We start from the raw sequence: 57,671 nt of genomic DNA on the forward strand, positions 1-57,671 counted from the left end.
CTGGACCTGATCATAAAGCATCGCTGGAGCCAAAGGAATTAAAAAGTTTGGTAAGCTCGTTGAGAAACTTGCAGAAGGCTTGGGGAGACGGAGTAAAGCGATGTATGCCTTCTGAATCCAATACAAGGAAAATTGCGAGGAAAAGTATTGTAGCGGCACATGCCATTCCGGCCGGTAAAGTTTTGGAAGCAGAAGATCTTACGGTAAAACGTCCAGGCGTAGGACTTGAACCCAAACATTACTATTCATTAATTGGGCGAAAAGTAAATCGTGATATGCAGCAAGAGGAACTTTTTGATTGGGTAGATCTGCAATGAAAAAAGTTATGGTGATTACAGGGACGAGGGCAGACTACGGTATTCTACAACCTGTCATGGAAGCAATTCGTTCAGATAACGATCTAGAGCTGTCCATTCTTGCAACAGGCATGCATCTTTCCCCACAGTACGGAAATACGGTGAAGCAGATTGAAAAAGATGGATTTCAGGTGGATTTCAGGGTAGATTCACTTCTTCATGGGGGGACCCATGGTAACATGGCCCGATCAATTGCTATGGGAATCTTAGGGATGACGCAAGCCTTTGAGCAGAGTAGGCCTGATGTGGTGATGTTACTAGGTGACCGTGGAGAGATGCTTGCGGCTGCGATCGCTGCGACTCACTTGAATATTTTGGTCGCTCATTTGCATGGAGGAGAAGTGTCTGGTACGATCGACGAATCTGTCCGCCACTCAATCAGCAAGCTGGCTCATCTGCATCTTCCGGCTACTCAAGGTAGTGCTGTGCGATTACGGCGTATGGGTGAAGATGAATGGAGAGTACATGTGGTTGGAGCACCTCGGATCGAGACGATTCGTCGAGAGAAATTGCCGGATATAGAGCAAGTGTTGGCTCAATACGAGCTAAAAGACATTTGCAAATATGCACTCTTTATCTATCATCCTGTCACGACAGAAGCAACGGCTGTTGAAGAATTAGAAGAGATGCTTCTTGTTCTTTTACAACACAGTGAACATGTAATCGCAATTAGGCCTAATGCTGATGCAGGTACGGAACAGATTGATTCGATATATGAGAGATTAAGTCAGTATCCAAACTTAACTACAGTCACAAGCTTTGCACCGCTGGACTACTTGACACTTCTTCAACATACACAGGTGTTGGTGGGTAATTCTTCATCAGGAATCATTGAAGCAGCGTCCTTCGGTGTACCGGTGATTAATATAGGAAGCCGACAAGCTGGACGGGAGCGCTCTGCAAATACAGTTGATATTGAAGAAAGTGCAACGGAATTAAGCCAGGCGTTGATACAAATAAGCTCAAAGTTATTTGTCGAGGATCTAGAGAACCTACACAATGTGTACGAGTATCCAGGGACATCAGATCATATTGTACGTTTGTTAAAGGAGACTCCATCTAACAGAGAATGGATTCAAAAGACTATTTCCTACTGAGAAAGAAGGAATAGGTGACATGAATGTAATCATATTCGGAACCGGCGGGCATGCCAAAGTTGTATTAGATGTAGCTAGAGCTGCGCAACATGATATTTGCGGTGTGGTCGATGATCGTTGGTCTTTACCATTTTGGCGCGATGTTCCTCATCTGGGCAATCGTTTAGATTTACCAAACATCGTTGCTAAGCATTCGAATGCAGCTTGGATCGTGGCCATCGGTGATGCTGGGATTCGCCGCGAAGTAGCTACCGAATTGGAAAAATTGGGGGCTGTATTCGCTGTGGTTATCCACCCGACAGCTGTTCTAGGTACGGGTGTACAGGTAGGCAGTGGTAGTATCGTGATGGCAGGAACCATCTTGCAAGCGGATGTACATGTTGGCCGACATACTATTATCAACACGGCATCGACGGTCGATCATGATTGCCGAATTGCCGACTATGTACACTTGTCTCCTGGCGTCCGTCTAGCGGGAAATGTTTGTGTAGAAGAGGCCACACACCTTGGAATAGGGGCGTGTTCCATTCCTGGTGTACGAATAGGACGATATAGCACAGTAGGTGCTGGCGCGGTCGTGATCGAAGATATTCCTTCTGATGTGCTTGCAGTAGGATGTCCCGCTAAAATCATAAAACGAAAGGAGAAGAACGATGCGGACTAAGCGTATTTATTTGGCCTCCCCGCATATGGGGGGGGGGGAGCAACGTTACATTCAAGAAGCTTTTGATACGAATTGGATTGCTCCTTTAGGGGCTAATGTCGACGCATTCGAGAAAGTTGTAGCTGATTATGTAGGGGCAGCTGGAGCCGTGGCACTTGATTCTGGTACAGCAGCAATCCATTTGGCTCTTCGTTTGTTGGGTGTAGGGCAGGGGGATGTGGTCTTTTGCTCTTCGCTCACGTTTATTGCAAGTGCTAATCCCATTTTGTATCAAGGAGCAACTCCGGTATTCATTGATTCCGAAACCAATAGTTGGAACATGTCGCCAGTAGCATTAGAACGGGCATTTCGAGACTATGCGAAGAAGGGAAAGTTGCCTAAGGCGGTTATCGTCGTGAACTTGTATGGACAAAGTGCGGATTATGATCCATTGCTCCGACTATGCGAACAATATGAGGTTCCGATTGTCGAGGATGCTGCAGAATCTTTGGGGGCTTCCTACAAAGGGAAAATGAGCGGTACTCTTGGTCGTTTTGGGATTTTTTCTTTCAATGGAAACAAAATCATCACTACATCTGGTGGAGGTATGCTGGTATCCGATGATTTAAAAGCTCTCCAAAAGGCTCGATTCTTGGCAACTCAAGCCAGGGATCAAGCAAAACATTATCAGCATAGTGAGATAGGATACAACTATAGACTGAGCAATGTGCTTGCTGGAATTGGAAGAGGGCAGATGGAAGTACTGGAGGACCGAATTATACGTAAAAGGGAAATCCGTGAAGGTTATCACAAAGAACTAGCAAATATTCCTGGTGTGACTATATTAGATGAACAAACATATGGTAGGTCAACTCACTGGTTGACAACTATGCTTCTTGATTCGAAGCGGACTGGAATAAGACCTACACAAATAATTGAGGTCTTGGAATCAAATAATATTGAATCGCGTCCCGTTTGGAAACCCATGCATTTTCAGCCTATTTTTCAGGAGTATAGCTATTATTCTCATACTGAAGAGGAAGATGTTTCGGCGAAATTTTTTGCTCAAGGGTTATGTCTTCCTTCGGACACAAATATGAGTAGTATCGAAATGGATGAAGTTGTGAATGTATTAAAAAAATTATTATCTGAATAATTGATTAGTTCCAATAAATAAATATTGCCATAAAATACTTTACTGACTTAAAGAAGGCTAAAAATGTAAGGAGTTTGCTAATGATTAATCAAGGAACCATTGTTAATGTCAAAGGAACTGAAAGTTATGGGGTTATTGCTTCCAGAATCAGTAATGATACGTTTGAAGTTTATCCTTTGACTTTTAGCGCCAAAAGTATACATGCTGAGAAGTATTCTGTTGAAATAGATTCGCAGAGTCTTATGAAATCCGCTTATTTAGATATTCGCAGTAAAGAAATAATGAAAGTCGAGAGGATTGTTAGAATTGGTGAAGTCGAACGTTCCCACCTAGAAAAGATAACAAGGCTTGAAATACTGATCAAAGTAGAAAACTATTATGATCTCTTTCATGCTGACAGAGAGGGAAAATTTGACCCTGATACTTCTTCAATTTCTTATGGCGGTCGCGTATATGATGAAAAAGAAATGAGGAGTTTAGTCGACTCTTCACTGGACTTTTGGTTAACTGCTGGCCGGTACAATAAGCAGTTTGAGCAAGAGTATGCTCGGTTTCTGGGAGTGAGGTATGCCCTTCTGACCAACTCTGGCTCTTCTGCTAACCTTTTAGCTTTTTCTGCCCTTACTTCGCCTAAATTAAAAGATCGCCAGATTAAGCCTGGAGATGAGGTAATTACAGTTGCGGCAGGATTCCCAACAACAGTGACACCTATTATTCAGAATGGTGCCATTCCTGTATTTATAGATGTAGATTTGGGGACTTATAACATTTTGGTTAATCAGATTGAGGCTGCTATTACTGCCAAAACCAAAGCAATCATGATAGCTCATACAATGGGAAATCCATTCGAAATTGACCAAGTCATGGAGATTGCTTCTAAGTATAATTTATGGGTTGTTGAAGATAACTGTGATGCCCTTGGATCAACTTTTAAAGGTCAATTAACGGGGACTTTTGGGCATATCGGCACATCTAGTTTTTACCCACCACATCATATGACGATGGGAGAAGGTGGAGCGGTCTATACAAACAATGCACTTTTAAAATCTGTTCTTGAATCGTTTAGAGATTGGGGAAGAGATTGCTGGTGCCCTTCTGGCTGCGATAATACCTGCAATAAACGCTTTGGCTGGGAACTAGGCTCGTTACCGTTTGGATATGATCATAAATACACATATTCACATATTGGTTACAATCTTCGAGTAACTGAGATGCAGGCAGCTATTGGAGTAGAGCAGTTGAAAAAGGTGCCAAGTTTTACTCAAGCTCGTAGATATAATTTCAGTCGTCTTTTAGAGGGGCTTAAGGATTTAGAGGAGTTTTTCATACTTCCAAGAGCTACGAGGAATTCGGACCCCAGCTGGTTTGGATTTATTTTAACCTTACGCGACGGAGTTAAGTTTACAAAAAATGAAGTCGTAGCTTATTTAGAAGCTCATCGTATTCAGACCCGCATGCTATTCGCAGGCAATTTAACTCGTCAGCCTGCATTCCAACATGTCAATTATCGAGTTAGTGGGGATCTAACTAATACAGATAAGATCATGAATGATACATTTCTGGTAGGTGTCTATCCAGGACTTACAGTAGAAAAGGTAGATTACATGATAGAGACCATTCGTAGGTTCGTATTTGAGAAAAAATAGATTCGGAGGATCAGGTATGAAAGTTGTCATTTTAGCGGGGGGGTACGGCACCCGAATTAGCGAAGAATCTCATCTCAAGCCTAAACCCATGGTTGAAATTGGGGGTAAGCCAATTTTATGGCACATTATGAAATTATATTCACACTATGGGTTCAATGATTTTGTTATCTGTTTAGGTTACAAAGGATATGTAATTAAGGAGTATTTTGCTCACTACTTTTTGCATGAATCTGATATCACCTTTGATTTTACTACTAACAAACAAGTAATCCATCATATTCACGCTGAACCATGGAAGGTTACATTGGTTGATACAGGCTTAGGTACGATGACTGGGGGGAGGCTGAAGCGAGTAAGAGAGTATTTAAATAATGAATCTTTTATGCTTACCTATGGTGATGGAGTTTCTGATGTGAATATTAAGGAACTCGTTGAATTTCATCAGAGTCACGGAAAACAAGCCACAGTTACAACGGTTCAACCCAATGGTCGTTTTGGTTCGTTGGAATTAGATGGGGACTCAAATGTGCTTAGTTTCAAGGAAAAACCAAAAGGCGATAATGGATGGATCAATGGGGGGTTCTTTATTTTGAACCCGGCAGTTATGGACTATATTGAAGATGATCAGACGATTTTTGAAGAAGAGCCATTGAGGAATTTAGCTTTAAATAGTCAGCTCCAAGCATTTAAGCACGGTGGTTTCTGGCAGCCTATGGATACTTTAAGAGACAAGAACTACTTAGAAGAGTTGTGGACGAAAGGGAATGCTCCTTGGAGTGAAGGGAAATTGAAGGTGAAAACTAAATGGTGAACAAGGAGTTTTGGAAAGGGAAAAAAGTTTTTTTAACAGGTCATACAGGATTTAAAGGGTCTTGGATAAGCATATGGTTAAGCTCACTGGGAGCAGAAATTACCGGTTTTTCATTATCGCCTATAACGAAACCTAGCTTGTTTGAAATTTGTCAAGTCGAGAATTTAATTTATAAAAGCGTTATTGGGGACATTAGAGATTATCATGCCTTAAGTGAAGCTATGCAGATTTCCGAACCTGAAATTGTTATTCATATGGCGGCCCAACCCTTAGTGCGAGAATCTTATAAATCTCCGGTGGATACCTATATGACGAATGTTATGGGGACAGTCAATGTATTTGAAGCTGTAAGACAGTGTCAATCAGTCAAATGTGTTTTAAATGTAACCACAGACAAGTGTTATGACAACAAGGAATGGGTATGGGGTTACAGAGAAACGGAGCCTCTTGGTGGGTATGATCCTTATTCCAGCAGTAAAGCATGTTCAGAGCTGGTGACATCTGCTTACCGCCATTCTTTTTTTAGTAATGAAAATAGAAAGGTAGCGGTAGCATCAGCACGAGCTGGCAATGTTATAGGTGGTGGAGATTGGGCAGCGGATCGTCTTGTGCCTGATTCTATTAGAGCCTTATTAACAGATGAAATTGTTCAGATTCGAAATCCACATTCAATTAGACCATGGCAACATGTTCTTGAACCTTTGAGTGGCTACCTTATACTACTAGAAAAGTTGTTTGAAGAGGGCTCGAATTATGCAGAAGCGTGGAATTTTGGCCCAGAAGAAACTGATGCAAAATCAGTAGAATGTATCGTTCAAATGATTTGTACTAAATGGAGTGATTCTAACAAAGGATACGAAATTTCTGTTGGTGACCATCCACATGAAGCGACATATCTTAAACTAGATTGTTCTAAATCTAAAAAAGAGTTAGGCTGGCGGCCTAAATGGTGTCTGGAAAAGACGATTGATCAAATTATTACCTTTTCAAAGGCTAGTCCCGACAAAGAAACTCTCCTTGATCTTTGTTTGAGTCAGATTGAAGAGCATCAAGTAACATAGTTTGGGGGGAAGGAATTGAAACTTTCTGATTACGTAGTTCATTTCATAAAAGAGCAAGGCGTTTCTCATGTTTTTGAGTTTATTGGAGGGGCAATAGTTCACCTACTCGATTCAATATCCAAAACTCCTGAGATTGAATGTATTTCAGTGAGACATGAACAAGGGGCAGCATTTGCCGCTGAAGCTTATGCACGTGTGAATGGCAAATTAGGAGTTGCTATGGCAACCAGTGGTCCGGGGTCATTGAACTTGCTTACAGGAATAGGTAGTTGCTACTTTGATTCCGTACCTTGTTTATTTATCACTGGTCAGGTTAACACCTATGAATACAAATTCGATAAACCGGTTCGACAGTTAGGTTTTCAAGAAACTGATATTGTTAGTGTTGTAAAATCCCTCACTAAATATGCTGAGCTAATTACTGATCCGAATATGATCAGATACGAGCTTGAAAAAGCAACTTATTTAGCTCAAAATGGACGCCCTGGACCCGTCTTAATAGATCTCCCGATGAATCTTCAGCGCGCTGATATTGAACCAGAGGAATTGCCAAGTTTTTTTAATAGCGATGAGTATGAACTTCTTAGGCAAGGTGCGGCATCGAAGACTATTGCAGAAGAAAAATTAAATGAAATTATTGATTTGATAAGTTTATCAGAAAGACCCCTCATATTAGCGGGTGGCGGAGTTCGAAGCGGTGGTGCTCAAGGAGAGTTGGGAAAATTTCTGAGTCTCACAGGAATTCCGGTTGTTAGTTCGCTGATGGGACTTGATGTTGTTTCTACGGAATATGATCGTAGCTTTGGTTTGATTGGTTCCTACGGGCACAGATATAGTAACTTAGCCGTGGCCAATTGTGATCTTTTAATTATACTGGGTTCGAGATTGGATAGCAGACAAACAGGTACTCGTCCAGACACATTTGCTAGAGCAGCTACCAAAATACACGTAGATATTGAAGCTTGTGAGCTAAATGCTAAAGTGCATGTGGACATTGCTATTACGGCTTCAATTAAGGTGTTTTTAACTGAGCTGAATACAAAACTAGCTAATCATAGAAAAAAATCTCTAGATTACTGGCTAAGCTTTATTAATGATCAAAAAAACAAATATCCTACATTATCATTTGTTTCTGAGCATGTTGAGGTAGAACCAAATCAATTTATTGAGAAGTTATCTTTAGAGGCAGGCCGAATTAAGACAGTTTGTTTGGATGTTGGACAACATCAAATGTGGGCCTCTCAGTCATTTAAGCTTTCTTTCGGTCAGAGATTGTTGAATTCAGGGGGGATGGGAGCAATGGGATTTGCACTGCCTGCGGCTATCGGAGCTGCCCTATCCTCAGAAAAAGAAGTCCTTGTCATAGCAGGAGACGGAGGCATCCAACTAAATATTCAAGAACTAGATACAATTGTGCGTCTTAATTTACCAGTAAAAATAGTTGTATTCAATAATCAATCACTTGGAATGGTTCGTCAATTCCAAGACTTGTATATGAATGGCCGGAAACAGTCCACGGTGAATCCAAATCCTGATTTTGGTCGCATCTTCCAAGCGTATGATATCCCTAGTTTCTCAATTACATCAATGGACGATATAGATGTAATGAAGAAGTTCTTTGATACCACAGGGCCAGCTTTTTTGGAGGTTTTGTTGTCAAGCAATTCTGAAGTATATCCTAAATTGGTAGTTAACAGGCCATTAGAAGACATGTTTCCATATTTAGATCGACAAGCACTTAAAGAGAGTATGTTGATCGATTTGGTAGATGAGGGTGATTCCTCTAGTTAATTTTAAAAAAAACAAACTACTGCATCTAAGGGATTGTTGAATATGAAGGTTGTAATTACAGGACCTACCGGCTCTATTGGAATGGCCCTAGTTCAATTGTTTTTGGAAAACAATGTGGAAGTACTAGCTATATGTCGTAAAGGATCTACAGGTATTAAATATTTCCCAAAAAGTCATTTAATCAAAATAGTTGAACTTAATTTGGACGAATATGCAACAGCAAATATTCAGGGGAAATATGATGTTTTTTATCATTTTGCGTGGAATGACAGTTTTGGACCTAGACGTAATAACGTTGATACACAGAACAGCAATATTAGTTACACGTTAGACGCAGTGCGTTTAGCTAAAGACCTGGGTTGCCATATGTTTATTGGCGCCGGTTCTCAAGCAGAATACGGAAGGTCATCTTATCCTCTTACTTCCAAAACTGCGACTTTTCCTGAGAATAGTTATGGTATAGCTAAGCTAAGTGCAGGACAATTGAGTAGGATACTTTGTGAACAATTAAAAATTAAGCATGTTTGGACGCGGGTGCTAAGTGTATATGGTCCTTACGATGATAGCCAAACAATGGTTATTGACACGATTAGAAAAATGTTATTAAAAGAAAGTATAGATTTCACTAAAGGCGAGCAAATATGGAATTTTCTTTATAGTAAAGATGCAGCAAAAATTTTTTATGAACTATCCTTAAAGGGATTGAATGGAAAAGTTTACTGTATAGGTAGTAAAGACACCCGTCCTTTAAAAAGTTTTGTCGAGCAAATGAGAGATGAAGTTTCACCTTTACAGCCACTAAAGTTTGGTGGGATTCCATATGCCCCAAACCAAGTGATGCATCTTTCGACCGACATTGCTGAATTGGAACAAGATATTGGTTGTATCGGACTAACAACATTCTCTAATGGGATTCGAGAGACGGTCGATTATGTGAGAAATCAATTGGAAATTTGAGAAATGAGGTTCAATATGAATGATTTCGAGTGGGAGCAGCTTTTGCACTGGGTACAAGAAGGGAATGTAGAACAAGCTGTTTTTAAACTCGATGAAATTTATGAAGATGTTTCAAACAATCCTGACCATCATTCAAATGAAAATAAACATCGTTTTTATAAATTTTTTGGAGAGGTTTTATTCGAATCAGGAGAATATCATCGGGCTATAGCGATGTTTAAGATCGCACAATCATTGGAATTTTCTGAAGAAATAGACTATCTTATTCGACAAGCTTTTATTGAACCCAACATTCCTGAGTATGAAATGAATTACATTGAGAATTTAAAGGTTTTAAAATTACCGGTTTATGGAAAAGAATTCTCTGAGTTGCTCTACTATTTAATTCCTACAGAAGTCGAAAACCAGTATTATTTTTATAACAAAAAGACAAAAGAAATAAATAACGCTTTTACTTTATTTGAGACAAAAGCGTCATGCTATAAAAAAAATGAATTTGACTCATTCTCTTCTTTTTTGTATGTAGAGAAGTTTGAGATCGGTAATTCGTTATCTGCTGTGCCCTCAATCGCCAAAGAGCAGCGTGAGTGTTTCGTTCTAATTGAGGAGGAGGACAAATTCCTCGCAACACTCCAAGGGGGGGGCAATACACAGTTAAAGCATCTTACACTGTTCCTTTCTTATCACTCAATGAAAAGTTTTTTTGAACTCCATACGAACTATATACCAAGAAACATAATAAGTTTCTCAACTGAAATAAAAAAATCTCAAGAGTATATTCAATATATTCATAATCATCGGAGAACATCACTAAGCAAGAATCGTGAGAACGTCTTACTGAGTATTTGTATACCTTCATACAATAGAGGTCATAGAGCGTTAGAAAACGTAATTCATTTGCTGAGTAGTAGTTATGACTATGAGTTAGAGGTGGTAGTTTCTAACAATGGGTCTCAAAATGATACTTCATGTTTCTACAATGAAATAGAGGCCTGTACCGACAGCCGAATAACATATACTGAACTTCATAAAAATGAAGGGTTTTATGGTAATTTGGTGAATGTATGTAAGAAGGCAGCGGGGAAATTTCTTCTTCTCCTAAGCGATGAAGACTCGGTGGATTTGATTACTTTAGAAAAAATAATATCATTCTTACGCTCTGAACCTGATTTGGCTATAGTTAAGTCAAGTACAACTAAACAGAGTAAATTTGAAGAAATTGTAACCTCACCAGGGACAGAGTCAATTTATCAATTTATGCTGACTTCAAATTATATGTCAGGTATTATTTTCAATAAAGAAATACTTGTAGAAAAACAAGTAATCGAAAAGGTTGAAACAATTCATTTATCAGGGAATGAAGCTACTTTGCACTATCCACATATGTGTTGGGAATTGCTGATGTGTGAATATGGAGCAGTGTATTCAACTTCTTTGCAACTCGTTAATGAAGGAATACCTGAGAAAATGGAAGCAGAGAATATCAAGATAATTAACAAACGAGGAGAAGTATCACAGTATGCAACAATCGAAAGTCGTCTGGAGCAACATCGTGGCTTTTTTGAAGTTATAAATTCCATGGAAATCTCTAATGATGAAGAAATTATGGGGAAAATGTATAAAAAACTTTGTGATAAGACTTTCTGGTTGATATACATATCATTAGAGTTTTTTTATAAAAAATTCACTTCACAAGAGGAACTCTTGGAAATTATTGATGAGGTTCACCGATATTGCTCTGATTCACATTATTTAAAACATTTTAGTGAGCACAATGAAGTTATGAGGAGTAATGGAGTCTGGCGAGAAAATCTTAAAAAATATGTATTGCAACTCAGCTGAAGTTAACAATTTGTATTAATTGAATAATGTCTCGACAGTAATTAAATTTAGTTACAAGGTTAAATGTTTCGACATTTTATAACATTTTATACCAATAAAACATTTTCTTTACCAATTGACAATGGATAAGTTTGGATGGTATAGTCTGAATTGTGGGCTAAGGCCTCGGGCAAGAGCCTCACTTCATTTGACGACGAAGGGAATGTTAGTGCATGCAAGGTAAAGTAAAATGGTTCAACGCAGAAAAAGGTTACGGTTTCATCGAGACTGAAGATGGCGGCGACGTATTCGTACACTTCTCCGCAATTCAATCCGAAGGCTTCAAAACTTTGGAAGAAGGTCAATCCGTAGAATTCGACATCGTCGAAGGCGCACGTGGACCTCAAGCCGCTAACGTAATCAAATTATAATCATCCGGACAATCCGACCTACATATATGGTTAGATGGTTTCCAATTGAATTATCGCTAGCAATAGACTCCGGTTTTCCGGGGTCTTTTTTTGTTTTTCTAATAGATTCATTTTAAGATATTACATAATAGATTGAGAAAAGAGGAAAACGGTTAATTACTTCTTCAAGCGCCCTATATCAACATCATGTAAATACAGAATTTCGCCTAAATATGATGAAATACCGCGAAATATGGCGATACGCGTAGGTGGGCGGATGTGGCCTGAATAGATGTCATGATTCGGTCACCGGGAGTTTTTACATGGCGCTTACATTCGTGTTATAATGAAGTGGCAAAGGAAAAGGAGGAGTGCCCTATGAATTTAAGTATTCGAGGTCAACAAATCGAGGTTACCGATGCTTTGAAAGATTATGTCGACAAAAAGTTGAGTAGACTCGAGAAGTATTTCGATGCACCCCTTAACTCTGACGGTGCTGTAACATTGAGCACGACGAGAGGCTTGCATACGGTTGAGGTGACGATTCCTTTGAAAGGCATTGTGCTCCGCGCTGAAGATGAGAGCGACGATATGTACGCTTCCATTGATGCTGTGGTGGACAAGTTGGAACGTCAGATCCGTAAACACAAAACGAAAGTTAACCGGAAGTTCCGCCAGGAAGGCAGCTTGAAAACACTCTTCGTTGAAGATCCGACAGGTACAGTAGCTACTGCTGAACTGGATGTGGATACGGATGATGATGATTTTGAAGTGGTACGGACCAAGCGGTTTATGTTGAAACCGATGGACGTGGAAGAGGCAATCCTCCAGATGAACATGGTCGGCCATAATTTCTTCGTATTCTCCAACATTGAGAATGAAGAGGTCAGCGTTGTGTACAAACGGAACGATGGGAAGTATGGTTTAATCGAGCAAGGTTAATACCTTTGTACGATGACTCTGAATGACCCATTAAAGGTTAAAATGAGTACTTACGAAAAATGGACTACAGGAGGACAATTTAGTATCCTGTATGATTAAATGATCAAACTAACAAGAGCCTCTATCCCATACGGGATGGGGCTCTTTTCTGCATGGACGCAGCCGGGAAAATTTGTGCGAGCAAGTTTATGAAACTATTTCCCATGCAGCTGCGTCTAATAGAGAGTAGGAAGCAGGAGTACTACCCACTAAAAAGATGAACTTTAACGCACTTAATGTGTAAGTAATGGAGTTTTATGATAGACTCAGTAAACTGAGAAAAGGTTCCAATTTTACCATGAACACTTTCTTGGTTTAACCATATGATCTGAAAATGTTGCAGCGAAAAGAAGGGCTTCCGCTAACGGCTATGATTTTTTGCACTTAAACGTGTACTAAGAGGCTTCAGAAGTTCCAAGAAGTATGCCTCGGCGTGTTGCGGCGACCCTTACAAACTGTTACAATTTATGCAAGAGAATCATTGTCCTGATGAGGAATTGTCAACGAATGATCGCTAATCATAATCAATGACAGGCACAGCACCATGAACATGATTCGTAAGGTTTGGATTTGCCCTTATTATGCAAGGAGCGAGTCCGTGAATATCGAATCAGCTTCATGAGTAACCTTGGTCAAGCCTGGAGTTGATTCATCTATATTAATGTTTTATATCGTTTGTCACCCCCGGGCAAGTGGATGCACATATCCATCCGATGGTGTCGCATGGCGGCAGCAGGGGGTCTATTCTGTTTTGCACGAAAGGGGTATACCATGCTAGGACTTGTCAAAAAGATCTTCGGCGACATGAACGAACGTGATGTTAAACGTCTGATGAAGACGGTCGATGTGATCAATAAACTGGAACCACAATTTCAGGCATTGTCTGATGAGCAACTGAAATCCAAAACCGAGGAATTCCGTGCCCGTATCGAAAAAGGGGAAACAACGGACGAGCTTCTGCCGGAAGCATTCGCAACGGTACGTGAAGCATCCCGCCGGGTTCTGGGCAAACGTCATTATGACGTACAGATGCTGGGTGGTATCGCTCTGCATGAGGGCCGCATCTCCGAGATGAAAACGGGTGAAGGTAAAACCCTCGTAGGAACTCTCCCGGTTTACCTGAATGCATTGATGTCCAAAGGGGTACACGTCGTTACCGTCAATGACTATTTGGCACAGCGTGACAGCCAGGAGATGGGACAGATCTACGAATTCCTGGGCATGACGGTAGGGGTTAACCTGAGCGGCATGGACCATGCGCTGAAACAGCATGCATATGCTTGTGATATTACGTACGGAACGAACAATGAATTTGGGTTTGACTATCTGCGTGACAACATGGTGCTCTACAAAGAGCAAATGGTACAACGTCCGCTGTTCTTCTGTATCATTGACGAAGTGGATTCCATCTTGGTCGATGAGGCGCGTACGCCTCTGATCATTTCTGGACAAGCGCAAAAGTCAACGGACTTGTACTATGCAGCAGACCGTTTCGTGAAACGTCTGACCCCGGAAGAAGACTTTACAGTTGATATCAAAGTTAAATCCGTTGCCCTCACTGAAGGTGGGGTAGCTAAGGCGGAGAAAGCATTTGGCATTGAGAACTTGTATGATCACGCCAATGTTACGCTTAACCATCACATCGTACAGGCACTAAAAGCGAATGTAATCATGCGTCGTGACGTCGACTACGTAGTCAGCGAAGAAGAAGTCATGATCGTCGATGAGTTCACAGGCCGTCTGATGGCAGGACGTCGTTACAGCGATGGTTTGCACCAAGCGATTGAAGCGAAGGAAGGCATCGAGGTACAGAATGAGAGTATGACGCTCGCTACAATCACATTCCAGAACTACTTCCGTATGTACCGCAAGCTTGCGGGGATGACGGGTACAGCGAAAACCGAGGAAGAAGAGTTTAAGAAAATCTACGGCCTCGAAGTATTGCAGATTCCTACCAACCGTCCGAACAAACGGAATGACATGGCAGATGTCGTATACAAGAGCATCGATGGCAAGTTCAAAGCTGTAGTGGAAGAAATCGTAGAACGCCACAGCAAAAACCAGCCGGTTCTGGTCGGTACGGTATCGATCGAGAACTCCGAGCGTCTCTCCGACATGCTGAAACGCCGTGGTGTGAAACACCAGGTATTGAATGCCAAGTACCATGCGGAAGAAGCAGAAATTATCTCTGGAGCTGGTCAAGCAGGTGCGGTTACGATCGCAACCAACATGGCTGGCCGGGGTACAGATATTATTTTGGGTGAAGGCGTAGCTGAAGTCGGCGGTCTTCATATTATCGGTACAGAGCGTCACGAATCACGCCGGATCGATAACCAGCTGCGTGGACGTGCGGGACGTCAGGGTGACCCGGGTTCTACACAGTTTTATCTGTCACTTGGTGATGAGCTGATGAGACGCTTCGGTGCAGACAACGTACTGAACATGATGGAGCGTCTTGGCTTTGAAGAGGACCAACCGATTGAGAGCCGCATGATCACTCGTGCAGTTGAGTCCGCACAGAAACGTGTTGAAGGAAACAACTTTGACGTACGTAAAGTCGTTCTTCAATATGATGACGTCATGAACCAACAGCGTGAAATTATTTATAAACAGCGCCGTGAGGTGCTTGAATCCGAAAATATCAAACAGATCGTTATGGATATGATCAAGCCTTCCATTGAACGTATTGTTGAAGCACACTGCAGTGACGACATTCCAGAGAACTGGGAACTGCAGGAAGTTGCGGACTACATGAACAGCAAATTGCTGGATGATGGTGCGATCACCAAGGACGAGCTGTGGGGCAAGGAAGCCGAAGAGATCATCGAGTACCTGTTTGATAAAGTGCAGAAGAAGTATAATGCACGCGAAGAGCGTATCGGTGAAGAAATGGTTCGTGAGTTTGAGAAAGTCGTTGTGCTTCGTGCAGTCGACAGCAAATGGATGGACCACATTGATGCGATGGATCAACTGCGTCAAGGTATCCACCTGCGTGCATACGGCGGTACAGATCCACTGCGTGAGTACCAATTTGAAGGCTTTGAAATGTTCCATCAGATGATTGCTTCAATCCAGGAAGAAGTGGCAACTTATGTGATGAGAGCCCAAATCGAGAGCAATCAGGAGCGTCAAGCGGTAGTGGAAGAGAGCCAGATCTCGACTAGCGGAGAACCTGCTGAGAAGCGTCCGGTAAAAGTCTCCGACCAAATCGGCCGCAACGATCCTTGTCCATGCGGCAGCGGCAAAAAGTATAAACACTGCCACGGCCAAGAATAGTTAAACTATTTTCGTTTACATCCTATAGAATACATGAACGGCTCCTCGCAGCCGGGCATTTCTAATGATCAAATGAAGGATGCATAACCAGTGATTGGTGCATAGTTATAACTATGCAGCCATGATCCAGGTGAAGAGAATTGCCGCTATAATGGTAATCTGGACACCGAGGTGAAGCATCTGACACCTGATCTGGAGAAGTGCCCGGTTTGCGGGGAGCTTATCTTAATGAAAAGAGGAATTGCACATGATTGATCCAAGCGTGAAGCAGGACCTGCGTGAAATAGGCAAGAAACTAACAAACCTTAGGGGGTCTCTTTGACTTAGATCTCAAACAGGAAATGATTGAGAACTTTGAAGAGAAGATGTCGGCTCCCGATTTCTGGGATGATAATGAGAAGGCACAGTCGGTGATCGCTGAGATGAATGCGGTGAAGGGATCGGTTGATCAATATGCCAAACTCCAACAGGACTATGACGATGCCCTGATGATGGTTGAGCTGGCCGATGAAGAAGGCGACGAAGACTTGGCTGCCGAGGTTGCCAGCAGCGTTACGGCCATCGTAGGCAAGTTGGAAGAGTTTGAGCTTCAGCTTCTACTGAATCAACCGTACGATAAAATGAACGCCATTCTTGAGCTTCACCCGGGTGCCGGCGGTACCGAGTCACAGGACTGGGGACAAATGCTGCTCCGGATGTACACTCGCTGGGCTGAGAAACGCGGCTTCAAGGTAGAGGTTCTGGATTATCTGCCAGGCGATGAAGCAGGGATTAAGAGTGTTACGTTATCCATCAAGGGACATAATGCTTACGGTTATCTAAAAGCAGAGAAGGGTGTCCATCGATTGGTGCGGATCTCTCCTTTTGACTCTTCGGGCCGCAGACACACATCCTTCGTATCCTGTGACGTTGTTCCAGAGATCGACGATACGGTGGAAGTGGACATCCGGACAGAGGATCTGAAGATTGATACGTATCGTGCGAGTGGCGCGGGTGGACAGCACATCAATACCACCGACTCTGCCGTGCGGATCACACACATTCCTACCGGAGTGGTGGTAACGTGTCAGAACGAACGTTCACAGATCAAGAACCGTGAGCGCGCGATGACGATGCTTCGTTCCAAATTGTATGAGCGCAAAATTGAAGAGCAAAAACAACAGCTGGATGAAATCCGAGGCGATCAGTCGGATATTTCATGGGGAAGCCAGATTCGCTCCTATGTATTCCATCCCTATAGTATGGTAAAGGATCACCGTACGAGCGTAGAGACAGGAAATACAGGTGCAGTCATGGACGGCGACCTCGATGCATTCATCGACGGTTATTTGCGCAGCCAGATTAAAGTAGAAACCGAGTAATCAAAGTTCCTGTATGGACCGGATACGTGTAGGCGTATGCTGGTGTATACAGGGGCTTTTTTTTGAGCCCAAATCGGGAAGAGAAATCAGCAACTTATCAGTCATATAAAAGGAGAGCACGACACCATGCAAGAGCATCAGCATTTCGTTCCAAACCGCAAAAAGAGGTTAGCCACCCTGATCCCCCTGAACGGACCTTGGAGAAACGTAGTGGATACGGCATCCATTATTTTTGGTTCGTTTCTCATTGCGGTAGCCTTTAACTTATTTTTATTACCTAATCAGATCGCTTCAGGTGGAGTATCCGGGCTGTCTATTCTTGGAAAGGAATGGCTGGGGCTAGAACCCGCATACACGCAGTGGGCCATTAACATTCCACTCCTCATCGCAGGCTTTCTGCTTATTGGTAAACAGTACGGGATCCGTTCGGTGCTCGGCAGTATTGTGCTGCCCCTGTTTGTTTATCTTACGAAAGACTGGGCCATTCCCACGACGAATCCTTTACTCGGCTCTCTGTATGGAGGTATCGGTGTGGGGCTCGGCATCGGCATTGTATACCGGGGAAGAGGTTCAACAGGTGGGATGAGTATCCTCGCCAGAATCGTACAGAAATACAGTGGACTCAGTTACTCTCTTTGCGTCGTGATCATGGATGCTACGGTAATTATTATGGCTGCGTTTGTATTGTCGTTGGAACAGTCACTTTATGCACTGATTGGGCTATACGTTACTGGTAAAGTCATTGATGCCGTGGAGATGGGACTTGGCTACTCGAAGGTTGCATACATTATCTCCAACAAGACGGAGCCGATCACCAAAGTTATCCTTGCCGATCTGGATCGTGGATTAACGAAGCTTGAGGCGAAGGGTGGCTACACGGACGACCAGCGTACCGTATTGATGGTCGTGGTGGGGCAAAATGAGGTGCCAAGACTAAAAGCACTGATCCGGTCCGTGGACCCGGGGGCTTTTGTTATTATCAGTAATGCGCACGAAGTGCTCGGCGAAGGCTTTAAGCGAGACGAGGCATAATCTCAGTTAGTGCCCATTAAAGTTTCGCTATAAAATAAAAAAAGCAGGGATGTCCATTCCAGCCAAAGATGGCGGAGGATGTCCCTGCTTTTTCTTTTTTTAGGTTGTAACTATTTGGAGTAAACCTACATCATAACGGAGAGGACAGAATAAATCTGGAGAAGCGAAGCGCTCGCCTAAAAGCTTTCTAAAAGAAAGCTACATCGGAAGCATAGGCTATCCCCGGATTTTTCCCTTTATATAAGGAATCTAAAAAATCTGGGGATAACAGCGATCGGAATATTATTCTGTCAGCGGAGTTACAAAATTGGAGAAAGTAAGCGGGAGATCGCTTCTTTGAAACGAATCTTCAGACTGCGCTTGTTATACTCCTCCTGCGTTATCTCGCGGGATACCTTAAGATCATGCTCGAAGGTATTGACCAATGCCGTGGCAATGACCTCATCATACATAAAGGCATTCACCTCAAAGTTCAACCGGAAACTGCGGTAATCAATATTGGCGGTACCCACCGATGCGACCATGCTGTCAATAATGAGTGTTTTGGCATGGATGAAGCCGTTATCGTATATAAATACTTTTGCTCCGACTTTTAACAGCTCACCAATGTAAGACAGTGTTGCCCAGTACACGAAGGCGTGATCCGGTTTATTGGGAATCATGATGCGCACATCGATACCTGACAGGCACGCGAGACGTATGGCTTCGAATACACTGGCATCCGGGATGAAGTATGGCGTCTGAATCAGAATGGAATGTTTGGCTCCATTAATCATCTTCAGATAACTGTTCTTGATGTGCTCCGTCTCTGCATCCGGTCCGCTGGAGACAATCTGCATCGCCGTCGTTCCTGTACCCTCAATATGCGGGAAATGCTCAGGAACATAAGGGGTGTCATGCTGCTTGGATGCCTCGTTCCAATCGAGAAGGAAGCGCGTCTGGAGCGCATGAACGGCATTTCCCTGAATCCGCAGATGGGTATCACGCCAATAACCGAATTTGGAATTCAACCCGAGGTACTCATCACCCACATTAAATCCGCCGGTATAACCGAGATTACCATCAATGATGACAATTTTACGGTGGTTGCGGTAGTTCATGCGCAGGTTGATCAGACTGAATTTCGATGGGAAAAAGACTTCCACCAAACCGCCTGCTTCGCGGAGTTCTTTGAAAAAGCGATTCGACACCCGCCGCGATCCAAGCGCGTCGTACAGCAGACGAACCTTGATGCCTTCCCGCGCTTTGCGGATCAGGGCATCCCGAATGCGTTTACCCAACCGGTCGCCCCGGTAAATGTAATATTGAACGTGTACATGATCCTGCGCCGCTTCAATATCATCGAGTAACCGTTGGAATTTGTCCGTTCCATCCGTGATGATCTCTACAGCATTATCTTCCGTAAGGAGAGCGCCGTTCTGTTTCAGATTCATATAGATCATGTCCTGGCTGCTTTCGGTGGCTCTGTTGTTGAATGGCGTCCGATTATCATGCAGCTGTTCGAGCTGTGCGGCGATGCGTTCCTCCAGACCAAGCTTCTTTCTCTCTTTCCATTGGAACAGCCGGTAGCGGGTCAGATTCTGACCTGTTAGTAGATAAAGTACAAACCCAAGCACAGGAATAAAGTTCAATACAAGCAGCCAAGCCCAGGATGCACTGGCATCCTTGCGTTCGAAGAACACGACTGCTGCAGCGAAGATAATATTCAGGCCCAGGAGTACCATAAGTAAAATGGATTCAATATGCACTGTAGTCCCCCATGTCTCGTAATGACCAACGTGAATCCATTCATAAACCCTTCCTCGTGTAGAATTTGTTATGAATAAGACCTTGGTATGTAATGTTTCCTATAAAACGTATTTTAGCAGAAGTATTCGGGTTCGTCCGCAGATATTTGGAAAGATATGTTCGGATTTGATAAGAATCCATGTGAAATTGATGGTAGAGTGTTGTATTTATATAACTAGAGTCGTATAATAATACACAAATATGCATAGAAGCGACGGAATTACCGTGTGAGGGCCGTATGAAGGCGTGAGCATCGTATAAGTATCGCATACAACAGGATTGGGGGAGCGAGAGTGAGTAACAAATTGAGAGTGGCAATTGTCGGTTCCACCGGCTACGGCGGGGTGGAGCTGATTCGTTTTTTTCAGAACCATCCACAGGTTGAAATCACTTCGGTGATCTCTTCATCCAGCAGCGGCGAGTCTATTGCAGACGGATTTCCGCATTTGACGGATGTGATTCGCAGGCCACTGGATGGCGTAGTTCCGGCTGAGATTGCAGAACGTGCAGATCTGGTATTCACAGCTACCCCATCCGGAGTAAGCGCAAAGCTCGTTCCAAGCCTGCTCGAAGCAGGGCTGAAGGTGATCGACTTGTCTGGGGACTTCAGATTGAAGGATGGAGCCGCATATGAACAGTGGTATAAACACCCGGCTCCGCCGAGTGAACTGCTGGAACAGGCTGTATACGGGATGGCCGAAGTGTACGGGGATGAGGTAAAAGGCAAAAACTTTATTTCCAACCCGGGCTGTTATCCTACAGCTACCCTTCTGGGGCTTATTCCTGCAGTGGAAGCAGGATGGATCGATCCATCCACAATTATTATCGACGCCAAATCCGGCGTATCCGGTGCTGGACGGGGAACGAGTCTGACGAACCATTATGCAGAGATGAACGAAAATTTCAAAGCATACAAAATCAACAAACATCAACATATACCTGAGATTGAGCAAGTGCTTGGCAATATTACCGGAAGTCCTGTAACGGTGACTTTTACGACACACCTGGTGCCAATGACACGTGGGATCATGAGTACGATGTACGCCAGCCTGGTGGGAGAACACAGTGATCGAGACCTGGTAGATCTGTACCGTAAGTATTATGAGAATCGACCTTTTGTGAGAGTGCGTGAACCAGGCATCTGGCCTTCGACCAAAGAAGTGCAAGGATCCAACTACTGTGATATCGGATTTGCGGTTGATCCAAGAACCGGACGTTTAACAATCATATCGGTCATCGACAACCTGGTGAAGGGTGCTTCCGGGCAAGCGATTCAAAATATGAACCTGATGATGGGATGGGAGGAAAACCTCGGGCTGAACATGACGCCGGTATATCCGTAAAGAAGGGGATCGGGAGAGCAGGCTGCTGCACTTCCGGAGCCATTCAGGAGATCACCGAATTCAGGATTAGCAGGCGGTCAATCGGCATGCAGCCGAACGCACACGGGGGATAACATATGGGAACAAATGTGAAGCAACAGGCTTACACCGTAGTGGAAAACGGAACGATTGTAACCCCGCGCGGGTTCGCTGCTGGCGGACTTCATTGCGGTTTGAAAAAAACATCACGCAACGATATCGGAGCGATCCGTTGTGAAGTGCCAGCTACGGCAGCGGCCGTTTACACGACAAACGTATTCCAGGCTGCGCCGCTGAAGGTAACCCGCGAGAGCTTGAGCAATGGACGCCTTCAGGCCGTTGTTGTTAACAGTGGTAATGCCAATGCTTGTACTGGGCAGCAGGGTGAAAAGGATGCATATGCGATGCGTTCGGCAGCAGCACGTGAACTTGGTGTAGCTGAAGAGGATGTTGCTGTGGCATCGACTGGTGTGATCGGTGAGTTGTTGAAAATGGACGCAGTACACTCGGGCATCAGCGCATTGCCGGCAAGTTTGGGGCAGGATGCCAATGAAGCGGAGCAATTCTCTCAAGCGATCCTGACGACCGATTTGGTGAAAAAGGAAGCCTGCGTATCTGTTGTTGTAAACGGCAAGAACGTTACGATTGCAGGTGCAGCCAAGGGATCTGGCATGATTCATCCCAACATGGCGACGATGCTCGCATTTATGACGAGTGATGCGGTTATTGGCGCAGAAGCACTGCAAAGTTTGCTGCGTCAGGCGACCAACCATACATTTAACATGATCACCGTGGATGGAGATACGAGCACGAACGACATGCTGGTCGCGATGTCTAGTGGGATGGCGGGGAACGAAGAATTGACCACGGACCATCCGGACTGGGACGCTTTTGCTGCAGGTTTCACTTATGTGTGTGAAGTGCTGGCCAAAGCAATTGCACGTGATGGGGAAGGGGCAACGAAGCTGGTCGAGGTGCAGGTTACGGGTGGAGTGAGTGATGGATCGGCACAGGCGATTGCCAAAACGGTTATCGGCTCCAGCTTGGTGAAATCAGCGATGTTCGGCGCGGACGCAAACTGGGGACGGATTATTGCAGCCGTAGGGCGTGCAGGACAACCGGTGAACCCGGACACCGTGGATATCCGTCTGGGAGATATCTCGGTACTTGAGCAGTCCCGTCCAGTTGTATTCGACGAAGAGGCTGCACTGGCCTACTTGCAAACTGATACGGTTCGCATTGTGGTGGATCTGCACCACGGCGAAGGGAAGGCTACAGCATGGGGCTGTGACCTGACATACGATTACGTACGCATCAACGCGGCATACCGCACTTAATACGCCTTTCATTTTATAAAAAATATAACTACATTTACACGTTAACGGAGAGTGCGGAACCAATCTGTAGAAGCGAAGCGTTCGCCTTTGTCTCCGGGTTTCCCCTATTTAGAGGGATTCCAAAAAACCTGGAGACAACAGCGATCGAAAGATGGTTTAGCACTCGGAGTGGTCAAGTGTAACAATCTATAGTCATTTTAAGAAAATTGAAAGGAGTGCTCCTCATGAATTCAACATTGCAAAATGAGAGTGCCGGAGTGGAAAAGGGTGCAGAGAAACAGACGTTTGTCATGAAATGCGGAGGCAGCACGCTCGCTGCGCTGCCGGAATCCTTTTTTGCGGATTTGCGTGACTTGCAGTCCCAGGGAACTCAGCCCGTCATCGTGCATGGTGGAGGCCCGGCAATATCGGAGAATCTGGCGAAGCTGGGCATTGAAACCGAGTTCGTGAATGGACTCCGCAAAACGACCGAACCCGTGCTGGATGTCGTGGAGATGGTGCTGGCCGGGAGTATCAACAAACAGATCGTACGCCTGATCGAGCGCGTCGGAGGACATGCGCTGGGCTTGTCCGGCGTAGACGGGGGTTTAATCCAAGCCAAACCCGTGGCGAATCATGCAGAGATCGGCTGGGTTGGAGACGTAACAGGCGTTCAAGCAGAAATTATCCAAGGCATTGTGAACATGGGATATATGCCTGTGATTGCACCCGTAGGCGTGGATGCAAACGGACAACGGTATAATATCAATGCTGACACAGCCGCAGGAGCGGTAGCTTCCCACCTCGGTGTAAGCCGGATGATCGTTGTGACAGATGTACCCGGAATTATGAAGAGCGTTAACGGGGAGAAAAAGGTACTGCCATCGGTCTCCGTACAAGAGATCGAGGACATGATTCAAACCGGAGAAATCTACGGCGGTATGATCCCTAAGGTGCGCGCAGCGATTGCATGCATTCATGGCAAAGTACGTGAAGTAATCATCGTGGACGGAAGCGAGCCACAGATCCTGAGCCGCGTGCTTCAGGGGGAAACGATCGGAACCCGAATTATCCGCATGCAATAAGCTGAATTTCAAGCAAACAGATAGATTAATATTCTGTACGGATTATATATAAGTTGAATAGCAACTTTACACAAGAACGTAGAGTGCAGAACCGATCTGGAGAAGCGAAGCGCTCGCGTTTATCCCCGGATGTTAACCTCTAAAAAAGTAGATCAAAAAAATCCGGGGATAACAGCGATCGGAAGATGGTGCTGCAATTGGAGTGGCTCTGTGTAGGTTGGTTTGTCTTATATGGAGTACCGGTATACTTACAAAAAGGAATAGGAGTGTGAAAGGTGATGGCAAAAGGCAATGAACAGCCAGGTTCTGGCACAGCAGTAGCGGGAGCAGCAGCAACAGGTGCAGCGGCACAGACGGAAAGCTCTCTTTTCCAAACGTATGCGCGTTATCCAATCAGTCTGGTCAAGGGTAAAGGCAGCTGGTTATGGGATGATCAGGGCAACCGTTATCTCGACTTCATGTGCGGACTCGCTGTAACGAGCCTTGGCCATGCACCGGAGAAAGTGGGAGCCAAGCTGAAAGCTCAGATTGATGAGCTCTGGCATGTCTCCAACCTGTTCCAGATTCCAGGTCAAGAGAAAGCAGCTGCGTTGCTGACAGCCAATACATGCGCGGATGCGGTGTTCTTCTGCAACAGTGGCGCGGAAGCCAATGAGGCGGCTATTAAGGTAGCCCGTCGCTACCATCAGAAGGTGAAAGGGAACGACCGTTATGAGGTGATTACGTTTGCCCAGTCCTTCCACGGACGGACACTCGCAACACTGACAGCAACAGGGCAGGATAAGGTGAAAGAAGGATTTTTACCATTGCCAGCCGGATTCGTGACCGTTCCTTTGCATGATATTGCAGCTTTGGAAGCGGCGATTGGCCCCAAAACAGCAGCGATTATGCTGGAAATGGTTCAAGCCGAGGGCGGTGTATATCCGGTCGAACCGGAATTCGTCAAGCATGTACGGAAATTGTGTGACGAGCAAGGCCTCTTGCTGATCGTAGACGAAGTACAGACCGGAATGGGACGTACAGGCAAGCTGTTTGCACATGAGCACTATGGCATTGAGCCAGATGTGTTTACGGTAGCCAAAGGGATCGGCAGCGGTTTCCCAGTAGGCGCGATGCTGGGTAAAGGTTTCCTGCGGGATGCGTTTACGCCAGGCAGCCATGCAACGACATTCGGGGGTACGCCACTAGCTTCGTCCGTGGTGATTGCCACGATTGAAACGATGCTGGAAGATCGCTTGCCTGAGCGCGCTGCTGAGATGGGTGACTATCTGATGAGCTCCCTGCGGAATCGTTTGGCAGGCAATTCATTTGTGAAGGAAGTTCGCGGATTGGGGCTTCTGGTCGGGATCGAATGTGCAGAGCCAGTAGGCGACATCGTTCTGGCTGGACAGAAACGTGGTATCTTGTTCGTCAACGCAGGGCCGAATGTCATTCGATTGCTTCCGAATCTGTATGTGAGCAAGGAAGAAATCGATGAAGCAGTATCCCTGGTGGCAACGTTGATTGAAGAGCATGTAGCAGCGAAGAAGGCCTAATCCATTTGACAAAATGAAGAGCATGCTGTACCGGGGCCTTTCATGGCCCTGGCGCAGAACTAGATGATGAATCCCTGTAGCCGCGCGGAGAACCTGCGGAAGAGAGTAAACCATAGCCTGAATGAGCGTCGGCTGCCACGGCTGCGCTCTTCTGCCCGAGCGGGTGCAGGGAACCGGATATAAGGAGGACAACATTCACATGACAGCACAACAAACGGAGAAAATCCAGAAGATTGATCTTAGAGGCCGTGATTTTATTGAGTTTACGGATTACACTGCCGAAGAGATTCGCTACTTGCTGGACTTGGCCATTGAGATCAAAGGCAAGCAAAAAAACGGCGTAGCCTATCAGCCGCTGAAAGGCAAAACGATCGGACTTATTTTTGAAAAATCATCTACGCGCACGCGTGTATCCTTCGAAGTAGGCATGTTCCAGCTGGGTGGACACGCGCTCTTCCTGAGCAAAAACGATATCCAGCTTGGTCGCGGGGAAACAACCCATGATACGGCTAAAGTATTGTCCCGCTACCTGGATGGCATCATGATTCGTACCTTTGGGCACCATAATGTGACTGAATTGGCGGAGCATGCCGATATCCCGGTCATTAATGGTCTGAGCGATGCTGCTCATCCATGCCAAGTACTGGCTGACTTCCAAACCGTGCTGGAGCACAAAGGCAAACTGGCTGGCCTGAAAATGGCTTATGTCGGAGACGGTAATAACATGGCTCACTCTCTCATGCTGGGTGCAGCGAAGATGGGCATGCATGTTGCTGTAGCGACGCCAAAAGGTTATGAGCCGGATAGCGCAGTGGTAGAGCAGGCGCGCAGCATTGCGAAGGAAAGCGGTTCTGAAGTGACTGTTACGTACAGTGCTCAGGAAGCTGTGAAGGATGCCGATATCGTCTATACCGATGTATGGGCAAGCATGGGCTTTGAAGAGGAACAGAAGATTCGTGAGCAGGCTTTTGCTGCGTACCAGGTTGATGAGGAACTGATGAAAGGCGCGAAGCCAGATTACATGTTCCTGCATTGTCTGCCGGCACACCGCGGAGAAGAAGTAAGCGCGGGCGTGATCGATGGACCAAACTCCCTGATCTTTGATCAGGCAGAGAACCGGCTGCATGCACAAAAGGCCTTGATGGCCGCGTTAATGAGCGAATAGCCGCTGTTTGTCTAAATGAGTTGATTTTAGGCGCAGGGTTAGCGATGATAGATAAAAGTTTATAGTAACTGAAATTGGGGAGGACCAACGAACATGGCTAAGGAAAAAATCGTACTCGCCTACTCCGGCGGGTTGGACACATCTGTAATTTTGAAATGGCTGAAAGAAACCTATGATGCAGAAATTATCGCATTTACTGCAGATATCGGACAAAAGGATGAGCTGGACGGCCTGGAAGAAAAAGCACTCGCTACCGGCGCTTCGAAAGTATATATCGACGATCTGCGCGACGAGTTCGCGAAAGATTTCATCTACCCGATGTTCCAAGCGGGTGCTCTGTACGAAGGACAATACCTGCTCGGCACAAGTATCGCTCGTCCGCTAATCGCGAAACGCATGGTGGACATCGCTCGTGCAGAAGGCGCTACTGCGATCGCTCACGGCGCTACGGGCAAAGGAAATGACCAGGTTCGTTTCGAGTTGAATGCAGCTGCGCTGACACCGGACGTTCAAGTCATTGCGCCATGGCGTTTGGAAGAATTCCGCAACCAGTTCCCGGGACGTGCCGAGATGATCGCTTATGCAGAGAAACACGGTATTCCGGTAACGGCATCCGCAGCTAAGCCTTACTCTACAGACCGTAACCTGCTGCATATCAGCTATGAGAGCGGTGTGCTTGAAGATCCTTGGTTTGACCCAAGCACGGACGAGAACAAAGACATGTTCCTGCTCAGCAACGCACCGGAAGATGCACCAGATCAAGCGGAATACGTTGAACTGGAATTCGAACAAGGCAACTGCGTAGCCCTGAATGGCGAGCGCCTGAGCCCGCTTCAAGTGATGGAACAATTGAACGAACTGGGCGGCAAGCACGGCATTGGCCGTGTCGACATGGTTGAGAACCGTTTTGTTGGCATGAAGAGCCGCGGCGTATACGAGACACCAGGTGGAACGATCCTGTTTACGGCACATCGTAAAATGGAATCCATCACCATGGACCGTGAAGTCATGAACCTGCGTGATAGCCTGATCACCCGTTACAGCACACTCGTGTACAACGGCTTCTGGTTCGCACCGGAACGTCTGGCACTGCAAGCGCTGGTAAGCGAAAGCCAGAAAAACGTAACAGGTACCGTACGTGTGAAACTGTACAAAGGCAACATCATTGGCGCAGGCGTGAAAAGCCCTGTCAGCCTGTACAACCCGGACATTGCTACGATGGAAGCTGACCCGACACAAGCGTATGATCAAGGAGATGCAACCGGCTTTATCCGCCTGAACGCCCTGCGTCTGAAAGTTAATTCCGGCGTGGAACAAAACAAGAAATAATACTTTAAAATAGCCTCATATCATGACCAATATAACTTTACAGGGCAGGCCGTTCTTGCACATCGGGCAGGGGCGGCTTTGTCCATGAACGAAAGGGGAGAACTCACCGTGAGCAAGCTGTGGGGAGGACGTTTTACCAAACAAACCAATCATCTGGTTGAGGAATACACGGCATCAATCAACTTTGATAAAGCTTTGGCTGAGGAAGATATTCAAGGCAGTCTCGCCCATGTAACCATGCTGGGCAAATGCGGCATTTTGCCTGCGGAAGATGTGGAGACGATCAAGGAAGGCTTGATTACGGTACTGCACAAAATCCGTGCAGGCGAAGTGGAATTCTCTGTTTCGGATGAAGACATCCACATGAACATTGAGAAAAACCTGATCGAAACCATTGGCCCTGTCGGTGGCAAATTGCACACAGGTCGCAGCCGGAATGACCAAGTCGCAACAGACATGCACTTGTACCTGCGTGAGCGTGTAGTTGGTTTTGTCGGCATGCTGCATGCGCTGCAGGAAGCGTTGATCGGACAGGCCAAGGACAACCTGGATACAATCGTACCGGGCTATACCCATCTTCAACGTGCACAACCGATTCTGTTCGCACATCACCTGATGGCGTATGTCTCCATGTTCCAACGGGATGCAGAGCGTCTGATGGACAGCTACAAACGGATTAACGTTCTGCCGCTAGGTGCAGGTGCACTTGCAGGAACAACATTCCCGATAGACCGCCACTTTGTAGCCGAGCAGCTCGGCTTCGACGGTGTGTACGAGAACAGTCTGGATGCGGTTAGTGACCGTGACTTTATCGTGGAGTTCCTTGCAGCTGCTTCCCTGATCATGACTCACTTGTCCCGTCTGAGTGAAGAACTGGTGCTGTGGAGCAGTACCGAATTTGGCTTTGTTGAGCTGGACGATGCGTTCTGCACAGGCAGCAGCATTATGCCGCAGAAAAAGAATCCGGATGTTCCGGAGCTTGTTCGTGGTAAAACCGGACGTGTATACGGCAACCTGATCGGTTTGCTGACCGTCTTGAAATCCCTTCCTCTGGCCTACAACAAAGACATGCAGGAAGACAAGGAAGGCATGTTTGATACGGTTGCTACGCTGGAAGGTGCGCTGCAATTGTTCGCACCGATGATTGCGACAATGAAAGTGAACAAGGACCGGATGCGCCAAGCGGTGAACCAGGACTTCTCCAACGCAACGGACATTGCTGACTTCCTCGTGGGTGAAGGCTTGCCTTTCCGTCAGGCGCATGAAGTCATCGGTAAAACGGTACTGTACTGCATCCAGAACGGCAAGTATTTGCTGGATCTGAGCATTGATGAGTTCCGTCAGTTCTCCCCGCTGTTCGACGACCGCATCTACGATGTGCTTCAACCGGAAGCGGTGGTAAACGCACGTAACGTATATGGTGGCACAGCTTTCGGACAAGTGGCTGAAGCCATTGGACGCAGTGAAAAGGTGCTGGACATTACGGCGCAATGGATCACTAGCCGCGGCTAACGGCCCCGCTGCTCTATATTGTTTATAAGGAAGGGACGCCTTCTTAAAACCCCTCAGGTCTGGAGTGGGTAAGAGATTCTGTTACATGAACTCTTACCGCAAGACCTGAGGGGCTTTTTTCATTTCAGGAGATTATAAACTCGTGTTTAAAGTGATGTTTCAGCAATAAGGGGCGTTTATCTATGTATGTTTAGGAAGAAGGGAATAGTGGCTAGTATCTGTCAGTCCAGGATAATGAATATTTAGAGTTTGTGCTAAATCCTTTAGTGACTTTTGAGCTGTGTGTTATATTCCTTTCCGAATTCCTGGATCTTTCAGACTCGGATAGCTCCATTAACAAGGTTTTCAGCGTGTTAAACGTTTGCAGTCCAATGTACTTCAGAAGCCGAATCTCCTTTTCACTTGCGTTAACAAGGTCTTCAATGCAATCATAACCGTTCCTTCGCAGAATGTTGATTAACTTTTTTGTTGTGTTTTCAGGAAATAATTCAGCATCAGCAACTTCCAACAGACATGATATATCCCTGGATAGGGTTTTGTCATCTAACGATAATCGATCTCCTAATGTCACCATTTTCATCACCCGATGATTTCCTTTACAGTTATGGTCGTTGTTTTAGTCAGATCAAGGAAGTCCTGATTATCTAGCGCGATTAAAGGGCGAGTAGGATAATTTCTATCGACGAGTACGATCTTACCTTGTCTCCCATCGGATAACAAAACTTCACAACCAAGTTGGGATGCCATTAATGATTCCAAAAAAGTTAACCCAATCTGGGACTCCAGACGATTATCCATAATTTCTTCGTGAATCATATTAACAACATTGAAGAAAGGGTGGGCTTCTCTGTATGGACGAGGGGATATCATGGCCATATAAATATCAGCAAGAGCGACTATTTTGCTCAGAGGGTCGATCTGATCTCCTTTTAAACGATGCGGATAACCACTGCCATCTTCTCTCTCATGATGCTCAAGTGCAACCAAAGCTACACGAGGGCTCGCCATGGAGTTCTTCAACATATCATGTCCCCAGATCGTATGCTGTTTCATGATTTCATACTCGTTTGCATTGAATCTGGACGTTTTGTTCACTAAATCCGAAGGAAGCTTGGTAGAACCGATATCATATAGAGTTGCTGCAGTAGTCAATGTCTTTAATTCCTGTTCATCCAAGCGGAGTTGTTTCCCCAGCTTGGTTGCAATGAATGCAACCCCCATGTTGTGGGTATAGCGAAAATCCCGTGTTCCCTTTAGCTCTGAAAGGAGTCGGAACAAACTCGCTGAATTCGATGTGTCCAGAATAACCGAAGTTAATTTATCTTCAACTTCTTCAATATCCACTGTTCCGGTTAGTTCAAGGTTGTTTTTCATCCCTTTAAGATAGGACTCCGTTTGATGAATAAGCTCTTTGGTTGGGATAGACGGAAAATGTATTCGTGGCTGATCGACATTGTCTTGGTTGTGCGTATGTATCTTATCATTAGTCTCCTCATCCACTTCGTTAACTTCCAATGCCGACTCTACATCCAGAATATGAATGTTGAATTTTTTTAGTTTGTCTATATGTTCAGGAAGCAGAAGGGTACCTTTGGCTATTAGAAGAACACCTCTAACATCCGTAATATTTTGTTTCAAATGTTTCCCTACTAAGTCATCGTAATCCTTAAACTCCATGCAGACTTCCCCCGATTTTTATGTATTATATGTATGTGCTTCTCTCATCTATAGAAAAGAAAGAGATGCTTAATAACCTAAATATAGAGTATGTAGTAACTTTATTCGGTTTAATTTAATTAGTTAATATGGCTCATCTTATATCTTCGTCATAATCACATTTTTATGTTATGGTACTTTCGGTACATTTAACAACGAGAATCAATTGATACTAATTACTCACTCAAACCAAATGTATGAGACATTAGGAGGATGGGTTAGTGTCATGTAGTTCTGGTGTCTTGTATATTTCAAGCCAAATACCCGCTTCCTTTAGTAAGAAAAGCGGGTAAGCAAATTAAAATATTAAATCTAGAATATACGTTTTTGTTTAGTGCAAATTAAAGAGATTAGGAGTGCATGTAAGGCTGGAAATCCTCTTACTTTCTTTCATTGCTCAGCGGAGCGCTTCCCTTTAGTTCCGTTCAGGCAGTGGCAGCCACCGCAGTACATTCTGAATCTTCGCATCCCAGTATGCCCAGTCATGTCCGCCAGGTTCTTCTTCATAGGTCAACTGAAAATCGGTCTGTGCACAAGCCTCACGGAAAGATTGGTTCTCTTCATACAGGAAATCTTCCGTGCCGCAGCATTGATATAGAAGTGGACGTGGTCCCTGGCTTGCCTGGCTCTCTTTCAGCAAATGAAGCAGGTCATTCTCCGAGCCCTTGATCTCTGGTCCGAAGATGCGCTCCATTTCGGTCTGCTGCAGTGCGGAGAGAATTTTGTTATCCATATGTGCAGCCATATCTAGAGCCCCCGATAAGCTTGCTGCTGCGGCATATTGCTCCGGTTTGCGCAGGGCCAGTTTGAATGCCCCGTAACCACCCATGGACAAGCCGGCAACGTAGTTGTCTTCCCGTTCGGAAGACAGCGGGAAGAAGGAGCGTGCCAGGGCAGGCAGCTCTTCGCTGATGAACGTCCAGTAACGTCCGCCTTCGGCCATATCCGTATAGAAGCTGCGATGCACTTGCGGCATGACAACAGCGATTCCGAGGTTTGCCACATAACGTTCAATGGATGTCCGGCGCAGCCAGATGGAATCATCATCCGATAGGCCATGCAGCAAATACAGCGTAGGATGAAGTCCTTTGCCCGAAACGTTATCCATCCCAATCTGATTATGGGTCTGCTGAGGCAGAATAACATGCATGCTCGTGCTGAGTCCTAGCGTGTCGGAGTAAAAATCACATTTAATGAGTGCCATCTCTACAAAGTAACCCCTTTCATGAATTCATTAACTGAATGTCCTGCCTGAGTTGAATGCGGGCACAGTTAATGGCTCCTTCGTTTCTATCACACAGGTTATACCCAAACCTCGTGCATTGCAACAACAACATTCATAGCTAAAGAAAGTGATGTATTAACTAAGATCGGGCAGCGTTCAATTAAAAGTTAAGCAGGTAGTGGTTAATTGAGGTTCATGTTGAGCAAAATGATTTCTATGCTTCAAAGCGTAACAATGTTATGTTACACTGTCATCAACACAAAGGGGGACCATATATGACGGATGAATTGATCTCCAAAAAAGACTTGCTGGACCTTACGGGGATTTCCTATGGTCAGTTATACCGCTGGAAGCGGAAAAACCTGATTCCGGAGGAATGGTTTATTCGGAAGTCTTCATACACAGGTCAGGAAACTTTTTTTCCTAAACAGCAGATGCTGACACGTATCGATAAGATCCTCAATATGAAGGATGGACTATCACTGGATGAGCTGGCAGACGTATTTTCGCCCACACTGGGTGAGGTAGAAATGTCTGCTGAGCAATTAATGGACCGAAACATTGTTTCATTGCCTTCACTTGAATTGGTAAAAGAGGCCGGACGGGAACAACCCATGTATGCTCTGGAGCAGATTATGATGCTCTATGTCCTTGAGAAGCTGTTACTTAGCGGGGATATTACCCGTCAGGAGGGCTCATTGCTGATTGAGGTCATGTCTGAGCATTATTATCGTTTTGCAAACAGAGCAAGTGAGCTGCTGCTTATTCGCAAGATGGGCGTACCGACATTTATGCTGGTTGGTTCAGGATCAGAGCTTTATTTTGATCAGGGCGTCAAAGTGGTACTGAGAGTTCCGCTGGGCACGTTTATGGAAGAGCTGAAACTTAAATTGGGATAAAGGGGAGAATGGACATGGAAGAACGTCATTTGAGAAATGATCTGAATGTATCAGGTTTGAGTCAAACAGCAGGTGGAGCTTTTCACCGGGTTTCCATTGATGGCATGGCTAAAGTAAACGGCAATCTGGATTGTACCTCCTTGAGTGTGAATGGGACGTTGAAGATGCATGGAGCCTTAAGTACGGAAAGTGCAACCATCAACGGCATGTGCACGCTGAATGGCCCCCTGAACAGCTCCCGTGTTCGTGTGGATGGCCTGACAACCATTCATGGAAACCTCATTAGTCCTGAGCTTGAAGTAAACGGCAAGTGTACCGTACGTGGACGAGTGGATGGAGAACGTATCGATATTGGCGGCATGATCACGATTGATGGTGACGTGCAATGTGAGTCCCTGAACGTACAGGGCAACATCAAAATTAGTGGTTTCCTGAATGCAGGATCCGTTGAGATCAAGCTGCATACATCTTCTTCAGCCAAAGAGATTGGCGGAGAACGTATTGATATTCGTCGAAAGGAACAAAGTGGCTTTTGGAAAAGTATCGGTCTGGGCGGTACACCTTCCTTCAAAACATCTTTAATTGAAGGGGATGAGATCGTATTGGAAGATACGGAGGCTGATATTGTTCGTGGCAGCAAAGTGTATATTGGCCGTGGGTGCAGCATCAGACTTGTTGAATACTCAGGCGAGCTTGAGATTGATCCGGATGCCAGAGTGGGCAGCAGCCAGCGCATTTAAGTGGGATTTATAGAGAAAGGAATGGGATGCGACTTGAATAACCATAACGTTAGTCCATCAGACAAGAGAAATGACATCAGCATTATCGGTGAAGGAAGCTCCGCTGGCGGTGTGTACGGCAAGGTCAAGGTTGTAGGAGATTCCTCCTTTAACAATGACTTATATTGTGATGAATTCAAATGTACGGGCACGTCGGTCATCTACGGACTTCTTGAATCAAACGATATTAAAATCACGGGAACGCTAACCCTGACAGAACGAGCTGTCGATCCTGAAGATGGGAGTGGGAGTGGCGTATCCGGCTTACATGCAAAAGCTGAAAAAATGAAAGTGGTAGGTGAGTTTCATCTACCGGGTGACTGCCAAGCAGAGAATATCAAACTCAATGGCCGTTTCACGGTCGGAGGTATGCTTACCGCAGAACAAATGACACTTAAAATTATGGGTCCGTCTGAAGCCAGGGAAATTGGCGGTTCAATCATCTCTGTGAAGAGTGGCCGGGGGAAGCTGCTGGAAGGTTTATTTTCGAGTAATCAATCGATTCTCACGGCAAACATGATTGAAGGAGATGACATTGAGTTAGAGAACACGGTAGCCGAGGTTGTCCGGGGAGATAAAATAAAAATTGGCCCAGGCTGCCGAATTGGTACAGTTGAATACCGTTCTTCTCTGCAGATCCATTCACAATCCGAAGTTTTGGTTCAGCGCAATCGGTCCATGGACTGATTATTGGGGACGGCTTTTCGGATATACTATTTCAGTCATATGAATAGAGCGTGAATGGAGAGATTGAGTACAATGGTTGCACGTAAAAACAGTATTGGATTGGTGCTGGCAGGGCTGCTGCTCAGCATACTGATGGCTTCGATGGATAACACCATCGTAGCAACGGCGATGGGGGATATCGTCGGGAAGCTGGGTGGCCTCGACAAATTCGTTTGGGTGACTTCAGCTTACATGGTCGCCGAGATGGCAGGCATGCCGATCTTCGGTAAATTGTCCGACATGTATGGACGGAAGAAGTTTTTTGTATTCGGAATCATCGTGTTTATGCTTGGTTCGGCGTTATGTGGAACAGCAACATCCATTGTGGAGTTGACCATGTACAGAGCCATTCAGGGGATTGGTGCAGGTGCTTTGGTGCCGATTGCGTTTACCATCATGTTTGACGTGGTTGCACCGGAAGCACGGGGCAAGCTGGGCGGATTGTTCGGAGCTGTCTTTGGATTATCCAGCGTATTTGGACCGCTGCTGGGCGCATACATCACACAGTACGCCACGTGGGAATGGGTATTCTATATTAACCTGCCGCTCGGACTGATTGCGTTTGTGTTTATTGCATTTTTCTACAAGGAATCTCACCAGCATCAATCCCAGCAGATTGACTGGCTGGGCGCCGTGACGCTGATTGGTGCTGTCGTATGTCTGATCTTTGGCCTCGAACTGGGTGGCAAAACGTATGCCTGGAACTCGTGGCAAATTCTCGGATTGTTTGCCGGATTTGCAGTACTGACGCTGCTGTTCGTATTTGCCGAATCGAGAGCGAAGGAGCCAATTATATCCTTTAACATGTTCCGCAACCGCGTTTACTGGTCCAGTAATGTCATTGCCATGTTTAGTGGCGCGGCATTTATCACAGCGTCGGTGTACATTCCAATCTTTATTCAGGGTGTACTCGGTGGTAAAGCGACCAATTCGGGTCTTGTGCTGCTGCCTATGATGCTGGGGTCAGTCGTAACCGCCTCAATGGGTGGTGTGCTGATGACCAAGATCAAATATCGGAACATTATGATCCCGACACTGGCGCTGCTGGTTCTTGGTCTTGGGTTATTGACGACACTGGATGAAAACTCGTCCCTCTGGACGATCCGCATATTTATGGTTCTCGTCGGCTTGGGTGTGGGAGCTTCGTTCTCCGTGCTCAGCAATGCGGCCATGAATGCCTTCGAACCGCAGAGACGTGGTGCCGCAAGTTCTACGCTTAACTTTTTGCGGTCGCTCGGGATGACGATGGGGATTACAATCTTTGGAATTGTTCAGAGCCAGGTATTTACGCGCAAAATGAACGATGCCCTTACCGGTACGGCTGCAGAAGCAGGCGAGGCAGGAGCCGGTTTGCCAGCAGGCGGCATGCCGGAGGGCTTGAATCTGAGCGACCCGCACGCCTTGCTCTCTCCGGAGCTTAGACAGGCCATTCCACCTCAGGTGCTGGAGGCCATCACTCATGCGTTATCCTCCTCGATCGTGCAGTTGTTTGCCTGGGCGGCCATTCCGGCGGCACTGGCTCTGATTGCTGCTTTCTTTATGGGAAAAGAAAAGATGGTGATCGGCGAGGAACAGGGAGAATACACAGCAGGGCATTAAATATGAAGTGAACAACAAAGACACACCATTCTATCTCCACGCGGAGCAATAGAGAGGTGTGTCTTTTGCTTTGTCCAACTCTTATGGCTGTTTGGTATCACTCACGCCATCCTCCACAACAGAAGGCTCCTGCGGATCTGGCAAGCTGCTATGACCTGAACGTGCGATAAGGCGATCCTGAGCTTTGTAGGTATCTCGCGAAATGGTTTTGGACTCCACCGCTTTGCCATCCACTTTTTTGATACGTACGGTTTCCACTATGTAGCCAGGCTGTCCGTTTTGCAGTACCTGCTGGGCACCTTCCGGCAGCACGTTGCTGGAAACATACTTTACAGGGGCGCTTAGCGTTTCGATGGTGTGGGACTCGAGCGCGTAGCTGACATTCTCGGGAAAAGTACCAAAAAATTTGACGGTTAATTGGTGATTCTTCACTTCAGCATGGATTAGCAGGGATTTGCCTGTATTGTTCTTGAAACGGAAATTGATAGCGCCAGAAGCAAAAGTGGCATCCAGTCCTTTCGGCAAATATTTGACGGGTATCGAATGATTGCGCCGCTCGACAATATCGAGTCCGGTTAACAAGGCTGCATTGTATACGGTGCTGGACACCTGACATATGCCTCCGCCCACCCCTGGGGTGAGACGCCCCCTCACAATAACCGGGGCTTCCCGGAACCCATATTCCTTTTCGGCATGTTGAATGATCTTTTCATAGTCGAACATGCCGCCAGGCTCCAAAATCATGCCGTTCACGGATTGTGCTGCTGCACTGACATTATGTATGCGTCCTTCCGTGCTGTTGCCAAGCCCTGTGGAGAACTGGATGATCTTCCGCTCGATGCCTTCCTTGCGTAAAGACTCCAACGTGACTTCAGGCTGCTGGGTGTATAGGGGCAGCTGTATTAACAGTGAAGCAGGAGTATTCCCATTGTCCAGCACGGTGAAATCGTGGGGAAGCTTCGCAAGCAGCCTAGCCTCCAGTTCATCCCAGGCGATCCGCCGGACGCCCTTTTCCGGGATGTACTGGACCTTATCGTTTGCAGTAATCCGCCGGACAGCGTCTGCGGGGGTGCCGAAGGTTTCCTTTTCCCAGTCAGGGCTCAAACGTGTTCTAAGAGATTGGGTATTGTACCGTTGTTCGAGAGGCCATTCCTCCGCGAAATGATAACGGGCATACGCACGTTCCCACACATTCCCTTCCTCCAGCTCATGTACCGCCGCACGAAAGGCGCCCGCACTGTAATCTGCACCGGCTTCCATAGCAGTTATGTTCAGCGTCAGGGAGGGCTCATCCACCTCCAGCGTAACAGGCCAGTCCTCCAGCTTTTTCAAACGTTCGTCCAGTTCCAGAAGCACCTCACTCCGATTCAAGCCGCCGACCTGCCAGCTCCCAATTTGCACCTTACCCGGCAAAGCGGGCTGATTCACATACATATACAACAATCCGTAGGAAGCGGAACCGATGAAGAGAATGGAAAACACGACAATGACGGCCAAATGTATTTTTTTCATATCCGTACGCTCCTTTGTACTTCTGATGTTCCGCAATTCGTAACACTTTCTATATATATGATCCAATGCAGGAAAACTTTCGGGTACTCAATAGGTAACAAATTTGTTACAATATATTTTATATGCTTCCATCCCAGGGGATCGAAATAAGGGTGAAATGGAATGCTCCTGATGAAATTCAGGTCTTTTTAAAGGAATTGCCGGGATTGTGTCGAAATGATAATGGCTAACTATGTGAGCAGGAAGTGATGATGTGATAGAAATGCAGGACGTGTGGAAGACCTACGCCAATGGGACCCACGCATTACAAGGGGTGTCGGTGAAGATCGACCGCAATGAATTTGTGTATATCGTCGGTCCGTCCGGCGCAGGTAAATCAACATTTATGAAACTGATGTACAGAGAAGAAATTCCGACCAAAGGACAAATATCCATCAATGGATTTAATATCGGCAAGTTGAAACCAAGGAAGATTCCTTATGTGCGCCGCAACATCGGTGTAGTGTTTCAGGACTTCCGTCTCTTGCCCAAGATGACGGCGTTTGAGAACGTGGCTTTTGCCATGGAGGTTATTGAGGCACCGAAGCGTCACATCAAGAAACGGGTCATGGAAGTGCTCGATCTGGTGGGACTGCGAAGCAAGGCGAATCGTGAACCTTCGCAATTGTCCGGAGGGGAACAGCAGCGTATTGCCATCGCACGGGCGATAGTAAACAATCCGTCGGTGATTATCGCAGACGAGCCTACAGGTAACCTTGATCCCGAGACGTCATGGGGCATTATGCAGCTGCTGGACGAGATCAATTTCAGAGGAACGACGATTGTCATGGCAACCCATAACAAGGATATCGTGAATACGATGCGTAAACGGGTTATCGCCATTGAGCGCGGCCAGATTGTACGGGATCAGATGAGAGGGGAATACGGTTATGAATTTTAGCACTCTCTTGCGCCATTTGCGGGAGGGATTCAAAAACGTATTCCGCAACGGCTGGATGTCTGTGGCATCCATCATGTCGATCATCGTGTCACTGCTCATTCTCGGGGTATTCATGCTGCTTGTGCTGAATGTGAACTCCATGGCTAACCAGGTGGATAGCCAGGTGGAGATTAGTGCGTTTCTGGAGCTGAATGTGGATGAGAGTCTGCGCAATACGCTGCAGCAGGAGATCAGTGCAATGCCGGAAGTAAGCGAGATTCGCTTTGTCTCCAAGGAAGAGGGACTCAAGGAGTTCCGCGAACGTCTCGGTGACAGTGCGAATAACGTGCTGGACGGTTTTGACGTGGATAATAATCCGCTGCCGGAGACCATTGAAGTTGAGGTCATTGAACCGGAAACCGTCACTTTTGTGGCGCAAAAAATTGAAGCCCTGAACGAAAAACACCCGGAGAAGCCGATCATGAAAGTGAACTACGGCAAGGAAACGGTGGAAGTGCTGTTCAAATTTACACGCCTTGTGCGGAATATCGGATTTATTTTTGTCGGGGGACTGGCTCTTATGTCCATGTTCCTGATCTCGAATACGATTCGCGTAACGATTCTTGCCCGCCGCCGGGAGATCGGCATCATGAAGCTCGTCGGTGCAACGAATACATTCATTCGCTGGCCTTTCTTTATTGAGGGTGCTCTGATTGGATTCATCGGTTCGGTGATTACGGTAGCCGTTCTGTTCTTCGGTTACAGCCGACTGCTGGCTACCATTGGTCAGGATGTATTCATGCAGATGCTTAACCTGATCCCGCTCAGCGACATTTGGTTGCTGTTTGGAACCCTTTTGATCGGACTCGGTATGCTGGTAGGTATTTTGGGAAGTACACTGTCCATTCGCAAGTCACTTAAGGTTTAATGTTTTATTACTGGAATTGCAGAAATTGTCGAAATAGAATGACAAAGCAGGTTCACAATTGGACGCTGTTTGACGATATGTAGGGAAGACGCACTCTTAATTAGATGGAAGAAAGCATAAGAACATGATGTTCACCACCTGTGCAGGTTGCTTTCTTGTGAATTCATAGGATGGGGGATCACCATTTTGAAAAAAACAGCCTCGCTGCTGGCCTTTACGTTATTGGCCGGATTGACGCTTCAACCTTCGGACGGATATGCCAAGAGTAGCATTAGCGACATAGATCAACAGATTAACCAGCTGGAGAGCAAGGCTGCTGCAGCCAAACAGGAACAGAAAAAGGCTGCTGCCAACAAGAAGGAAGCCCAGCATTACAAGAACAAAACCAATGCCTATCTGAAGGTCGTCATGGAGCAGATCAATGTTGTCAGTGATGAACTGGCGAACGTTTCCCTGGAAATTGAGAATACGGAAGAAAATCTTCGCACGACGAAAAAAGATCTCCAGGCTGCAGAGGAGCGCATTGTTGCAAGGGAGAAACTGCTGGAATCGCGTGTACGTCTGATGTATACCGATGGAGCAGTATCCTATCTGGATGTGTTGCTGTCATCAACAAGCTTTTCGGATTTCCTGACCCGTGCAGATTCGCTGAAAACCATTGTGGATCAGGATCAGCATCTGCTGGATGAGCACAAAAAGGACAAGCAGCTCGTTGTCGACAAAAAGGCTGAACTGGACAAGCAGTATGCGGAAGCCAAAAGCCTATATGCACAAAAGAAACAACGTAAAGCTCAGTTAAATGAGAAGGAACAGGAGAAACAGGTGCTTCTGGCTTCCTATGATGCTAAAATTGAAGAGTCGGAAGAGCTGACGCAGGAGCAGGAAGATGTGTTGATTCAGATCGCCAGCAAGCGTTCAGCATTGCTTCAGGAGAAAAACAAACTTCGTGAGCAGCAGGCAGCCGCCGCTGCCAAAGCGAAAGCAGCCGCTGCAGCTCGGGCTGCAGCAGCAGCGAAAGCGCCAACGAAGGTCAGCACAGGCAGCAGTGAAACCACGTATACAGCGGGCAATGGAATCTTCTCCAAACCGGTATCCGGTGGACGCATTTCCTCGCCATTCGGTCGTCGTACACACCCGATTACGGGTGAAGTGGGCAAAATGCATAATGGTGTTGATTTCGCTGTTCCAACGGGCACATCGGTTCATGCTGCATCGGGTGGTATCGTCATTATGGCCGAGTGGTACAGTGGATACGGCTATACGGTTATCGTAGACCATGGTGGCGGTCTTTGGACATTGTATGGTCACCTGCGTGAAGGCGGATTTAAGGTAAGCAAGGGCGATACGGTGAGCAAGGGCGATATTATTGCCGAGTCAGGCAACACAGGTAACTCAACTGGACCTCACTTGCACTTCGAAGTTCGCGAAAATGGTACAGCAGTGAATCCGATGAATTACCTGTAATAATTGACTGTGAAGGAATGGAAAAGACATATTCCGTACAAGCTAGACATATACTAAGCTGGCATGTTCAGGGAATGGATTCGGGCATATGGAATCTGACACGCTTCAAAACTAAAGGCGGTGAGCAAACGGATGATGAAGAAAAGATCGGCGCTGCTGCTTGCCATTGTGGCCCTCCTTGGAGGGAGCCTGCTTACGCTGGTACTGATGAGTTATCCCGGTGTGGCCAATCAGACCACCTCGGGTGAAGGCCTGCTGGCCAGTGTAACCGGCAATACGCAGCAGAAGAACGATTTGAAGAAGATTGAAACCGCAATGGATTTGATTTCAAGCAACTACTATAAAGATGTAGATAAGACCAAGCTGATCGATGGTGCGATCAACGGTATGATGGAATCCCTTGGCGATCCATACTCCAACTACATGGGACAGGAAACGGCTGCCCAGTTCGAGGAATCCATTGAAGGATCCTTTACCGGGATCGGGGCCGAGGTATCCTCGCAGGATGGAAACGTCGTTGTCGTTTCCCCGATCAAAGGATCACCTGCCGAAAAAGCAGGCATTCGGGCGAAAGACATGATCATGTCTGTGAACGGCGAATCTCTGCAAGGCCTTGAATTAAACAAGGCTGTTAACAAAATCAGAGGTCCAAAGGGCAGCGAAGCCAAGGTACAAGTGAAGCGCGCCGGTTCTACAGAATTGATTGAATTTACCATTGTGCGTGATGATATTGATCTCGAGACTGTATATGCCCACATGGAGAATAACGGTGTAGGTGTCATTACCATCACCCAATTCTCGCTGAATACCGGAGAACGCTTCAAGGAAGAACTGGCCAATCTGGAGAAACAGAACATGAAGGGTCTGGTCATTGACGTTCGTAATGATCCGGGCGGCGTACTGCAAGTGGTTATCGACATTGCCGAGCAGTTTGTTCCAAAAGGCAAAGTGATCGTACAGGTCGAGGACAAAAACGGCAAACGTGAGCAAAGCAAATCGAATGGTTCTAGCAAGTCGTACCCGATTACGGTACTGATGAACAAAGGAAGCGCAAGTGCGTCGGAAATTTTGGCCGGTGCATTGCAGCAGTCTGCAGGCGCAACGCTGGTTGGCGAAAACTCCTTTGGTAAAGGCACGGTACAGACGAGCTATGATAAGCAAATGGGTGATGGCAGCCTGCTGAAAATCACCATTGCGAAATGGCTGACTCCGAATGGAGACTGGATTCATGAAAAAGGCATCAAACCGGATATTGCGGTGAACCAGCCGGATTACTTCTCGGTGGCACCGATTAACAAAGAAAAATTACCTTTGAAATATGACAGCAATAGCACGGATGTGAAAAGTGCGCAGACGATGCTGAGAGGACTTGACTTCAAGCCGGATCGTGTAGATGGATACTATGACCAGAAGACGGAAGAAGCGGTCAAAGCATTCCAGAAGCAGAAAGGCATTGAGGCCACAGGTGAGATCGATGAGAAAACCGCTGAATCACTGGAAGCGGCTCTGATTGAACGTATTGCCAATCCTCAATATGATGCACAGCTGAAGCGCGCGATCGAAAATGTCTCAAAGGATATTTAGAACGTCGTGTCGAAGCCATTAAGAAGGCTGATTATCAGCCTTCTTTTTTTCTGAACCGGCTGAAGGAGAGGGGTGACGGGCCATCATGGAATGGGCTTGGCCGTGGGTAACAACATTAGGGGAAGCATTGCTGCAGTTGTTTACTCAGCCGTTTTATTATATTGCGGTCATTTTGATTGCACTGATCTATCATCGTCAATTATTACAGGAACGTAGGTTGTTTCATGTTCGTCTGCAAAGCTCCATCACCCAGACGATTCGTGCCTTACTCGGAGGTATCGTCATCGGTGTCATTGTCTCAGTAATATCCATCTTCCTAGGAGCGCATCTTACACTTGCCAGTGTCATTTGCATATGGGCCGCAACGTTAATTCTGGCGTTGTTCCGTATTCGCTATCTGTGCTTCGCCTACACGGCAGGGCTGCTTGGCGTAGTGCAGTTTGGGCTGAACCTGGGCTCAGGCTGGCAGCCGGAGGGATGGATTGGCAGTGTCACGGAGGCATTGCGTGCGCTGGACATGCCTGCTTTATTGGTACTGGCTGCCTTACTGCATCTAGGTGAAGCGATGCTGGTTCGCCTGCAAGGGGTATCCATGGCTTCGCCGTTGCTCTTTGAAGGCAAGCGCGGCAAGCTTGTCGGAGGATACCAGCTGCAGCATTTCTGGCCGATCCCGATGTTGATCATGGTACCCGTAACGGGGGGCGGAGCAGAACTCGCTTGGAGTCCTCTCTTGAATGCAGGAGGCAGCTACATGCTGATGGCACTTCCGATCCTGCTTGGATTTGGCGAAGTTACGCAGAGTATGCTTCCTGGGCAAAAGGTACAGATATCCGCCAAGCGGCTCTTGCTCTACGGGACAGGCCTGCTTGTGCTCAGTCTCTTGGCGGCGTGGTGGTCACCACTTATGGTGGTTGCTGCTCTGGCAGCATTTGTCGGCCATGAATTTCTGGTGTGGTACAGTGGATTCGAGGAACAGCACCGCAGTCCGGTGTATGTTCATCCGGTTCATGGTTTGAAGGTGCTTGGCATTATTCCGGATAGCCCTGCTGCAGAGCTGGGCATCGAAGCAGGAGAGACGCTGTATAAAGTGAACGGTGTGATGGTAGACTCACCGGAAGAACTGCATCGTGCACTGCGGATGAATCCGGCCTTTTGCAAACTGGAAGTTCGTAACCATCAGGGTGAGAGCAAATTTATGCAGCGGGCCATCTATGAAGGTGAACATCATCAGCTTGGGGTACTTATGGCTCCGGTCAACCATGAAGCTTGGGCAGTGCAGCTGCGTCCGCTGACGTTGTTCCATATCATCACACTCAAATTATTTGCTCGTCGCAAAAATAATCATAATAATGATGCTCCGCTGGCTCTGCCGGCTCCGGGCGTGAATGAACAAGGATCAGTAGAAATGTAATAAATAAAGGGTACTTCACCGCTGCGACAGCGAGGGAGTACCCTTTGTGCTATGTGAATCTAATTCTTCAACATAAAGATGGCGATCTGTGTCCGATCACGCAGGCTTAGTTTTCCGAGAATTTCGGTGACATAGTTTTTGACCGTACCTTCACTCAAGAATAGTTTAGCCGCAATTTCCTTGTTGGACAGCCCCTCCGATATCGCTTCAGCAACGGCCAGTTCCATTCGTGTCAGACCGTAAGCATCAAGAGGTGGATGTGAATGTGTCTGGGGAGCCGCAGCCGGACGAAGCAGCCCCGCAAGCTTGCGGGCAATATCGGGGTGAATCAGCATATCACCGTTATGTACTGTTTTGATGCCTTGAATAATTCGGTCGGGGGGTACATTTTTGAGCAAATAACCGCTAGCACCGTTCTGCAGAGCCTGGATGATGTATTCGTCGTCGTCAAATGTCGTCAGCATCAGTACACGCATATCAGGAAAACGGGACTTGATGATACGGGTACCCTCCACGCCATTGCAGTCAGGCATGCGGATATCCATCAATACAACGTCGGCAGCGGTTCCTGACTCCAGCAGTTCAAGTGCCTCACGTCCATTGGATGCCGTGCCCGTGACGATAATGCCGGGATCAAGTCCGAGCAGGACCTTCAGGCTCTCGCGAATAAAAGAGTCATCATCCGTGAGGATCAGCCGAATGGGCTGGATTTGTTCAGCTTCCTTATGGTTACTTGGTTCCATTCGTTCAGACATGGGCACCATCACTTCCTTTCTCAGATCAAATCAGCCTTCTTCATCATGGGCAAACGTGTAGTTACGGTATAAGGGTAAGTATGCCGGATCTCAAGCCGGCCTCCAATGGATTCTGTGCGGAGTCGCATTCCTTCGTGCCCCATTCCCGATTGGCCCGAATCTGCTGCTGTGCTGCGGTTCGATTGCATGCCCTCAGACTGGGCTCTTGCAGACTGCTCCGCTTTGATTACTCCATCATTGCTGACCGACATGGAGACTTCGCGTTCGCCGTACTCCATTTCAACCGTAATCGTACTGGCGTTTCCATGTCTCAGGGCATTGGTTAGCGCTTCTTTGGCATTTTTATATAGTACGATCTGCATGCTTGGATACAGCTCACAGGATGAGCCGCGGACTTCATAACTCGTCTTCACCCCCGTCTCCCTGCCTACCTCTTCCAGAAGAAGATCCAGTGCATAGGCTTCGGATACATACGAACTGGAACGCAGTTTGTGAAGCGTAGAACGCATATCATCCATGCTTGCCGCCAATTGATCGCGTATTTGTCTCACCATTTCCGTACCTTGTTCGGTATCCAGAGGAAGGGTTAACAGGGCAGCCTCTGACATCATTTTCGTACGAATGAGGCGGTGTCCGATATCGTCATGAAGCTGCCTTGAAATCCGGGTCCGTTCTTCCTCCTGAGCCACTCCCTCAAGCTGCTTCGTAAACAGCAGCAGCTGTGCACGAGCGTCTTGAAGCTCGTAATGTTTACTGCGAAGCTCGTCATATACCTGTTCCAGCTGTCCGCGACTGCTTGCCATTCTGGAGCCCTGCCAGGAGAGTGCGGCGGTAAGGACAAGGACCAGGTTTCCCACCATTCTTCCTGCTGTCTCTTCCATGAAGGGGAATTTAGGTTCGGTAGGAACTGAGGCAAACCAAGGAAGCAGCTCTTGAGGCGGAGCGTATTGCCAATGTAACGCTATATTTGTGGCGACAAGCTGAGCCCCCAACATTAACCAGCGGGATGTCCCTCCAAGTCGATACATATACACATAGAGTATGGATAAGGACAAAAACAACATGAAGGGTCCGTATACAGCAATCAGCCAGCAGCTCCAGAGCATTTCAGCCAGGATGAGCAGCACATACCGAGCACGAGCACGAGAACGGGTAAAGTCCTTGCAAACAGCGAGTCCCAGCGCAATGATGATATACAGCGTATATAAATCCTCCTGATCCAAGGGCAGCATCAAGAGGTACAGGACAGCAGGAACGAGAATTAAACCGTATTGCAGTATACGCATCGGCATAGGTAAGAAACATCCTTTTTAAAATAGAATGGGAAATTACGGGTAATGCACCCCTGATTATAGCACAGCCTGCTTCTTATGCAGGAGATGACTTAAGTCACCTTCATCTTATGACCTTTCGTACCTTCGCGGGACCATGGGATTCGTTACAATACAGATATGAAATCTGGCGCGGGATGCTGGAGTGGAAGAGGAGTGTACGAGTGATGGCTATTCTTGAAATGGAACATGTGGTAAAACGGTACGGCAGCAAACTTTCGGTGGATCACTTGAACCTGAGTGTGGAGCGTGGGGAGATATTTGGACTCTTAGGGCCGAACGGAGCAGGCAAAAGCACCACCATCAGTATGATTGCAGGTCTGCTCAGCATCGATCAGGGCGAGATCCGGCTGAATGGCATCTCAGTCAAGGAGCGACCGCTTGAAGTCAAACGCAAGATTGGACTTGTGCCGCAGGATCTGGCGCTGTATGAAGCGATGACTGCTGCGGAGAATGTCACTTTTTTTGCCAGGCTATACGGACTGCGCGGGAAACTGTTGAAGGAGAGGGTGCAGGAATCGCTCGAATTTGTCGGGCTGCAGGATAAAGCGAAGGATGCCCCATCCACTTTCTCTGGCGGGATGAAACGCAGGCTGAATATCGCATGTGCCATTATGCACCGGCCGGATCTGATTATTATGGATGAGCCAACGGTAGGAATTGATCCCCAGTCGAGAAATCATATTTTGGAATCTGTACGCACGCTTAACAAGATGGGATCAACCATTATCTATACAAGCCATTACATGGAGGAAGTCGCGGCGATCAGTAACCGGGTGGCGATCATGGATCAGGGGCACATCATTGCCTGTGGCACCGAAGCGGAACTGAGAGAGCGGGTAGCGTCCGAGGAGAAAATCGTGCTAATCGCTTCGGGGATTGGCCCCGGTGCCGTTGAGGAACTGAGGCTTCATCCGCGTGTACGTGCAGTAGAAGTGGCAGGAGACACCCTGACCATTACGCTGCCTTCGGCTCAGCAGGATCTGCAGGATATCCTTTTCATCTGCAGCAAACACGAGATTGCCATTCAGTCGCTCCAGGTTGAAGAGCCCGATCTGGAGACATTGTTCCTCAATCTGACCGGCCGGACGCTGCGGGATTAGGAGGTGGCATGGATGAACATTTGGCATATTTGCATGTTTGAAATAAGGCGGATTCTGAGAATCCGATCTGTTCTCCTGAATCTGTTTGTTCTACCTCTGCTGCTAATCTTTATTTTGGGAGCTGCGTTATCCAGTACGATGGATACGGGGAAGGACAACGTGCCTGGACAGGTACGCGTGGGAGTGATTCAGACAGATTCGAATTCAGGTTCAGTCACAGAAGCCTTGAATGCATTTGTAGCGGCTCCGGCTGTAGCCGAAATGATGAAAGTACAGCACTATACGACTGAGGAGGAAGCAGAGCGTAATCTTCGGCAAGGTGAACTCGATTTTGCAGTCTTGATCCCGCCCGATCTGGAAGAACAGATGGCAAGGGGAGAAGAGGCCAAGCTGCAATGGATTCTGGGGAAAGACGGCACACTGAACATCGTAGGTGAGACCTTGTTTACCCGCTTCACGGATGAATTGAACAGGCATAAGGCAACATTGGAAGTGTTGGGACCGGAAGCAAGTTTGGCCGTGGCATCCATGATTGATGAAGGCTCGGCCAATATCTCTTATGTTAACGTCAGCAACCCTGGAACGGCAGGTACCTCATACAGTGCCTCTCAATATTATGCTGCATCCATGCTGGCCATGTTTATGTTATACGCAGGCATGACGACGAGCAACAGCCTTTTTAGTGAGCGGGACAAGAAAACCTTAACCCGTCTGCAGGCCGCTCCCGTAGGCAATGGTGTCATTTTTGCAGGGAAAATTGCGGGCAACAGCCTCCTGGCTTTCATGCAGGCACTGATTATTGTTCTGATGACCTATTGGTTATACGGCGTGAATTGGGGGACACATCCTTGGCTGATTGTTCTGATCTGCGTTCTGATCACCATATCTTCAATGATGATTGGTGTGATTGTGGCACTCGTGAGCAAAAGTGCGGCATCTGCTAGTGCGTTAATGCAGGGCATCATCATTGCCATGACATTTATTAGCGGTGGCTTCACCCCGATTGCCATTGATTTTGTACAGCGGATTGGTGAATTTACGGTGAATCACTGGGCTCTGCAAAGTTTCCTGCGCATGATGCTGGACGCTTCAATGAGCGAGATTATGCACAATATCTTCATGCTCGGTGTTGTGAGTGCCGTCTTGCTAGCCATTGCAGCTGTGATCTACGGGAAGGTGGGATACCGCTATGAATAGTTTGAATATTGCCTGGTTAATGATCAAACGCACCATAGGACGCAAACGGGGGTTTATGGCATTTCTGTTGCTCCCCTGCCTTGTTGTCACAGGCGCAGTTGCGTTATTTGGAAGCGAGCAAGCCACGCGGGCCGTTATTCCTTATGTAAACGAGGATCAAGGAGCAGCGGGTGCGTGGATTGTGAATGAACTTGCGAACAAGGAAGAGTATCTGCTCAAGCCGATGAACACGGAGGCAGAACTTCGAGAAGCCATTACCCGGCAAAAGGGGAATGCGGGGATCATCATCCCTGCTCATTATACGGATGACTTGCTGCAAGGGAAGAACGTATCGATCGAGCTGGTTGAACTTCGTGTCAGTGAGAGTTCCTACACGTTGCGGGCTGCAGTTGAAGGGATGGCTGCCGGACTGCATCAGTCAGCCCGGGTTGTGGTCGCGGCAACGAGCCCAGTTTCAGGCCAAGGACAAACGGCAGAATTGACAGCAACTCAAGAGCCATTCGAACAGCTGCTGCAGAAAACGGCGGAACATCAGATCTCAGGCGAAGCTACCGACCTGCAGATGTATCCCAAACCAGGACTGAACAATGTGACCGGATTTACGATCATGTTCATGATGGGGCTGCTGACCAGCGCAGTAGCTGTCATTATGGAAGACCGCAGGCAGCGGACGATGGCCCGAGTGTACACCGCTCCTGTCCGTGCATATGAAATTGCTCTCGGCAATTTCCTGGGCAGCTTTGCTATCGGCATGATTCAGATTGTGCTGGTGCTGGGGATCAGCAGGTGGGTGCTGCACTACGACGCAGGTATTCCATTTGGCGTACATTTCCTCATCCTGGCTGCTTTTATGCTGGTATCCATGGGGATTGCGAGTACGGTGGCCGGATTGATCCGCGAATCCAAAAACGCAAACGTCCTGAATTCACTTATTATCACACCAACCTGCATGATTGGAGGGTGCTTCTGGCCGCTGTCAATTATGCCGGATTATATGCAAAAGCTGGCGAACTTTGTCCCGCAAAAATGGACGATCCAAGCCGTTGAGACGATCTCTGCAGGCGGCACGCTGTCCGACATCAAATTGCCGCTGCTCATTCTGTGTGGCATGGCCGCCATATTGCTGACGGTCGGATCGGTTATTCTCCGTCCCAGTCAGCCTGGTGTGGACGCATAACCTATGGAAATGTGCTGCTACCATTCAGGGATTGGTTCATTAATCACTAGAAAGACTTCCATAAATTCAAACGACCGGGTGCACATTTGTGTATCCGGTTTTTGGGCTGTAATCAGGTAGGGGAGGTGCCAAGGGTCTGATTCGGGGTGCCTGCTTTTGGGTAAATCAGTGAAGTTATACCTATGTCCTCAGGTTGTTAATCTATGATAAATTGTTCGTTAAGGAATGAATTAGACAGGGTCCATCCGGTATGCTGGACTTGTATATGCCAGCATATAACAAGGCCTGTAGGAATGTCCTGTACCATTTTATAGATGTTGAACAGAAAGAGGGTAAGTACTCCATGACAATCATCGGTATTGATCTGGGAACAACGAACAGCCTGGTATCCTGCTGGGCTGGCGGAGAACCCGTTATTATTCCAAATGCACTCGGCAACCGCCTGACGCCTTCTGTCGTCAGTGTCGATGACAACGGGGAGATGCTCGTCGGTGAAGTGGCCAAAGAGCGACTGATAACACATCCCGAGCGGACAGCTTCTGTCTTCAAGAGGTATATGGGGACCGGGCGGACATTCCATTTGGGTACATATCATTTTTTGCCGGAAGAATTATCGGCTTTTATATTGAAATCGCTAAAGGCGGATGCTGAAGCCTACCTGGGGGAGTCCGTGACTGAAGCGGTTATTAGCGTGCCTGCGTATTTCAACGATGCCCAGCGCAAGGCTACACAGCGGGCAGGAGAGCTGGCCGGCCTCAAGGTCGAGCGCTTGCTCAGCGAGCCCACAGCAGCGGCCATAGCGTACGGTCTGCACCAGCAGCAGCCAGAGACGAAATTCCTGGTATTTGATCTGGGCGGCGGTACATTTGATGTATCGGTCCTGGAACTGTTTGATCAGATAATGGAAGTGAAGTCGGTTGCCGGAGATAACTTCCTGGGGGGCGAGGATTTCACAAGACTGCTGGCGGACATGTTCGCCGAGCAGCATCAGATTGAGCAGGATACGTTGTCAGGCAAGGCACAGTCAGCGCTTTGGAAGCAGGCCGAATCTTGCAAACGTGCGCTTGTTGATGGACGAGAAGGTACGATGTCCTTAACGCTGGAAGCGGGAGTAAAGGAACTTCATGTTGACCGTGCAAGATTTGATCAAGCGGCTAAACCGTTACTGGCACGATTGCAAAAACCGGTCGAGCGTGCTTTGCGCGATGCTTCAGTCAAACTCAATGAGCTGGATGCCGTAATCCTGGTAGGTGGGGCTACGCGTATGCCGCTTATTTATTCGTTTACAGGCAAATTGTTCGGCAGACTGCCTGCGAACCATCTGCATCCGGATGAGGCTGTAGCCCTCGGTGTGGGAATCCAGGCCGCAATGAAGGAACGCCATGCCGATCTGGAGGAAGTGATTCTGACGGATGTATGCCCGTATACACTGGGAACCTCTGTATCGATGTCACTTGGCAATGGACGATTCGAATCAGGCATGTTTGCGCCGATCATTGAACGGAATACAGTCATCCCCGTTAGTAAAGTCGAGCGATATTATACAATGCACAACAATCAGGCATCGATTACTGCGGATATATATCAGGGAGAGAGCCGGCTGGCGAAGAACAATGTCAAGCTGGGGGAACTGACCATCTCGGTACCACCTGCGCCGGCGGGGCAACAGGCTGTGGATATCCGTTTCACGTACGATATTAACGGCATCCTGGAAGTGGAAGTGTCTTCGGTGGAGACAGGGGAGAAAAAGGTAGCGATAATACAGGGCAAAGAAAGTGACCTGTCCAAAGAGGAAATCGCCGAGCGATTCAAAGCACTGGAAGCGATCAAGATTCATCCGCGAGACCGGATGGAGAACCGATTGCTCATGGCTCGCGGGGAACGGATGTATGAAGAATCACTGGCCGAGTACCGTACGTTCATAGCCGAGGCCATGTTGCAGTTCGAAGAGACGCTCAAACGCCAGGACGACCGTGAAATCAGGAAAGAAGCAGAAAAGTTGAAGGAAGTACTGGATCAAATTGAAAGAGTGCGGGAGTGATATGTGAATGGACATCTGGACAAGATTGGGGCTTGAGCCTACGCAGGATACAGGAGTCATAAGACGTGCGTATGCGAAGCAGCTGCGAAGTACGCATCCGGAAGATGATCCGGAGGGGTTCCAGGAATTGCGGTCAGCTTACGAGCAGGCCCTGAAGGCTGCGAAAGAACCGATGCCGGATCAGGAGCTGCGTGCGGAGCAGGCCAGCCCGCAAGCACAGAATCAGTCCGAGATGGAGCTCCGCTCTGTTCAGGCGGAAGGCTCTCTGCTGGAAGCTGTTTCCGAATCCGAAGAAGGTCCCGTCTACTTTACCGTGGATCATTGGGATGCTCCTGTTGAGACGGCAGCCACTTCGCTTCAAGATGCAGCTTCCGTGGATGACACAGTCCACTTGCTTGAACGAGCACGTTCTATTGTAGAGGATGTATTCAAACGGGCAGATTCCGCCGTATGGGAGGACTGGCTGCAGAGCGAGGAACTATGGCAACTGGACGTGAAATTTTATACGGGAACGGAATTGCTGCGGAGGCTGTATGAACGTCCTTTTTTACCGAAAGCCGTCTGGGGACGGTTGGATGACTTCTTCGGTTGGACGGAACAGCGGGAAGAGCTGAAAGAGGTGCTTCCGGAGGAAATCGCAGAGTATCCAGGCATGGAACTGGGGCGTCCGTGGGAGCTTCGTTATGACACGTTTGATCCGGGAAGAGACGTAGACTATGAAACCTTCATTCGTCTGCGTGAAACTGCATTCCAGCTGATGCTTCGAGGTGATACTGCGGAAGCCGCATCACACATTGATGCAGGTATGGCACTGTATCCGGATGACCCGGACCTGATCCGGCTGGCCGCCAAATTCCGCCTGTGGAACAAAGAGGAAGGTGCCGCCCTGGTATTGTTTGAAAGGCTGGCTGCACTCGAACCAGATGCAGTAGACGGGCTGCTGCATAGCGCAAGATTACTGCATGCCGCCGGGCAGAGGGAGCAGGCTGAGCAGCTATACCGCAAGGTACTGGAACGCGCACCTCACCAACTGGATGCATTGAATGGATTGGCCTTGTTCTATCAGGAGCAGGGGGAATTGGAGACAGCACTCCACATGGTTGAGCAGATCGTCGCTCAGTATCCTCATGATCTAGAGATGCAGATTACGCTGCTGGAACTGAAACAGAAACGGGTTGAGCAAAAAATCGGAGCGGCTGAGCAGGAAGCGGATGCGGTCGTTCGTCTCAAGCTGCAGCGTGAGGCTGCCGAGGGGTATGCTGAACTGTGGAACGATGAGCGGCTTGTTCAGTATCTCGGCGAAATTAATGTAAACGAGGAGTTGGATGCGGCATTATATCTGCTCTGGGCCCAGGGCTTTGTTCGAATAGGCAAAGGCGAGGAAGGGATTGAAGCCCTTCAGTACGCTGAGGCTGCTGCGGGCAGGGAAGGAATCAGCAGCTTTCCGATATTGCTTGAACGGGGGCAACTGCATCTGCGCATGGACCATAATACGGCTGCCATAGAGGATCTGGGCAGAGCAGCAGAAATGGAACCATCCCATGCGGAGGTCAGGCATTTGCTTGCGAGTGCTTACCAGAGAGAAGATCAGCTTGAGCCTGCCATTGAACTATCCGGTCAGGCGATTGAACTGAATCCCGAGCCCTATGAATATTATTCGCTGCGGGCGCTTTGTTATTTTAGAATGGGACGTTATGAAGAAGCGCTTGCCGATTATGAGATTGTTGTGGTTAAGGAGCATGATTTTGCAAATGCCTGGTATCGGAAAGGGTTCGCACATCTGAAACTAGGGCAGTATGCCGATGCCATACAATCCCTTGAAACTTCTTTGGTCCATGAGCATGAAGCGGTCATTTATTATTATCTGGCCATTGCAAGGGCGAAGCTGGGGGAGATGGTACAGGCCTTGCACGATATCCGGCAATTCCGGAGCGAGAATCCGGGGGACCAGGACGGCCCTCTGATTGAAGGAGATATCCTGCGTTTACAGGGGCAGCTTATGTCGGCACACGATACATACTTCAACGGGTTAAATGAACATCCGAACGTATATGAACTTGCTAAAATGGCAGTCGTTTGCGTAATGGAGTCTGATATGCAGGACAAGGATCCATATTTGAACAAACTTGCGGAAATGATGTCCAACATGGAGACGGTCGAAACGTGGGGATTGCTGTTCATTACACGATATCTGGTAGAAGTCCAAGATTGGGCAAGTGTCCGCGCTTATGTGGAAGCTTATATAGACGGAGAAGAACCGGAGGATATTGATCCTCATATCTGGTTGTATTCCGGGATTGCAGCCTATCATGCGGGGGATATGGATCAAGCCATTCTTGAACTGGGCAAAGCCTACGGCGCAGGTCTGCGGGGCGATGTGTGCAGTGCTCTGAGCATGGTGTATTACGATAAACATGATTGGGATCAGGCGCTCGCCTATGCCGAAGAGGCTATACACAGCCAGCCAGACCACCCGGATTATGTTGTGCGTCGTGACGCTATTGCTGCTCGTGCTGCAGAACGGGGATTTTCCTTTTTGAAAAAGCTTCGCAAATCCAAGCCGGCGTATGAACTGTGGCCTTCGACTGTCCCCCTTCAGCATCTGGAGCCGGATGAAGTCATGGACTTACATTTTACATAGGAAGGAGGGCAAGGATCATGGGACAGGACAGAGGAGCGGCTCAGGCTGTGCAAGGTGTTACGGACAAACAGCTGTGGTTTCGGGGCATGAGCGCCATCATGGATGAGATGAATGGACTGGATATACACAACGATTACGAGCATGATGAGAATGAAGAGGAAAAAGAACGATTCCGTACCTCTCTGGAGGAAGAATGGCGTATTCATAACAGGGAAGAACTCCTGTCGGCTTTGGAATGGATCCGGGAAGGCGGGCATCGGGTGGCGTTTGAACAAATGAGGACTTTTATGAATGCATTATCCGAAGCCGATCAATGGAAGTGCATTCACTCCCTTAATCCGGAAACGGGCCGATATCATGAATACCTGGTGGTCAAAACGTATATGTACAAACTACCCCCTGCCGGCATTGCAGCCTGGGATTGGGGAAGATACGCCAACCTGTGCCGCAAGAGTGCATATGTCGGGTTTATCACCGAAGTGGAGGCAGAACAATTGATTTTGGAGGCGGCCCTTGAAGCGCAATCGGCATATTCTTCGTGGAAAGAGTACGCGGTTGCTTTCCTGGCGGGCAGATTGTACTGGTTGGAGCAAACGGCCGAGCCGCTGGTTCAGCGTCAGGTCAATTATGTGCGTAATTTGTTCGTGCAATCGAACAGCATTTATAACAAAGTGGACTGGAATTTGAATTTGTCCCTACAGTAAAATAGAATCACAAAAGCACGTTCTACTGAATTCGGTTCAGCAGGAACGTGCTTTTTTGGTGAAGTGACGGGATGCCTCGTCCGATTGGAACTTAGGTTTGGGGTTGCAGCTGACGCAGTACGGTGATTTCGACCCGGCGGTTCTTTTGCCTGCCGGCTGCGGTGGAATTATCACCTGTGGGACGTGTGTCTGCATAGCCTGCGTACTGAAACCCGTCAGGGTCCAGATTTTCTTTGTCCAGGAAAAACCGCAGCACAGACAGTGCGCGTTCACCGGAAAGCTCCCAGTTGTCTTTGTATGTGGAATTCGCGCCGACTGGCACATTGTCGGTGTGCCCCTCTATGCTGACGACAGTGCTCAGGTCACGAAACAGGCTTGCGAGCTTGCTGAGTGTAGGTGCAGCGTCACTTTTGAGGGCGGCCTGTCCCTGATCGAACAGAAAGCGGTCACTCAGGGTGATGGAGATCCCCTGCGGATTATCTGCTACAAAAATCTGATTTTCCAGTTTATTATCTTCGATATACTGGGTAATCACATTGAACAGATTCTGCAGCTCCTCTTCCTGGGATCGAAACTGTTCTTCCCGTTCGGTCAGTGGCTGACCTTCTTCGGGAGAGGTTGTATCTTCTCCCTGGACCTCGGTTGGAGGAACTTCAGTGATGGTATGACCTGCGGTTTCATCGATTCCATTGCCAAGGTCAAGAATGGAATCGGATTGATTAAATGTATTTTGCAGTGATTGGGTTACCACGTCGTATTTGCCGGAGTCCAGATTGCTCATAGCGTACATGATGACAAAAAAGATCAGCAGCAATGTAATGAGATCGGCATAGGTAATCATCCATCGATCCCGATGGTCACCAGGTTCACGTTTTCCGCGCCTTCTACTGCGCCGACTCATCCAATCCCTCCTTCATTACAGAACGTGAGATTTGACGATGTGTGAGTGTGAAGGACTCAAGCCGTTTCCGTACAAGATGAGGATTCTCCCCATTCTGAATGGCGAGCACACCTTCCAGCAGCATCTCCATCATCTGAATATCGTCAGCACTCCGGGACTTAATTTTGGAGGCAATGGGCAAAAAGATAAGATTGGCACTGGCTACCCCGTATAAGGTTGCCGTAAAGGCAACAGCGATGGCCGGGCCCAGTCCGGTAGGATCCGTCAGGCTGCCTAGAACCTGAATCAGTCCCATGACCGTACCGATAATACCCATGGTTGGAGCGTAGCCTCCTGCGGACTCGAAGATTTTGGCATAGCCCTCATGCTTCTGTTCTACCGAATCGATCTCCAGCTCCATGATCTGACGGATCACATCCTGATCGGTGCCATCGACAACCATCTGGATACCGTCTTTCAGAAATGGATGCGGATGATCCATCACCTGGCGTTCCAGTGCAAGCACGCCTGAACGGCGGGCAATGGAGGACATGTCCACCAATTCTTCCATCCACTTGCGCGGATCATTGTCATTACGACCAAAAGCCATGCGCAGTGCTGCCGGAATGGTACGCAGCCGATGAGACGGGAAGCTGGCAACCACTGCAGCAATTGTTCCACCGAATACAATCAGAGCAGCCGTTTTTTGCACGAGGCCGGATAATTGGCCGCCTTCCCACAAAAAACCGCTGATCACTGCGGCAATCCCGGCTATGATGCCGATAAGTGTCGCAATATCCATAAATTAACCCACTCCTGTCTTTACTTCACGTTTGCATCACATGTACGAACGAGGTATAATTATACGGGAACAAATATTCCTATTACTATAAGTTTTCCCATATGAAAATTCGGGGAACTTCGACAATATATAGTGACTATTATTTTAGACGATAGGGTGAGATACGGCAATGAGCGATATTATAATGAGCGACAAAACGTTCGAGATCGAGTCCGAGTTTTCTCCCCAAGGTGACCAGCCTGCCGCCATTGAAGAACTGGTGCAGGGTGTTCAGGAAGGGAAAAGATATCAGACGCTGCTGGGTGCAACGGGAACGGGTAAGACCTTCACAATTGCGCAGACGATTGCCAAGCTGCAACGTCCCACGCTGATTATTGCCCACAATAAAACGTTGGCAGCACAGCTTGCGAGTGAATTCAAGGAATTCTTTCCAAACAACATGGTTGAGTATTTTGTCAGTTACTACGATTACTATCAGCCAGAAGCATATATTCCGTCTTCCGATACGTATATCGAGAAGGACTCCAGCATCAACGAGGAAATTGACAAGCTGCGTCACGCCGCGACCAGTTCGCTGTTTGAACGGCGTGATGTCATTATTGTAGCGAGTGTGTCCTGTATCTACGGTCTGGGATCTCCGCATGACTACTCCAGCATGTTGCTGTCACTGCGCGTAGGGATGGAGAAGCCGCGTAATCAAATCTTGTCCCGATTGGTCGAGATTCAGTATCAGCGGAATGACATCAACTTCGTACGGGGAACATTCCGTGTGCGTGGCGATGTCGTAG

46 protein-coding genes (2 of these 46 cut by a window edge) are annotated in these 57,671 nt (G+C 47.3%); 38 read left to right on the plus strand and 8 right to left on the minus strand.

The annotated features are described in order from the left end of the window. The 15 genes from neuB to CHI14_RS22260 form a co-directional block, all read left to right on the plus strand. Positions 1–317 carry the 3' portion of an N-acetylneuraminate synthase gene (gene neuB / locus CHI14_RS22190; protein WP_249281207.1) on the plus strand. It extends 733 nt beyond the left edge of the window, so only the last 317 of its 1,050 coding nucleotides appear in the window; its start codon lies off the left edge, out of view; the stop codon is at positions 315–317. Beyond that, positions 314–1,453: a UDP-N-acetylglucosamine 2-epimerase gene (neuC, locus tag CHI14_RS22195; RefSeq protein ID WP_095291481.1), complete on the plus strand. Its 1,140-nt coding sequence runs from the start codon at positions 314–316 to the stop codon at positions 1,451–1,453. The genes neuB and neuC overlap by 4 nt, the downstream gene beginning before the upstream one ends. A gap of 19 nt (positions 1,454–1,472) precedes the next feature. Further along, a complete protein-coding gene (locus CHI14_RS22200; RefSeq protein WP_095291385.1) occupies positions 1,473–2,117 on the plus strand; it encodes an acetyltransferase in 645 nt (214 codons plus the stop codon). Further along, entirely contained in the window at positions 2,107–3,252 is a 1,146-nt protein-coding gene (locus CHI14_RS22205) for a DegT/DnrJ/EryC1/StrS family aminotransferase (RefSeq protein WP_095291387.1), read from the plus strand. The genes CHI14_RS22200 and CHI14_RS22205 overlap by 11 nt, the downstream gene beginning before the upstream one ends. An 80-nt stretch (positions 3,253–3,332) precedes the next feature. Next, complete coding sequence (gene rfbH, locus CHI14_RS22210) at positions 3,333–4,898, plus strand: lipopolysaccharide biosynthesis protein RfbH (RefSeq protein ID WP_212677018.1); 1,566 nt, start codon at positions 3,333–3,335, stop codon at positions 4,896–4,898. Positions 4,899–4,914: 16 nt separating this feature from the next. Next, a complete protein-coding gene (rfbF, locus tag CHI14_RS22215) occupies positions 4,915–5,709 on the plus strand; it encodes a glucose-1-phosphate cytidylyltransferase (protein ID WP_095291388.1) in 795 nt (264 codons plus the stop codon). Further along, positions 5,703–6,770 carry a CDP-glucose 4,6-dehydratase gene (gene rfbG / locus CHI14_RS22220; RefSeq protein WP_095291390.1) on the plus strand — a complete coding sequence of 356 codons (1,068 nt, stop codon included), beginning with the start codon at positions 5,703–5,705 and terminating at the stop codon, positions 6,768–6,770. Before rfbF ends, rfbG begins: the two co-directional genes overlap by 7 nt. 15 nt (positions 6,771–6,785) lie before the next feature. After that, entirely contained in the window at positions 6,786–8,561 is a 1,776-nt protein-coding gene (locus CHI14_RS22225) for a thiamine pyrophosphate-binding protein (protein WP_095291391.1), read from the plus strand. Between the two features lie 42 nt (positions 8,562–8,603). Beyond that, positions 8,604–9,518 carry an NAD-dependent epimerase/dehydratase family protein gene (locus CHI14_RS22230; protein WP_095291393.1) on the plus strand — a complete coding sequence of 305 codons (915 nt, stop codon included), beginning with the start codon at positions 8,604–8,606 and terminating at the stop codon, positions 9,516–9,518. Positions 9,519–9,533: 15 nt separating this feature from the next. Continuing rightward, a complete protein-coding gene (locus tag CHI14_RS22235; protein ID WP_170948232.1) occupies positions 9,534–11,360 on the plus strand; it encodes a glycosyltransferase in 1,827 nt (608 codons plus the stop codon). Positions 11,361–11,572: 212 nt separating this feature from the next. Then, positions 11,573–11,770: a cold shock domain-containing protein gene (locus CHI14_RS22240; RefSeq protein WP_024631599.1), complete on the plus strand. Its 198-nt coding sequence runs from the start codon at positions 11,573–11,575 to the stop codon at positions 11,768–11,770. 357 nt (positions 11,771–12,127) lie between these two features. Then, positions 12,128–12,691 (plus strand): ribosome hibernation-promoting factor, HPF/YfiA family, encoded by a 564-nt coding sequence (hpf, locus tag CHI14_RS22245; RefSeq protein ID WP_095291396.1) that lies wholly within the window; start codon positions 12,128–12,130, stop codon positions 12,689–12,691. 810 nt (positions 12,692–13,501) lie between these two features. Further along, the gene (gene secA / locus CHI14_RS22250) at positions 13,502–16,006 is read left to right on the plus strand and encodes a preprotein translocase subunit SecA (RefSeq protein WP_095291398.1); all 2,505 of its coding nucleotides are present in this window, start codon (positions 13,502–13,504) and stop codon (positions 16,004–16,006) included. Positions 16,007–16,253: 247 nt separating this feature from the next. Beyond that, a protein-coding gene (gene prfB, locus CHI14_RS22255; RefSeq protein WP_127541016.1) for a peptide chain release factor 2 occupies positions 16,254–17,367 on the plus strand; the annotation gives its coding sequence in 2 pieces (ribosomal slippage) (positions 16,254–16,325 and positions 16,327–17,367; 1,113 coding nt in all). Between the two features lie 126 nt (positions 17,368–17,493). Continuing rightward, positions 17,494–18,399 (plus strand): YitT family protein, encoded by a 906-nt coding sequence (locus CHI14_RS22260; protein ID WP_095291401.1) that lies wholly within the window; start codon positions 17,494–17,496, stop codon positions 18,397–18,399. Between the two features lie 299 nt (positions 18,400–18,698). Here CHI14_RS22260 and cls read toward each other — a convergent pair whose 3' ends face one another. Next, positions 18,699–20,147 (minus strand): cardiolipin synthase, encoded by a 1,449-nt coding sequence (gene cls, locus CHI14_RS22265; protein ID WP_095291402.1) that lies wholly within the window; start codon positions 20,145–20,147, stop codon positions 18,699–18,701. 333 nt (positions 20,148–20,480) lie between these two features. On the opposite strand from cls, the gene argC reads away from it, so the two are divergent. From argC to argH, 7 genes are all read left to right on the plus strand, one after another. Then, entirely contained in the window at positions 20,481–21,530 is a 1,050-nt protein-coding gene (gene argC / locus CHI14_RS22270; protein WP_095291404.1) for an N-acetyl-gamma-glutamyl-phosphate reductase, read from the plus strand. Positions 21,531–21,646: 116 nt separating this feature from the next. Then, the gene (argJ, locus tag CHI14_RS22275; protein WP_095291405.1) at positions 21,647–22,885 is read left to right on the plus strand and encodes a bifunctional glutamate N-acetyltransferase/amino-acid acetyltransferase ArgJ; all 1,239 of its coding nucleotides are present in this window, start codon (positions 21,647–21,649) and stop codon (positions 22,883–22,885) included. A 224-nt stretch (positions 22,886–23,109) separates the two neighbouring features. After that, complete coding sequence (gene argB, locus CHI14_RS22280) at positions 23,110–23,949, plus strand: acetylglutamate kinase (RefSeq protein ID WP_095291407.1); 840 nt, start codon at positions 23,110–23,112, stop codon at positions 23,947–23,949. Between the two features lie 278 nt (positions 23,950–24,227). Further along, complete coding sequence (locus tag CHI14_RS22285) at positions 24,228–25,484, plus strand: aspartate aminotransferase family protein (RefSeq protein ID WP_095291408.1); 1,257 nt, start codon at positions 24,228–24,230, stop codon at positions 25,482–25,484. Between the two features lie 199 nt (positions 25,485–25,683). Continuing rightward, positions 25,684–26,649 carry an ornithine carbamoyltransferase gene (argF, locus tag CHI14_RS22290; RefSeq protein WP_095291410.1) on the plus strand — a complete coding sequence of 322 codons (966 nt, stop codon included), beginning with the start codon at positions 25,684–25,686 and terminating at the stop codon, positions 26,647–26,649. A gap of 93 nt (positions 26,650–26,742) precedes the next feature. Beyond that, complete coding sequence (locus CHI14_RS22295; protein ID WP_095291411.1) at positions 26,743–27,978, plus strand: argininosuccinate synthase; 1,236 nt, start codon at positions 26,743–26,745, stop codon at positions 27,976–27,978. A 108-nt stretch (positions 27,979–28,086) separates the two neighbouring features. Beyond that, positions 28,087–29,490: an argininosuccinate lyase gene (argH, locus tag CHI14_RS22300; RefSeq protein ID WP_095291484.1), complete on the plus strand. Its 1,404-nt coding sequence runs from the start codon at positions 28,087–28,089 to the stop codon at positions 29,488–29,490. Between the two features lie 579 nt (positions 29,491–30,069). On the opposite strand, the gene CHI14_RS22310 is transcribed toward argH, so the two are convergent. Further along, positions 30,070–31,167, minus strand: coding sequence for an HD-GYP domain-containing protein (locus CHI14_RS22310; protein WP_095291415.1), 1,098 nt, complete (start codon positions 31,165–31,167; stop codon positions 30,070–30,072). Between the two features lie 454 nt (positions 31,168–31,621). Then, a complete protein-coding gene (locus CHI14_RS22315; RefSeq protein ID WP_095291416.1) occupies positions 31,622–32,410 on the minus strand; it encodes an alpha/beta hydrolase in 789 nt (262 codons plus the stop codon). A gap of 296 nt (positions 32,411–32,706) precedes the next feature. Between CHI14_RS22315 and CHI14_RS22320 the strand changes: the two genes are divergently transcribed. The 4 genes from CHI14_RS22320 to CHI14_RS22335 all read left to right on the plus strand — a co-directional run bounded on the left by CHI14_RS22320 (position 32,707) and on the right by CHI14_RS22335 (position 36,434). Further along, positions 32,707–33,330 (plus strand): YhbD family protein, encoded by a 624-nt coding sequence (locus CHI14_RS22320; RefSeq protein ID WP_095291418.1) that lies wholly within the window; start codon positions 32,707–32,709, stop codon positions 33,328–33,330. Positions 33,331–33,344: 14 nt separating this feature from the next. Further along, entirely contained in the window at positions 33,345–34,070 is a 726-nt protein-coding gene (locus CHI14_RS22325) for a polymer-forming cytoskeletal protein (protein ID WP_170948233.1), read from the plus strand. A 33-nt stretch (positions 34,071–34,103) separates the two neighbouring features. Then, entirely contained in the window at positions 34,104–34,796 is a 693-nt protein-coding gene (locus CHI14_RS22330; protein WP_095291421.1) for a cytoplasmic protein, read from the plus strand. 72 nt (positions 34,797–34,868) lie between these two features. Next, on the plus strand, positions 34,869–36,434 hold the full coding sequence (locus tag CHI14_RS22335) for an MDR family MFS transporter (protein ID WP_095291423.1): 1,566 nt from the start codon (positions 34,869–34,871) through the stop codon (positions 36,432–36,434). An 81-nt stretch (positions 36,435–36,515) separates the two neighbouring features. Here CHI14_RS22335 and CHI14_RS22340 read toward each other — a convergent pair whose 3' ends face one another. Further along, the gene (locus tag CHI14_RS22340; RefSeq protein ID WP_095291425.1) at positions 36,516–37,946 is read right to left on the minus strand and encodes a VanW family protein; all 1,431 of its coding nucleotides are present in this window, start codon (positions 37,944–37,946) and stop codon (positions 36,516–36,518) included. 253 nt (positions 37,947–38,199) lie between these two features. On the opposite strand from CHI14_RS22340, the gene ftsE reads away from it, so the two are divergent. From ftsE to CHI14_RS22365, 5 genes are all read left to right on the plus strand, one after another. After that, on the plus strand, positions 38,200–38,886 hold the full coding sequence (ftsE, locus tag CHI14_RS22345) for a cell division ATP-binding protein FtsE (protein WP_095291427.1): 687 nt from the start codon (positions 38,200–38,202) through the stop codon (positions 38,884–38,886). Next, a complete protein-coding gene (gene ftsX, locus CHI14_RS22350; RefSeq protein ID WP_095291429.1) occupies positions 38,876–39,793 on the plus strand; it encodes a permease-like cell division protein FtsX in 918 nt (305 codons plus the stop codon). Before ftsE ends, ftsX begins: the two co-directional genes overlap by 11 nt. Before the next feature lie 186 nt (positions 39,794–39,979). Continuing rightward, complete coding sequence (locus CHI14_RS22355; protein WP_095291431.1) at positions 39,980–41,257, plus strand: murein hydrolase activator EnvC family protein; 1,278 nt, start codon at positions 39,980–39,982, stop codon at positions 41,255–41,257. 132 nt (positions 41,258–41,389) lie between these two features. Next, positions 41,390–42,841, plus strand: a complete 1,452-nt coding sequence (locus CHI14_RS22360) for a S41 family peptidase (protein WP_095291433.1) — start codon at positions 41,390–41,392, stop codon at positions 42,839–42,841. A gap of 85 nt (positions 42,842–42,926) precedes the next feature. Next, on the plus strand, positions 42,927–44,252 hold the full coding sequence (locus CHI14_RS22365) for a PDZ domain-containing protein (protein WP_095291435.1): 1,326 nt from the start codon (positions 42,927–42,929) through the stop codon (positions 44,250–44,252). 59 nt (positions 44,253–44,311) lie between these two features. Here CHI14_RS22365 and CHI14_RS22370 read toward each other — a convergent pair whose 3' ends face one another. Beyond that, positions 44,312–44,995, minus strand: coding sequence for a response regulator (locus tag CHI14_RS22370; protein ID WP_481856443.1), 684 nt, complete (start codon positions 44,993–44,995; stop codon positions 44,312–44,314). A 32-nt stretch (positions 44,996–45,027) separates the two neighbouring features. Then, complete coding sequence (locus CHI14_RS22375; RefSeq protein WP_095291439.1) at positions 45,028–46,299, minus strand: sensor histidine kinase; 1,272 nt, start codon at positions 46,297–46,299, stop codon at positions 45,028–45,030. Between the two features lie 206 nt (positions 46,300–46,505). On the opposite strand from CHI14_RS22375, the gene CHI14_RS22380 reads away from it, so the two are divergent. The 6 genes from CHI14_RS22380 to CHI14_RS22405 all read left to right on the plus strand — a co-directional run bounded on the left by CHI14_RS22380 (position 46,506) and on the right by CHI14_RS22405 (position 55,201). Next, on the plus strand, positions 46,506–47,441 hold the full coding sequence (locus tag CHI14_RS22380) for an ABC transporter ATP-binding protein (RefSeq protein ID WP_095291440.1): 936 nt from the start codon (positions 46,506–46,508) through the stop codon (positions 47,439–47,441). A gap of 12 nt (positions 47,442–47,453) precedes the next feature. Next, on the plus strand, positions 47,454–48,638 hold the full coding sequence (locus tag CHI14_RS22385; protein WP_095291442.1) for an ABC transporter permease: 1,185 nt from the start codon (positions 47,454–47,456) through the stop codon (positions 48,636–48,638). Then, positions 48,631–49,815 carry an ABC transporter permease gene (locus CHI14_RS22390; RefSeq protein WP_095291444.1) on the plus strand — a complete coding sequence of 395 codons (1,185 nt, stop codon included), beginning with the start codon at positions 48,631–48,633 and terminating at the stop codon, positions 49,813–49,815. The genes CHI14_RS22385 and CHI14_RS22390 overlap by 8 nt, the downstream gene beginning before the upstream one ends. A gap of 343 nt (positions 49,816–50,158) precedes the next feature. Continuing rightward, on the plus strand, positions 50,159–51,856 hold the full coding sequence (locus CHI14_RS22395) for a molecular chaperone HscC (RefSeq protein WP_095291446.1): 1,698 nt from the start codon (positions 50,159–50,161) through the stop codon (positions 51,854–51,856). 7 nt (positions 51,857–51,863) lie between these two features. Next, a complete protein-coding gene (locus CHI14_RS22400; protein WP_095291448.1) occupies positions 51,864–54,497 on the plus strand; it encodes a J domain-containing protein in 2,634 nt (877 codons plus the stop codon). 17 nt (positions 54,498–54,514) lie between these two features. After that, entirely contained in the window at positions 54,515–55,201 is a 687-nt protein-coding gene (locus CHI14_RS22405; protein WP_095291450.1) for a DUF1266 domain-containing protein, read from the plus strand. Between the two features lie 91 nt (positions 55,202–55,292). On the opposite strand, the gene CHI14_RS22410 is transcribed toward CHI14_RS22405, so the two are convergent. Then, positions 55,293–56,102 (minus strand): flagellar motor protein MotB, encoded by an 810-nt coding sequence (locus CHI14_RS22410; protein ID WP_095291452.1) that lies wholly within the window; start codon positions 56,100–56,102, stop codon positions 55,293–55,295. Next, complete coding sequence (locus tag CHI14_RS22415) at positions 56,086–56,883, minus strand: flagellar motor protein (protein WP_095291454.1); 798 nt, start codon at positions 56,881–56,883, stop codon at positions 56,086–56,088. Before CHI14_RS22415 ends, CHI14_RS22410 begins: the two co-directional genes overlap by 17 nt. A gap of 169 nt (positions 56,884–57,052) precedes the next feature. On the opposite strand from CHI14_RS22415, the gene uvrB reads away from it, so the two are divergent. Then, a protein-coding gene (gene uvrB / locus CHI14_RS22420) for an excinuclease ABC subunit UvrB (protein ID WP_095291456.1) crosses the window boundary here: on the plus strand, positions 57,053–57,671 show its beginning. The gene runs 1,373 nt beyond the window's last position; only the first 619 of its 1,992 coding nucleotides appear in the window; its start codon is at positions 57,053–57,055; its stop codon lies off the right edge, out of view.

It is taken from the genome of Paenibacillus sp. 7516 (assembly GCF_002272715.1).
Classification (GTDB): domain Bacteria; phylum Bacillota; class Bacilli; order Paenibacillales; family Paenibacillaceae; genus Paenibacillus; species Paenibacillus illinoisensis_A.

Coding starts and splice junctions, on each gene's coding strand:
- neuC (WP_095291481.1), top strand. CDS start 314: ATGAAAAAAGTTATGGTGATTACAGGGACGAGGGCAGACTACGGTATT.
- CHI14_RS22200 (WP_095291385.1), top strand. CDS start 1,473: ATGAATGTAATCATATTCGGAACCGGCGGGCATGCCAAAGTTGTATTA.
- CHI14_RS22205 (WP_095291387.1), top strand. CDS start 2,107: ATGCGGACTAAGCGTATTTATTTGGCCTCCCCGCATATGGGGGGGGGG.
- rfbH (WP_212677018.1), top strand. CDS start 3,333: ATGATTAATCAAGGAACCATTGTTAATGTCAAAGGAACTGAAAGTTAT.
- rfbF (WP_095291388.1), top strand. CDS start 4,915: ATGAAAGTTGTCATTTTAGCGGGGGGGTACGGCACCCGAATTAGCGAA.
- rfbG (WP_095291390.1), top strand. CDS start 5,703: ATGGTGAACAAGGAGTTTTGGAAAGGGAAAAAAGTTTTTTTAACAGGT.
- CHI14_RS22230 (WP_095291393.1), top strand. CDS start 8,604: ATGAAGGTTGTAATTACAGGACCTACCGGCTCTATTGGAATGGCCCTA.
- CHI14_RS22235 (WP_170948232.1), top strand. CDS start 9,534: ATGAATGATTTCGAGTGGGAGCAGCTTTTGCACTGGGTACAAGAAGGG.
- CHI14_RS22240 (WP_024631599.1), top strand. CDS start 11,573: ATGCAAGGTAAAGTAAAATGGTTCAACGCAGAAAAAGGTTACGGTTTC.
- hpf (WP_095291396.1), top strand. CDS start 12,128: ATGAATTTAAGTATTCGAGGTCAACAAATCGAGGTTACCGATGCTTTG.
- secA (WP_095291398.1), top strand. CDS start 13,502: ATGCTAGGACTTGTCAAAAAGATCTTCGGCGACATGAACGAACGTGAT.
- CHI14_RS22260 (WP_095291401.1), top strand. CDS start 17,494: ATGCAAGAGCATCAGCATTTCGTTCCAAACCGCAAAAAGAGGTTAGCC.
- argJ (WP_095291405.1), top strand. CDS start 21,647: ATGGGAACAAATGTGAAGCAACAGGCTTACACCGTAGTGGAAAACGGA.
- argB (WP_095291407.1), top strand. CDS start 23,110: ATGAATTCAACATTGCAAAATGAGAGTGCCGGAGTGGAAAAGGGTGCA.
- CHI14_RS22285 (WP_095291408.1), top strand. CDS start 24,228: ATGGCAAAAGGCAATGAACAGCCAGGTTCTGGCACAGCAGTAGCGGGA.
- argF (WP_095291410.1), top strand. CDS start 25,684: ATGACAGCACAACAAACGGAGAAAATCCAGAAGATTGATCTTAGAGGC.
- CHI14_RS22295 (WP_095291411.1), top strand. CDS start 26,743: ATGGCTAAGGAAAAAATCGTACTCGCCTACTCCGGCGGGTTGGACACA.
- CHI14_RS22310 (WP_095291415.1), bottom strand. CDS start 31,167: ATGGAGTTTAAGGATTACGATGACTTAGTAGGGAAACATTTGAAACAA.
- CHI14_RS22315 (WP_095291416.1), bottom strand. CDS start 32,410: ATGGCACTCATTAAATGTGATTTTTACTCCGACACGCTAGGACTCAGC.
- CHI14_RS22320 (WP_095291418.1), top strand. CDS start 32,707: ATGACGGATGAATTGATCTCCAAAAAAGACTTGCTGGACCTTACGGGG.
- CHI14_RS22325 (WP_170948233.1), top strand. CDS start 33,345: ATGGAAGAACGTCATTTGAGAAATGATCTGAATGTATCAGGTTTGAGT.
- CHI14_RS22335 (WP_095291423.1), top strand. CDS start 34,869: ATGGTTGCACGTAAAAACAGTATTGGATTGGTGCTGGCAGGGCTGCTG.
- CHI14_RS22340 (WP_095291425.1), bottom strand. CDS start 37,946: ATGAAAAAAATACATTTGGCCGTCATTGTCGTGTTTTCCATTCTCTTC.
- ftsX (WP_095291429.1), top strand. CDS start 38,876: ATGAATTTTAGCACTCTCTTGCGCCATTTGCGGGAGGGATTCAAAAAC.
- CHI14_RS22360 (WP_095291433.1), top strand. CDS start 41,390: ATGATGAAGAAAAGATCGGCGCTGCTGCTTGCCATTGTGGCCCTCCTT.
- CHI14_RS22365 (WP_095291435.1), top strand. CDS start 42,927: ATGGAATGGGCTTGGCCGTGGGTAACAACATTAGGGGAAGCATTGCTG.
- CHI14_RS22370 (WP_481856443.1), bottom strand. CDS start 44,995: ATGGAACCAAGTAACCATAAGGAAGCTGAACAAATCCAGCCCATTCGG.
- CHI14_RS22375 (WP_095291439.1), bottom strand. CDS start 46,299: ATGCCGATGCGTATACTGCAATACGGTTTAATTCTCGTTCCTGCTGTC.
- CHI14_RS22380 (WP_095291440.1), top strand. CDS start 46,506: ATGGCTATTCTTGAAATGGAACATGTGGTAAAACGGTACGGCAGCAAA.
- CHI14_RS22385 (WP_095291442.1), top strand. CDS start 47,454: ATGAACATTTGGCATATTTGCATGTTTGAAATAAGGCGGATTCTGAGA.
- CHI14_RS22390 (WP_095291444.1), top strand. CDS start 48,631: ATGAATAGTTTGAATATTGCCTGGTTAATGATCAAACGCACCATAGGA.
- CHI14_RS22395 (WP_095291446.1), top strand. CDS start 50,159: ATGACAATCATCGGTATTGATCTGGGAACAACGAACAGCCTGGTATCC.
- CHI14_RS22400 (WP_095291448.1), top strand. CDS start 51,864: ATGGACATCTGGACAAGATTGGGGCTTGAGCCTACGCAGGATACAGGA.
- CHI14_RS22405 (WP_095291450.1), top strand. CDS start 54,515: ATGGGACAGGACAGAGGAGCGGCTCAGGCTGTGCAAGGTGTTACGGAC.
- CHI14_RS22410 (WP_095291452.1), bottom strand. CDS start 56,102: ATGAGTCGGCGCAGTAGAAGGCGCGGAAAACGTGAACCTGGTGACCAT.
- CHI14_RS22415 (WP_095291454.1), bottom strand. CDS start 56,883: ATGGATATTGCGACACTTATCGGCATCATAGCCGGGATTGCCGCAGTG.